This is a genomic window from Acinetobacter sp. ESL0695, assembly GCF_029392135.1.
GTDB classification, from domain to species: domain Bacteria; phylum Pseudomonadota; class Gammaproteobacteria; order Pseudomonadales; family Moraxellaceae; genus Acinetobacter; species Acinetobacter pollinis.
In genome coordinates, this window is the sequence record NZ_CP113932.1 from 1153429 (window position 1) to 1211099 (window position 57671).

A 57671-nucleotide genomic window follows, 5' to 3' on the forward strand; every position below is an offset into this window, starting at 1 on the left:
GTTCGGTTTAATGATGACGGTGAGCCCTCAGGAACAGCAGGTCGTCCTATTTTGGCAGCAATTGAGGGTAATGAGTTAACCAATATATTGGTATTGGTTAATCGGTGGTATGGCGGTGTGAAGTTGGGCACGGGTGGATTAGTACGTGCCTATGGTGGTACAGCAGGAAAAGCCTTACTTCTAGTAGATAAAATAGAACTCATAGAAAAGATAGATGTATATTTTGAGTGTAATTTTAGTGAGTGGCCAATTTTGCAGTATGAACTGGTGCAAAATCAAATAACCTTTTCTGAAGAATATACAGCCACAGGTGTGAGTGTTAACGCAAAAATACAGATACATCAGCGCATTGAACTTGCGAAAAAAGTACAGGATGTCACACGTGGTAGAGAAGAATTAAAAGGAACTCATGATGACTGATCCTTTACTTAAATATAGAGAACAACATAAGCACCGTTTAAACTATATGCCATGGTTATACTGGCGGTTAAAAGACAAACATAAAGTTTGGGCGGAGGCTTGGCAAAAAGAATATCAAGAATATTTGCAAACTATGGAAACAGTTGAAATAGGAAAGAATTGCTTTATTTCGCCGTTAGCACATATCTTTGCGGAGCTTGGGCGTAAAATTATTATTGGCGATCATACATTTATTGCTGCTGATGCTACATTACATGGTCCTTTACAGATAGGTAGTGAAGTTGCAATCAACCATCATTGTATTTTAGATGGGGGAAAAGCGGGAATCGTTATTCATGATCAGGCACGATTGGCTGCATATACACATTTATATGCATTTGATCATGGTATGAATTTAGAAAACCCAATTTATCAGCAATCTGTTCGCTCACAAGGTATTGAGATTGGGAAAGATGTTTGGTTAGGAGCACATGTTGGTGTGAAAGATGGTATTAAAATAGGAAATCATGCTGTGGTGGGTATGAATAGCATGGTCACTAAAGATGTTGAAAGTACACACGTTGTTGCAGGAAACCCTGCAAAATTTATTCGTATTCGGGAATAATAATACTTCTTGTTAAGAATAATTTAATTGTTATAGCATAACATTTTTTGATTCATCATATAATGATAAATTATCATATCATGTCACTAAATTTTAAAAGATATTTGCTAATTTATTATTAGGTTGAATGGGCAAGATCCCTGTAAAAGAAACAGAGATATACATTTTTAAATGTACGTAAATTACAGTGCATTTGTAAAATAAACTATGCCTTTTGCGGGTGGATAAGCTTAAATTGCTTCTTAGGTCTAAGATTTGAATAAACTCATCAAAAATACTATTTCACTTTTAATGGAAAAAATATGCTTAATCAATTTCTGAAGTCGGTACTCACGGGGTGTATGGCAACAGCACTTTTTGGAGCAGCAGTCGTTACGCATGCAGAAGAACAAGCACAAATACGTCCAGATACATTAACGGTGATCGGTTATCATGAAGTCACAAATCAGGCTAACGATGCAATTATTCCATTATATGCAGTGACCACAGAAAATTTTGAGAGTCAGGTGAGATGGTTACAACAAGATGGGTTTCATTTTATTTCTGTCAATGATTTAATTCAGGCAAATGCAGGTAAGTTAAAACTACCAAGTAAACCTGTATTGCTTACTGTTGATGATGGTTATGAATCATTTTACAGTAATATTTATCCGTTCGTAAAAGAAAACAAAATACCAGTTGTACTGGCTGTAGTAGGTTCATGGGTAGATACACCATCCGATAAGGATGTACATTTTGGTGATGCTGAAGTTAAGCGAAATAAAATACTAACATGGTCACAAATTAAAGAAATGAGTGATAGTGGTTATGTTGAGATCGCAAGTCATAGTTATGACTTACACCGTGGTGTATTGGGGAACCCTCAAGGAAACTCAGAGCCAGCAGCCACAACAAGAATTTATGATCCAAGAACCAATAAATACGAATCAGATAAAGCATATCATCAACGGATATATAATGATTTAAAGAAAAATAATGAAGCATTTAAGTCACATGGTATTCCAACACCAAGAGTTATGGTGTGGCCATATGGGCGTTATAATATGGAAGGTGTGAGTGTTGCTAAAGCATTAGGAATGCCTGTCACTATTACATTAGATGATGGGCCAGCAGATTATAAAAAATCATTAAACTCCTTAAATCGTATTTTAATTGAACACAACATGACAACAAGCGATCTTGAGCGAGAAATTGAGAACCGCGAGAAAAATTTGGGTGACAATTATCGACCTCAAAAGATTATGCATGTTGATCTAGACTATATTTATGATAAAGATCTTGCTCAGGAAGAAAGAAATTTAGGTGCATTATTAGATCGAATTCAAAAAATGAATGTGAATACAGTATATTTACAAGCATTTTCTGATACGGATGCAAATGGTTCGGCAGATATGGTGTATTTCCCGAATCGCTATATTCCGATGCGTCAAGATTTATTTAATCGAGTTGCTTGGCAAATTGCAAAGCGTACACAAGTTAGACGTATATATGCTTGGATGCCTCTTTATGCATGGGAGTTACCTAAGTCAAATTCTGCTTCTAAAGATCTGGTTGTAACAGAGCAACCTAAGAATAGCGATCATCTAAATATGGGATATATTCGTTTATCTCCATTTTCACCCAAAGCACAAAAAGTGATTGAGGGGATTTATGAGGATCTAGGAAAATCTGCAAGTTTCAATGGTGTACTATTTCATGATGATACGACACTGTCTGATTATGAGGATTCAAGTCCTGAGGCATTAAAAGCTTATAAAGATGCAGGTTTGTCGACCGACTTAGATGCTGTTCGTAAAGATGACCAAAGCTTACAGAAGTGGACGGCGTTTAAAACAAAAACTATTGATGATTTTGCAATGAAAGTTGCTGGAGATTTACGTCAATATCAACCTGCTTTATTAACTGCCAGAAATATGTATGCACAAGTGGTACTCAATCCTTATGCAGAAAATTGGTATTCACAATCATTAGAACAATCTTTAAATCGCTATGATTTTACCGCAATTATGGCCATGCCATATATGGAACAAGCGAAAGACAAAGATAAATTTTACCAAGATATTGTGAATCGTTTAAAACAGTATCCTAATGGTATTCATAAAGCAGTGGTGGAATTGCAAGCCGTAGATTGGAGGAAAGATAATCAGCCGATTCCTTCAGAAGAACTAGCCGACACCATCAAATCACTTTATGCACAAGGGGTTATGCATGTGGGTTATTATCCAGATGATCCAATTAAAGGACATCCAGACCCAGCGGTGCTGAGACAAGCTTTTGACTTGCAGCCAAACCGTATTCAGCCTTAGGTGAAAAGTGCATGATTTTAAAGAAACTTATACGAATAATGCGTTTAAAGTATATTGTTTCAATTAAATAAAATAAAACTACTTGCAGAGTTTATTACTTATGTTAATTTTAATGCTGACAATTAGTAAAAATAGAGTGATTCACTCAAAGAGAGGCAACAAATGAAACGAGTAATTGCTTGTGTTGATTCATCTCCTTGTATTAATGCAATTGCCGAAGCGGCTTCATGGATTGCAAAGAGAACGCAACGTGAATTAGTGCTTTTACAAGTTTTGGACTATTACCCTGCGAGCTATCATTTAGGGGAAATTAGTGGCGTTATTGGCTTTGAAAGTAATGCGATGCTCTTAAAAGAACTCGCAGAACTTGAAGAAAAGCAAAGTACTTTGGCTGTTGATTATAGTAATAACTTGCTTAAGCATTTAATGACGACAATTAAAGAAAAGCATGGTATAGATGCCACAGTCATTCAAGAAAAAGGTGACTTTTTGGAGCAGAGTCTAAGTGTGCTTCGAGAAGATGATATTGTGCTTATTGGTAAAGTTGGGGAAAGTGCCGCTGAAAAAAATAAAGTTTTAGGCAGTAATGTTGAAAACTTTGTACGTGGTGCTAACTGTACAGTAATGACGGTAAGTGATCATTTTAAACCACCAACACGTTTCATATTTGCATATGAAGACTCACCTTTGTGTGCACAAATGCTTGAAAGTGTTGCAGAAAATGAACTTTTCCAACAGTTACAATGTCACTTGCTCCATGTTGGAGATGATCCAGAAGTCTTAAACAAGCCAGAAGCCTATTTAAGAGAAAAGGGCTTTGACGTGGTTGTTGCAACACGTGAGGGCGACGTTGCGCAGGGCATTATCGATTATCAAAAAGAACACGGTATCCAATTTGTACTACTTGGTGCGTTTAGTACAAATCGTATTTCTCAGTTCTTCTTAGGAAGTATTACAACAACAGTGTATCGAAAAATTCATGTACCTATTATTGTAGCTAAATAAAGAAGTTATCCTAAGTTATCCGCATAAACTGTGGATAACTTTATGGATATGTGATTTAAATATATTTAAGTTATTGAAATAAAACAATAAAAAATAATTGGTGGTTTTTTGTTTACTTTACAATTGCGATTGCAAAACCATCATGTCCCTTACTACCAACAGTCTGTAATGCCGTACAAGACAGTAGTTTTGGATGATTCTTCAATGCTTCAAATGTCTGTCTAATTCCAACAATACTCGGTTTTTGATTGTTCGGATCAATAATATCTCCAGCACGGATAACATTGTCTAATACAATAATTGTTCCTGAGTGCGAGTATTTTAGACTAAGCTCCAAGTATTCTGGGTAGCTACCTTTATCTGCATCAATAAAAATAAAGTCAAATGCAGGTGTTTCAGCAGGTAATGTTTTTAAAACATCTGCTGCAAAACCTACTTTTAATTCAATATTTGTATCCATGTTGGCTTCTGTAATATTCTTATGAGCCATTTGTGCATGTGTTTCTCTACCTTCAATAGTTAGAAGGTAACCATCTTTTGGTAATGCACGAGCCAGCCAAATTGTACTATAAGCAGCAAATGTGCCAATCTCTAATACACGCTTACATTTGTTCATTTGTATTAACATTTGTAGTAGCATACCTTGATTCGGTGCAACTGCAAGGTGGTTTGAAAGACCATGATCTACGGTATTTTTCATCACTTGATGCAGTCGTTTATCTTCGGGAATTAAATGTTCATCAATATAGTCATCTAATTCTGTCCACATTTGTTGCATTGTTTTGTCTACCTCACTACGAATAAGTGAATTGTATACATTTATTTAATTCATGCAATTTTGTTATTATGCCGTAAAATAAAAAAGCGCCCTGAGGCGCTTTAATTTATTTGTAAAGTGGTTGAGTAATATCTAGTCTGACAATTTGCTTTTGTGCATTTTGAATAAATTGATCTAAAGGACAAAGTACCCCGACTGAAGTCGTTTTACAGTAAGGGTATTTTAATGTGTCTTCAGGCAGAGGATGACTTGTATCTAGTTTGGTAAGTTGGCGCCATTGATCAAGTGTTCGCGCTGAAAAGCTAATTTTGACAAAATCTTTACCAGTTTTTAGTTCTTTATATTTAGCAAAACTCAGTGTTCCTCCTGGAGGAATATCATTTGCTAAGTATTGAGGAAGTTGCCAGTTAAAGCCTAGTAATGTCTTAACTTCAGAGATATTTGTATCGTGTCCTACAAAAATAACAAGAGGACGATGCAATTTTTGATCTGTAACTTTGTTTGAATCTAGAGCATCTAAAATTTGTTGATATAAAATAGAGCCACCTAGCTGTGCAAATAAAGGAATTTCATTTAGGTATTTATATTTTGCATCATGTAAAGCCATGAGTTTTTTCACATCCTCTGCACTTTTTACATGGCCAAAAGCAACTTGAGAAAGTGGAAAGTTTTCACTGTACTGTAGGCGAATAGTTTCACCAATATTTGAACCTTCATCGGCAGGACCACTTAATTTAGGTTGTCCATTTTTATTTAGCTTGAGCTTCCAATCTTTATCTAAAAACTCACAGCTATCGGGTGCACATACAGCCGCTCTTAAATGTTCATTCACCTTTTCGTATTTTTGCTGTATGGTTTTTTGACTTTCTATTTTATTTTTAAATTCTTTTTTAATCAGATCAAATGATGCTGTTGCACTTCCCATTTTTAAGGCATCAAAAATCGGGTCATGTTTGTAGCCACTGACACCAACCTCTATATGGCAACTAGGCGAAATAGATGATGCAATTGCATCAGCGGTTTTTTTTGTACGTTGATCAGGTGCAGCCCAAATAAATACCTGACTTTGGTTTGTACAATTGTCTTGACTTAAAGAAAGAGGTAAGCCACTTTTTTTCCATTCACTGACTTGATATTGGCTTTGATTAAATATGCCGTCATATCCACGTTGTGTTAAATAACCATCTGGTACGGACCATGAAGGCCATTGTTTTCCAGTTGCTTCATTAAGTTCAGATAAATTTGTTTGTGGACGTATACCATGGCGAACAAGGGTAACGACCTGTTCAAGTTGATATTCAGGCTCTGGCAAGTTTGATGTTTTTGCATAGCTAGTAGAAGAGGCGAGGAGACTACCTAAAACCGCATAAACCAATTTATTTTTTATCACTGATATTTGTCCTATTAAAAGAAGGTATAGCTTAGGCCTGTTTCAAAAATAGTTTGTCTTCGATCAGATTTACTACTTAAAGATTCATTTCTTACTTCAATATAGGGACTAATTTTAGATGAAAGTTTATATTCCATATTAAATTTATGGCGATAGTCGGTATTTTTATTGTTAAATAATTTTGTGTCTTGACCATGGTAATACGTATATTCGTATGTGATTTTCGTTTTATTTATTTTTTTAGTATAACCAGATTCTGCATAAAGTATTTTTTTAGATGGCTTTTTTGCATCGTAATTCATACGTTCGCCTACCATTTTTACATAGACCTTATCTGTATTCGTGAGGTTAAAGTCATTTGTAATCTTTACTTTATATTTATCGCCGTCTGTTTTATTTGCATATTCTAACTCAGGACCTGCTGAATAGTAGTTATTAAAACTATACTTATATTTTGCTTTAAACTTTTTTTCATAAAATTTTTCATGAGAAAAAGCAGTACCAGGACGGCCATTGTCTTGATTGTCAGGTGTCGCTTTCCACTCGGTTGCAAGGGTAATTCGATTTTTAAAAGTATGTTCTAAACCAATGACATCCACATTCTTTTTTGAAAGGTCTTCATAGTAGTGTCCATAACTCAGGCTTAAGGCATGTACTGACGGCGAGCAAATGAAAAGTCCTATAGTGCAAAGTGTAATAATATTTTTCATGTTTTAAATTGTATCTTTTTAGAAAGTCGGACATACAATGCAGTCTTTTTATGACAATTACGTTTAATTCATTTTAAAGTTTTATGAAATGCAAGTATTTGTATTTTTTAAATTATTATTTTTCCAGTTGTTTTAATCTATATGGATAGCCAAACTAACAAGTAAAGAGAATATGAAATAAGTTAGATCGAAATTACAGTTTTATGCTGAAATAGAGTAAATAATCTCGTTATAATACTGAAACTTAAATCAATGATATGAATTTTTAGGAGATCGCATGACGTCAGATGTCACTGAAACCAATTCTCAAAATTGTCATCCTGCGTTTCAGTTGGTACGTCAGCACCATGTTGAGGCGTTAGATGTAAATGTAGTGGAGTACCATCACCGTGTCACAGGTGCAATACATTACCATCTAGAGAGCTCACATGAAGAGAATGTATTCTTAGTTGCATTTAGAACACAGCCCATGGATTCTAAAGGAACAGCTCATATTTTAGAGCATACTGCACTATGTGGCTCTAAAAACTTCCCTGTGCGAGATCCATTCTTTTTAATGATTCGTCGCTCTTTAAATACATTTATGAATGCCTTTACGGCAGCAGATTGGACAGCTTATCCATTTGCTACACAAAATAAAAAAGATTTTAATAATTTATTATCCGTATATTTAGATGCTGCTTTTGCCGCGAATTTAAATCCGTTAGATTTTGCTCAAGAAGGGATTCGAGTTGAAATTGAAAATGATAAGCCTGTATTTAAAGGTGTTGTTTTTAATGAAATGAAAGGTGCGATGAGCTCACCAACAGATCAATTATACCATCAGTTAGCGCATCATTTATTTCCAGAAACAACGTATCATTACAACTCAGGTGGTGATCCAAAAGACATTCCAGAGCTTACATATGAGCAGTTGGTAGATTTTTATAAAACACATTACCACCCAAGTAATGCTGTATTTATGACTTTTGGTGACATTCCTGCTGTAGAGTTACAAGAACAATTTGAATCGCAAGCACTGTCCCATTTTTCTAAAGGCGAAACGATCTACTCTAAACCAGAAAAACGTCTTCAAGCACCAATCGAAAAAGTAGAGTCTTATGCGGTAGATAGCGAAGATTTAAAAGATAAGACCTATCATGTTATGTCATGGTTATTACCACAAGCGAGTGATATTAAACTCAGACTAGGCATGCGATTGGTTGAAGGCATCCTTTTAGAAAACTCTGCTTCGCCATTACGCCATTATTTAGAGACATGTGACTATGCTGATTCAGCAGGTCCATTTATGGGCGTCGATGACAGTAATTTTGAAATGACATTTTTATGTGGTGTTCAAGGTTCAAATGAAGAAAATGCTGTTCAGTTTAAAGAGGGTGTTTTAAATGTTCTTCAAGAAGTTGCTGCCCGTCCTGTAGATGAAGAGCTAGTTTCCTCGATTTTACACCAAATAGAGTTACATCAACGCGAAGTGGGTGGTGATGGTTCTCCATACGGTTTAAGTTTAATTATGAACGGTATGGGAAGCGTGATACATCATAGTGATCCTATACATGTATGGGATGTCGATGCTGCAATTGCGATGGTAAAAGAAGAACTAAAAGACCCAATGTGGTTATCTTCTTTAATTCAAACTTATTTGTTGGATAATCCTCACCGTGTTCAACTCACGCTTATTCCTGATGCGACAAAAACTAAACTTGAGCAGGATGCAGAGCAAGAGAAACTCAATAAAATTGATGCTGAATTAAATGATGAGCAACGTGAAGTTTTAAAACAACGTGCAGTTGAGCTGAAACAACGTCAGGAAACTGAAGATGATTTAAGTCTACTGCCTAAAGTCGGACTAGAAGACATTCCTGAAGAGCTTCATATTGTTCGTGGTGTAACCAAAGATATTCAGCATAATGGTAAACCAATACCATTACATACCTATCATGCAGGTACAAATGGTTTGTATTACAACCAGATTATTATTGAAATCCCAAAAGAAATCCTATCTTCACCGTATTTAAGTCTCTTAAATGTACTTATGGGTGAAGTGGGAGCTGGTGAGTATAATTATCTAGAACTGCAACAGCAACAAACTGCTGTAAGTGGTGGCGTAGGTATGGGAGCATCGTTAAGAAGTGGTTTAAATGATAAAAATGAAATCAGCGCTTTCTTAACATTAACCACAAAAGCTCTTGTCGATAAGACTGATGCCATTGAACTTTTAAAAGTTGCTTTTGAACAAATTAGATTTGATGAAAAAGCACGTATTATTGAGTTATTACAACAGCGTAAAACGCGTTGGCATGCACGTGTTAGTGGCTCAGGCCATAGTTATGCAATGCAAATTGCGGCACGCAATATGAGTGCTTTAGCAAAACGTGATTATTTCTGTACTGGCTTAGGTGCTTTAAATTGGTTAAGTGAACTTATTCGTACAGTAGAACAAGATGAAAAAGCCTACGATTCATTAATTGAGGGTTTTAAGTCTATTCATCAGCATTTAATCCACGCACCAAAACAAATACTTTTAGTATGTGAGGATCAACAGTCTGCTTTACTTGAAAAAGAAGTTGCTGATGTGTGGCATACGTTATCTTCAACTGAAGCAATGGTTCAATTACCAAAGGTAAACATTGAAAATACAACAGGTGATGAAGCTTGGCTAGTGCAAACTAACGTACAGTTTTGTGCTGCGGCTTATGAGGCTGTAGAATCATCGCATCCTGATGCAGCGCCGTTAATGGTACTTGCGGGTTATTTAAGAAATGGATTCTTACATAGTGCACTAAGAGAAAAAGGCGGAGCTTATGGTGGTGGAGCCACTTATGATGGTAATTCTTGCGCCTTTAAATTCTTTAGTTATAGAGATCCTCGCTTAACAGAGACATTTGCAGATTTTGAAGCAAGTCTGACTTGGTTAATGACTAAAGAACATAAACCGCATCAACTTGAAGAAGCAATTTTAGGCTTAATTGCGTCTATGGATAAACCAGGTTCACCTGCTGGAGAAGCGATTACAGCCTGCTACTCAATGTTGCATCAGCGTACACCAGCGTTTAGGACTGAAATGCGATCACGTATTTTGGCAGTTACGTTTGATGATCTAAGACGTGTGGCACAACAATATTTATTGGACAAAAAACCAGTAAAAGGTATTGTTGCACCGTTTGCAAAGCGTGAAGAATTGCAAACACTCGGATTTAACATTAAACAATTGAATTAAATAGTTGTGGTGAAGCGCATGGCGTTAGAAAGAAGTGAACATAGGTGTAGTTTGTATTTGGGAGCATTAACCACAGTTGGTTCATTGTTATTGAGTACAACGCCATATGCAGAAAGTGTGGCCAATACAAGTACAAGCTTTAGCCCAAGTAGTGGGCAAGCTTGTGTAAGTGTTCAAAATGATGCAGCCAGATTGTCATGTTATGACACCTATTTTAAAGCACAAGCAAAAGTGAAAGAAAATTTGGTTGCTGAACATGTTGATGTTAAGGAAGAAACTCCTAAAACAGCGACGACTGAACCATTATCGATCACAGATAAGCTCAAACAGTCTGTGGGCACAATCTATAAACAAGATGTAAATGTTCCAATGAACCCAGTCGACTCTTTATTGGATAGCCGTTGGGAGCTCTCTGAAAAAAGTAAACTTGGAACATGGAATATGCGTGCATATAAACCTGTATACGTATTTCCAGCATTTTGGACCAGTGATAAGAATTTAACCCCTTATAGTCCTAACCCAGACAATCAAGTACCGCAACAAGATATAGATTCGACAGAGCTTAAGTTTCAACTTTCTTTTAAAACAAAAGCTTTAGAAAATATATTTGGTAATAATGGTGATTTATGGGTAGGGTATACGCAATCTTCACGTTGGCAAGCTTATAACGCGAGAAATTCGAGTCCATTTCGTGAAACAGACTATGAACCAGAAGCCAGTTTAATTTTTAGAACAAACTATAATTTACTTGGTTTGAATGGGCGTTTGCTCGGTCTAACGGTAAATCATCAGTCAAATGGTAGAGAGGATCCTTATTCTAGAAGTTGGAATAGGGTGATGCTTAACATTGGATTAGAACGTGATAATTTTGCACTCATTTTTAGACCGTGGTATAGGTTACCTGAATCTGCAAAAAATGATAATAATCCAGATATTACCGACTATATGGGAAGAGCAGATTTAACTGCATTTTATAAGTGGAATGAAAATAACTTTTCTTTAATGTTAAGACATTCTTTAAGAGGGGGAGATGCTTCTCATGGTGCAGTGCAGTTTGATTGGAGCTTCCCAATTAAAGGAAAATTAAGAGGTCAATTCCAATACTTCAATGGTTATGGTGAAAGCTTAATTGACTATAATCATCGTGCTAACTATGTTGGGTTGGGTGTGTCATTAATGGATTGGTTTTAAACATGGGGCATTTCGCCCCACATTTAAATAAGATAGTTATTTTAAGAAACGCTTATAACCTAAATTATCCGTTACTTCTTGGTATGGATAGCTAATGTTTTTAAGAGTTTCTATCAGGTCATCCTCGCCATGACTATTTAACTCAGACTGTAGACCAACCAACACACGGCCTTCTGCAGCACCGTGGTTACGGTAGTGGAAAAGCGTAATATTGTGGGTAGGGCCAAGTCTTTCTAAAAATGTCAGTAAGGCACCTGGTCTTTCAGGAAACTCGACTCTAAATAGACGTTCGTTTTGTTGCGCATGTCCACCAATTAAGTAACGAATATGTAATTTCGCAACTTCATCATTAGATAAATCGTCAACATCATAATGCGTTTCTAATGTATGGAGAATTTCTTTTCGCTCTGTATCGCCATCTTTTAAACTAACACCCGCAAATACTTGTGCGGTGTGATTGTCGTTTACACGGTAATTAAACTCAGTAATATTACGACCTTGTAGTGTGCGACAAAAATTTAAGAAAGCACCTTTTTCCTCTGGAATTGTTACCGCATAAATTGCTTCACGGCGTTCCCCAAGTTCTGTACGTTCTGCAATATAGCGTAGGCGATCAAAATTCATGTTTGCGCCACATACAATTGAAACAATATTTTTGCCTTCCAATTGGTGTGCTTTGACATATTTTTTGATACCTGCTAGCGCCATTGCACCAGAAGGCTCTACAATACTACGTGTTTCATCAAACGTATCTTTAACAGCAGCACATATTTCATCTGTATTTACGAGTACAACATCTTTTTCAACAATAGGTGTACCGTCTGATTTTGTCTTACGTAGAATCTCAAAAGGAATTTCACCAATTCGTGCGACAGCAGTTCCATCTGCAAATAATCCAACGTGAGATAAAGTAACACGCTCATTGGTTTCAAAAGCTGCTTTTAAACAAGCAGATTCTTCATATTCGACAGGAATGACTTTGACATGGGGTGCGATTTCGGCAAAATATGCTGCAATTCCTGAAATAAGTCCACCACCACCAACAGCAACAAAGATATAATCTACTTCACGCCATTGGCGCAAAATCTCGTTCGCAATTGTTCCTTGTCCTGCAATGACCAGTTCATCATCGTAAGGAGGTACAAAAACAAGTCCCTCGTTCTCTGCGCGTTGCATTGCATATCTATTTGCAATATCAAAAGAGTCGCCGTGTAAAACAACTTCGCCACCTAAGCGTTTTACCGCCTGTACTTTAATATCTGGTGTTGTAATTGGCATAACAATAATGGCACGAATACCTAGTTTTTTTCCAGATAAAGCCACGCCCTGAGCATGGTTTCCTGCTGAAGCACAAATGACACCGCGTTTTCGTTGTTCTTCTGAAAGCTGGCTAATACGGTTATATGCACCACGTAGTTTAAAAGAGAAAACTGGCTGTAGATCTTCGCGTTTTAAACGAATGTTGTTGTTAATTTTTTGACTAATTCGTGGAGCTGCTTCGAGAGGAGATTCAATGGCAACATCGTATACAGTTGCTTGTAAAATTTGTCTGACCAAGCGAAACAACATGGTTATCTTCCGTTTAACAGTTTAAAATAGGGATGAATTGAAATAAACACTGTATATGATTAGGTCGAATAATCAACCTAATTCTTTCATCAACCTAAAAATTTTGAGTAATCTTTATATGAGTTTATATGCAAACCAAGATGCAAAGAAGCAAGCAGCCGCCAAAGCTGCATTGAAACACTTACCTCAAGGAGGCATTTTAGGTGTAGGGACAGGAAGCACAGTAAACTTTTTAATTGATTTATTGCCTGAATTAGAATTGAAGGGTGCAGTGGCTAGCTCTGAAGCAACGGCAGAGCGCTTAAAAAAATTAGGCATAGACGTTGTAGATATGAATCAGGTTGGTGGTTTAGATGCGTATGTCGATGGCGCAGATGAAATTGATCGCCATTTACATATGATTAAAGGCGGTGGTGCGGCATTAACACGTGAAAAAATTGTTGCATCAATTGCAAAGAAATTTGTATGTATTGTGGATGATTCTAAATGGGTAGGACAGTTGGGGCATGACTTTCCTTTACCGATTGAGGTAATTCCAATGGCACGTTCTGCTGTGGCACGTAAAATTGTCACGCTTGGTGGTGATCCTGCTTACCGTGAAGGTGTAGTAACAGACAATGGTAATGTGATTATTGATGTACATAATCTAAATATTTTAGATGCACTTGAATTAGAGCGCACGATCAATGATATTCCTGGTGTTGTTACTAATGGCATATTTGCTTTAAATAAAGCTGATATTGCAGTGGTCGCAACAGATAGCGGTATTGAAGAGCGTTTTGCTGAATAAGTAATGACTTTATCTGATTTACCAGAAATTAAGATTATTCGACATGCTAGCGCAAAACAAATGCGCTTGCGTGTCTACCCCAATCAGATTAAATTAACTGTTCCTAAAGTTTGCTCCCAACGATATATTCAGGATTTTTTAAATCAATCTGAGGAATGGCTTTTAGAGACATGGGAGAAAACTAAAAAAAAGCTCGTAGAAATACCCGATCAAATTGTATTATTTAATCGGAGCACTCCTTTAAAGATCTGCGTTCGTGAACAAAAAATGCCTTATTTTTTAGATGAATTGGCAAACATCCTTTTCTTACACCGCATTGAGGCTTTAAAAGACTTTATTTTGTTTTATGCTAAAAAGCATCTCACAGAATATTTAAAACAAATCTCTTTAGAAACAAATATGCTATACCATGGCTCACAGGTGAGATGGGTAAAAAGTCGCTGGGGGAGTTGCAATCAGCAGCACAAAATCATGCTAAACGCTATATTGGTACTTTTACCTATAAATTTAGTACGCTATGTATGTGTGCATGAATTGGCTCATACCATTTATTTTAATCACAGTTCTTTGTTTTGGAAACAGGTCGAAAAGTATGATGACCATTATTCGCTGCACAGAAAGAGTTTAAAATTATTTCATTGGCCACATTGGCTTCTATAATGATATAGATGGCAGTGAAAAATATGATCTAGTGTATAAAAATATATTTAGAAAAAATAAGCTTCCTGTCATACTAAGATGTTTTTTAAATAAAATGAATTTGAGGTAGTACAAGTGATTTCAGTTGGCATAGTTGGTGGTACAGGTTATACGGGTGTTGAATTACTTAGACTTTTACTCAGACATCCGAATGTAACAGTGCGTGTACTTACTTCTCGAACTGAGGCTGGGAAGCGTGTATGTGATATGTTTCCAAGTTTACGCGGCCATACTGATCTGACATTTTCAGATTTAGACACGGATGTATTAAAATCTTGTGATGTCGTATTTTTTGCAACTCCGCATGGTGTAGCGATGAAATATGCACAAGCGTTGGTTGATGCAAATACAAAAGTAATTGATTTGGCTGCCGACTTTAGACTACAGAATCTAGAAGATTTTGAAAAATGGTATGGAATGGCACATGAGTGTCCAGAGCTATTAAAGTCTTCGATATATGGTTTATCTGAATTAAATCGTGAAAAAATTAAAAATGCACAAGTTATCGGGAATCCTGGATGTTACCCAACCACAGTACAGTTAGGATTAGCACCTTTACTTAAAACTAAAAACTTAATAGAAACCAAAAGTATTATTGTAGATGCGAAATCTGGTGTTTCGGGTGCTGGTCGTAAAGCAAGTATGGGTATGATTTATACTGAAAATGCTGATAGCTTTAAGGCATACAGCGTGTCTGGACATCGTCATCAGCCTGAAATTATTGAGGCTTTAGAAAATATTTCTGGACAAAAAAAGGCATTTGATCATTTGGTATTTGTACCACATTTGGTTCCTATGATTCGTGGCATGTTAAGTACAATTTATGTAGACTTAACACAAGAAGGTGATGATTTAGATATTCAGGCATTCTATGAAGCTTTTTATAAAAATGAATTGTTTGTAGATGTAATGCCTCAGGGGTCTTTACCAGAAACACGCAGTGTACGTGGGGCAAATGAATTGAGAATCGCTTTATATAAGCCACAACCTAAGAAGCTTGTTATTGTCGTTATTCAAGACAATCTTGTAAAAGGTGCTGCAGGACAAGCTGTACAAAATATGAATTTAATGTGCGGACTCGCTGAAGAAACGGGTTTAACAGGAATTGCACTATCACCTTAAGTTTGAAAAGCACTCACTACAGTGCTGTAGTGAGTGTATTATGTTGAGCATAAAAATGACACAAAAGACGCTTGAGCAGAATCCTTTAGATTCACAAAAAATAAAAAAACCTAATTTCATGCAAGCCCATAAATTTATTTTACTGGCAAGCCTTATTTTATTTATAGGTGGTGGTGCACTTGGTTATTCGGTCGGACACCGTCAAGGTTTAACAGTTGTTGGTTATGAAGCCAATGCTGAAGAGCTTATGGAAATTGTTCAAAAGCAGAAAGATACCCTTTCTACATTGAACAAAAATTTAAATATGGCTATACAAGAGCGAGATGTCGCTTTAAGTAATACCACACATTTGACACATGCGCTTAATGAAGGGAAAGCAGACTTGGGTATTGCTCAGACGCAAAGTCAGATTTACAGAAGTATCTTACGCCAAAGAGGTGGTGTAAGTTTAATGGTTCAAAATCTAGGTGTGAGACCACTGCCTGAAAATGTGTTTGAATACCAATTAGATTTACTACAAGTCAGTTCTAAAAAGGCTTCTGGTACTGTCGAACTTAGACTTATTCGTGGGGGAGAAGTTTTAGCTATTCCTATGGAAAATAAGCATTTTGAGTTTGAGAGTTTTCAACGTCTTACAGGTCGTTGGACAATGCCAAAAGGTTTTGTACCACAATTTATTGAGGTACGTGTTAATGGTGGACTGACTGAAATTAAACGTTTTAACTGGTTGAAAGGAAAAGAAATCGAAAGTCCTTCGGCATTTGTATCCGATATTCCTCAAGCTGAGGCCAAAGTTCAGTAATTATGAAGTTAAACTCTATGCGTCATCTAAAGAAAAAGGTAAATTTAAATGAAGTGAAAGCTTCATTTCAGCAGTCAGGTTATACAGATTGGCATTTAAACATGTCAGGTGAAGATCACCATGAAGAGGGTGATCTTGATGTAAAAACTGCACCACCAGAATTTAAGGTTCCGCCTTTATATATGGTGGTTTTACTGAATGATGACTATACCCCAATGGATTTTGTTATTGAAATTTTACAAGATTTCTTTGCAATGAATCTTGACCAAGCCACTCAAGTAATGCTAACTGTACATTATGAAGGGAAAGGCATTGCAGGTGTTTATCCTAGAGATATTGCTGAGACCAAAGCCAATCAAGTAAATAATTATGCTCGATCACAAGGTCATCCATTACTTTGTCAAATTGAGCCAAAACAATAAGGGGATTGTATGCTTAGTCGTCAATTAGAGGTATCTTTACGTTTGGCTGTGAGTTTAGCTAGACAAAAAAGACATGAATTTTTAACAGTTGAACATTTATTACTTGCATTATTAGACAATGATTCTGCTGTAAATGCATTAAAGTCATGCGGGGCAGACATTACAACGCTCAGAAAAGAGCTTGAAGAGTATATTGAAAAACATACGCCTAAATTGGCTGAGAATAGTGAGCAGGCACCGCATCCAACGGAAAGCTTTGACCGTATTTTACAACGTGCGATTTTTCATGTGCAATCGAGTGGTGGAAGTAGAGCCGTAGAGGGTGCAGATGTATTGGTTGCAATGTATTCTGAAAGAGATACGTTTGCTGTTTATTTATTAAAACGTCATCAAATTAATCGTGTGACACTGACACAATATTTATCTCATGGCGGAAACAAAGAAGAGCTAAAAGTAGAAGGTGAAACAGAAGAACTAGATGGTGAACATACGACATCTACTGCTGCAAACCCACTTGAAGTATATACGGTTAATTTGAATGTCGAGGCTTCTAAAGGTAAAACGGATCCATTAATTGGTCGAGAAAAAGAAGTTGAGCGCGCAGCACAGATTTTATGTCGTCGCCGTAAAAATAACCCGCTATTGGTGGGCGATCCTGGTGTAGGTAAAACTTCTATTGCAGAGGGATTGGCGTGGCTCATTGTAAATGGTAAAGCACCAAAACCACTCAGTCAGGCAGAAATTTATAGTTTAGATATTGGTGCATTGGTTGCAGGTACAAAATATCGTGGCGATTTTGAGAAGCGTTTAAAGCAATTGTTAAATGGACTCAAGAAAAATCCAAATGCGATTTTATTCATCGACGAAATTCATATGATTATTGGTGCTGGTTCAAGTATGGGCAGTACGATGGATGCATCGAATTTGATTAAGCCTGCGTTAGCCAATGGAACGTTGCGTTGTATTGGATCTACAACGTTTCAAGAGTATCGCCAAGTTTTTGAAAAAGACCATGCATTGTCACGTCGATTCCAGAAAATTGATGTAAATGAACCAAGTGTTGGTGAAACAATTGAAATATTACGTGGCTTGAAATCCAAGTTTGAAGAGTTTCATCATGTTAAATATGATGATCAGGCACTGGTTTCTGCTGTCGAATTATCTTCTAAGTTTATTAACGATCGATTCCTGCCTGATAAGGCAATTGATGTGATTGATGAAGCTGGTGCTCAGCGACGTTTAAAAACTGAAGAAGAAAATACGCAAATTACTGTAGATAATATTGAAGACATTATTTCTAAAATTGCGCGAATTCCTGCAAAAACAGTATCTAAAGACGATAAAGCAGTTTTGCAATATCTAGAGCGTGATTTAAAACGTGTTGTTTTTGGTCAGGATGAAGCAATTACGGCATTGGCTTCTGCAATCAAGTTGTCTAGAGCAGGCCTAAAATCACCCGACAAACCTGTGGGAAGTTTCGTTTTTGCGGGGCCAACAGGTGTAGGTAAGACAGAAGTAACTAAACAACTTGCTAAGTTACTTGGTGTAGAACTTATTCGTTTCGATATGTCTGAATATATGGAAAGACATGCTGTATCACGCTTAATTGGTGCGCCTCCAGGTTATGTTGGGTTTGATCAGGGTGGCTTGTTAACTGATGCTGTACATAAAAATCCTCATAGTATTCTGTTACTAGATGAGATTGAAAAAGCACATCCCGATGTTTTTAATCTACTTTTACAGATTATGGATCATGGATCACTTACAGATAATAATGGTCGTAAATCTGACTTCCGAAATATAATTTTAGTTCTGACTACAAACATTGGTGCTGAAAGTATTTCTAGATCGAGTATAGGGTTTATGGAGCAAGATCATAGCAATGATAACCAAGATGCAATGAAGAAAGCTTTCTCTCCAGAGTTTAGAAACCGTTTAGACAGTACAATCCAATTTAAAGCTCTACCACCGAGTGTTATAGAATCTGTGGTAGATAAATTCTTAACGGAGTTACAAGCACAACTTGATGAGAAGAAAGTATTTCTAGATGTAGATGAGAGCGCACGTAATTGGATGGCTGCAGAGGGATACGATCGCCTCATGGGTGCCCGTCCAATGCAACGCCTTATTCAAGAGCATTTGAAAAAACCATTGGCTGAAATGATTCTATTTGGAGAGTTGGCAGACAATGGTGGTAATGTTGCAGTGACAGTGAAAAAGGAAAATGATCGTCCGGTTGGGTTGCAGCTGACCATATTTGAGGATCAAATTACGACCCCTGCTTAGTACACATATAAGGTTGATATGTTTAATTTCGATATTCTAAAAACCTTGCAAGTTTTTGGACTGTTTTTTGTAACTGCAATTGCTGAGATATTGGGATGCTATTTCCCATATCTCATGTTTAACCAAGATAAAACGAAGTGGTTATGGATTCCGACAATTATTAGCTTATTGCTATTTGTCTGGCTGCTAACCTTACATCCTGCAGCATCTGGGAAAATATATGCAGCTTATGGTGGTATTTATGTTTTCACAGCACTATTGTGGTTAAGATTTGTCGATCAGATGCCACTAACATGGTGGGATATTGGTGGTGGTCTAATTGTAATGCTAGGAGCATGTATTATTATCCTGCAACCAAATTAAGGTTTGGTTGCTAAAATCTATTAAAATGCATTAAATTTCACAAAAAATAACAAAAATAGTTAAAAAGAACACATAATGGAGGGAGATTTTAGCAAAACTCGGAATAGAATAATAAAAATGTAATTTAAAAATTTGTGGAAAATATAAATGGCTGACCTTATTATTGAATTATTAGAGCCGATTAATTTAGAAAAAGAAGGATATAGTCCCGTAGTTTTTGATAAGGGAACTTTATTTAAAGTCGTATACGATTCTATGAATAGTCACTTGGTTCGTGCAGACAATGGACTAACATTTTCAATTGCAAAGCAAGACCGCGATCGTATTTGGCGTTACTTAGACTAATGATTGACAGTAGAATCACAGATTGCTATTTTGCTGAGCGATATTGTAATGACTGTTATTTATGGCTGTAATCACAAAAGAAAAATTTATTTATACGCCACCATTGGGTGAGCTACCTGTACTGTATGAAGATGAATATTTCATTGCTGTAGATAAGCCAGCAGGATTGTTATCTGTACCCGGACGTTTACCTGAACACCATGACAGTGCTTTTTTGAGACTACAGCATAACTTTCAAGCAATAAAAATAACCCATCGTTTAGATATGGCGACATCTGGAATATTACTTTTTGCCAAGCATCGCGATGCAGAAATTGCAATGAGCAAAATTTTTCAAAAGCGTGCAGTTGAAAAACAATACATAGCTTTGGTTCAGGGAAAGCTTTCTACTTCTGGTGAAGTAAACGCACCATTAATTACAGATTGGCCAAATCGACCTAAACAGAAAATTGATTTAGCAGAAGGAAAGCCTGCGCAAACATATTATAAACCTTTGGAATATAATACTATCAAAGGAATAACACGCGTTCAGTTAACACCGATTACTGGACGATCACATCAGTTGCGTATTCATATGATGCATATAGGCCATCCGATTTGTGGTGACCAGTTTTATCATCCTGAGCCTCATTTGTGTGAATTTAAGCGAATGGCTTTGCATGCTCATAAGTTGTCTTTTATACATCCATTTATTGAAGATCAGGAGTTGAACATTATTTCACCTGTACCATTTTAAGCAAAGCACGATACAAAGAAGTATCGTGCTTTATATGTTTAATCTATATTTTGGTGTTTAGTTTCCTTAATTGCTGAAAAAGCCAGTAAGGACAAAACAGCGGCTACACATAAATAGTAGCCTACAAAAGATGCGCCATAATTTGTTGCAAGATTATTGGCAATAAGCGGTGCAAAAGATGCACCCAAAATACCTGCTAAATTAAAAGAAAGTGCAGAGCCTGTATAGCGAATTGAAGTTGGATAAATTTCAGATAAAATTGTGCCGATAGGACCATAGGTTAAGCCCATGATAGATAATCCAATACATAAGAAAATGGTCATAACCACTGGTTGATCGGGTACTAGGAAATACTGGAAACTAAGTCCAAAAACTGCAACTAAAAAACAAATACAGATAGAAGTTTTTCTACGACCAAATTTTTCTGCAAGTATAGCAGAGATAGGAATAAATATACCAAAACAAACCGTCGCAAGAAGTTGCATTTTTAACATGTCAGCACGTGAGTAGCCTAAGGCAGTTGTCCCCCAGTTTAATGCAAATACGGTCATTAAATAGAATAATACAAAGGTACACACAGCGCCTATTGTTCCTAGAAATAACGTTTTTCCATGTTGGGAAAAAACTGTTTTAAAAGGAATTGTTGTTTCTTTCTGTTTGGTTAAAACACGTTGAAAAGCAGGTGTTTCATGTAATTTTAAGCGAATGTATAAACCTAAAAAGACAAGAACAGCACTTGCAATAAATGGAATACGCCATCCCCATTGTAAAAAGTTTTCGTTCGACATGGTCGCACCTAATATTAAAAAAGCGCCAGATGCTAAAATAAAACCAATAGGTGCGCCAAGTTGTGGAAACATACCATACCAAGCACGCTTTCCTTCTGGTGCGTTTTCTGTTGCAAGTAGAACAGCACCGCTCCATTCGCCACCTAATCCAAGTCCTTGACATAAACGACAAATAATAAGCAAAAGCGGTGCAAAAATACCTATATGAGCATAGGTTGGGAGTAGTCCAATACAAACAGTTGAAAGCCCCATAAGTAAAAGTGCTGCAACTAATGTCGATTTTCTTCCAATTCGATCACCTAAGTGCCCAAATACTGCTGCGCCAATAGGGCGAGCAATAAATGCAACAGCAAAAACTGCAAGAGATTGTAAGGTCGCTGCGCCACCGCTACTTGCAGGAAAGAAAAGGTGTGGAAACACCAGCACGGCTGCGGTTGCATAAATGTAAAAGTCAAAAAATTCAATGGTTGTCCCGACTAGGCTTGCAAGTAGAACACGTGTTTTTGAATTGTGAGTAGTAGGTATAGAATCGTTGTTAGACGCTGAATATTCCATAGGGAACCACACTGATCATAAAAAGTTTTTTAGTTGGTATAAGCTTTTGAAGCTAAATGATAGTATTTATTATGAAGTATTTTATGAGAATATATTACGCAATATTTTATTTATTTTGGGCAGCATTAGAATTTTTTTCTATTTATAGTTCATATTTGTGTGATTTTTTTCAGTTTAAATATATCTAATAAAAATCATATTAATTTGGTTTAGATGGCGAAAAAGGGTAAGGAAAAATATTTAATATTTCTTTTGCTATAAAATGATATATTTAAAAGTTCGTTATTTTCATAAAAAAAGATTAAAATAGTCCAAAGATGTATTGAATGTTGTAAGTGATATGAGCCAGACCAAAGCAAAAAAACCTGCTGTAAAACTTCCTTTTCCTATGAAGAAAGATGAAATGGACAAAGATACAGAAGCACATAATCAAGTAAGACCGAAACCTGAACAATATGCAGATCGGACTTGGATGCCTCCTAGAGGAACTCGTCGCTCCATGGGTAAGCGCTAAATATATCAATAGAGGTTATTGAAATTAATTCTCATTAACCTCTATTTTTTTAGAGTACCTTGTGTTATGTTATAACATATACTTTATGGAGTTTATTTTATGCAAGTATTATCATCACTAAAAAGTGCAAAACGCCGTTCAGCAGATTGTCAAATTGTTCGTCGTCGTGGAAAGCTTTACGTTATTTGTAAGTCAAATCCTCGATTTAAAGCTCGTCAAGGTTAAAATGCACGGTACCATTAAAAATAAAAAGTGAGCATTGTCTCACTTTTTTATTAAGTTTGTTTTATGAATGATCTATTGGATGTTTTAATATTTTTTTCCCTTTCCATAAATCTATGAAGTCCTTTTCATTAAATTCGTAAATTTCCATAAAGATAAGTATCAGACTGGAAATCCACTGCTCTTTATTTTCAGGTGAGTATAGCTCTGGAATCTTGGATTTGACCTGATAAGTAATATCATCAATTTCGTATGTTCTATTTCTTCCATAACGATCGGTTGGAAAGATATCTTCATCTAAAATTTTATTTATAAGTGGTTTATAGGTTCCATCTATCTCTAGTAAATTTTTCTCAGTTTCTTCTTTATATTGTATAAAAAACTGATGGATAAAAGATTGTGTTAAAGGTGGGTAAATAGTTTGGATATTTTCCTCTAAAAAAACTTGAAATGATTCGGGTAGAATAACGTTATTAGAAATACCTTTAAATAGAGGCGCAATTTTAGAGACGGGATTACCTGCTAGACCACAGCCTAAAGCTGTAATAAAGTACATTGTTGAAAGATGGTTTTGCGTATAAATTTTAAAATCGTCAATATAAGATGCAATTTCTTCACAACTAAGTGGAGCCAAGCTTCGATCGAGAGTAGGGATAGCAAAACTTTGTCCCATCCACCCACGACTTACACCTTTTACAGCACCAAAATGCTGTTGAGCAATTCTTGCACCACCTTCTTCATGTCTTCCTGCTAAATCGCTTCCAAAAACAAAAATATGGTTTTCAGGTAAAGATTTAATGATGTGTTCATCGTGATACTGATATCGCATGCTTAGACTCATTCAGATACTTTCTTTTCATTTTATAATGTGATTGATCCACCTATCCGTCAAGATATATCCTTGAAGATTAAAAAATCAGTACAATATATATAAAAGCTTATAAACAAATAAAGAGAGATAAGAGTGAGTGATCATCAACCTTTTGAACTTGTAACAACCTATGAGCCAGCAGGAGACCAGCCTCAGGCAATTGAAAAACTCGTATCAGGTGTAAAAAAGGGGATGAAGAATCAACTGTTACTTGGTGTGACAGGGTCTGGAAAGACATATACTATGGCAAATGTAATTGCAGAGTTACAACGACCGACCATTATTATGGCACATAATAAAACACTCGCTGCACAGCTGTATGGAGAGTTTAAATCTTTCTTTCCTCATAATGCTGTTGAATATTTTGTAAGCTACTATGACTATTATCAACCAGAAGCTTATGTACCTTCTTCAGACACTTTTATTGAAAAAGATGCTGCGATTAATGATCATATTGATCAGATGAGATTGTCTGCCACACGTGCATTATTAGAAAGAAAAGACGCAATTATTATTGCATCTGTCTCAGCGATCTATGGTTTAGGTGATCCTGAAGCATATATGCAGATGTTATTGCATATTGTCGAAAATGACCGTACAAGTCGTGATGATATTATTCGTCGATTGGTAGAAATGCAGTATACACGTAACGATTTGGAGTTTTTACGCGGGACCTATCGTATACGTGGAGAGATTATTGATATTTTTCCAGCAGAATCAGAGCAATATGCGATTCGTATTGAACTTTTTGATGATGAGGTTGATTCAATAAGATGGTTTGATCCAATTAATGGGAAAATGATTCGGAAAGTACCTCGTGTGACGATTTATCCAAAAAGTCACTATGTAACGCCTAAAGATAATTTACAACGCGCCATTGGTACAATTAAAGATGAGCTGAAAGACCGTATAGCGTTTTTAAAAGCCCATGACAAACTGCTTGAGGCACAGCGTATTGAGCAAAGAACACGTTATGATTTAGAAATGATGCAACAGCTTGGTTATACCAATGGGATTGAAAATTATTCACGACATTTGTCTGGTCGAGATGAAGGTGCTGCACCACCAACACTTTTTGACTATATTCCTGAAGACGCATTGTTAATTATTGATGAGTCTCATGTAACAATTCCTCAGATTGGCGCAATGTATAAAGGTGACCGTTCTAGAAAAGAAAATTTAGTGAATTATGGTTTCCGTTTACCAAGTGCATTGGATAACCGTCCTATGAAGTTTGAAGAGTGGGAACGTATTACTCCAACGACTTTGTATGTGAGTGCAACGCCTGCAATATATGAGTTAGAGCATGCAGAACAGGTGGTAGAGCAAGTCGTTCGACCAACAGGATTAATTGACCCTGAAATAGAAGTACGCCCTGTATTAACACAAGTCGATGATGTGTTGTCTGAAATTAATTTACGCCGTGAGCAAGATGAGCGTGTTTTGATTACAACTTTGACTAAACGGATGGCTGAGGATCTAACTTCTTATTTAAAAGAATATGGGATTAAAGTTGCTTATTTACATTCAGATATTGATACCGTAGAGCGTGTTAAAATTATTCATGAACTACGTTCTGGTATTCATGACGTTTTAGTCGGTATTAACTTACTCCGTGAGGGGTTAGATATGCCAGAGGTTTCGCTTGTTGCAATTTTAGATGCAGATAAAGAAGGGTTTTTGCGATCAGAGCGTTCACTCATTCAAACTATAGGTCGTGCTGCGCGTAATATTAAAGGTAAAGCTATTTTATATGCAGACCGCATTACTGACTCAATGCGAAAAGCAATGGATGAAACCGAACGTCGTCGTGAAAAGCAGTTGGCCTTTAATGAAGAACATGGCATTACGCCACGAAGTGCTGTTAGACAGGTAGTTAAAGAGATTGATACTGGTGAAGTATTTGATGATGAAATACCTGTAGATATTCCAGTAAATTCTAAGCTAAGTGCAGATGAACAGCATATTGTTTCTGATCCTAAATTACTGGCCAAGCATTTGGCAAAACTTGAGAAAGAGATGTTAAAAGCATCCAAAGAGCTACAGTTTGAGCAAGCTGCAAAAATACGTGATCAAATAGTGACTTTAAAATCTCATCTTTTACAGTGATCTATTTTGAGATTTACATAAAAGAAGTAGTTTACTGTCTGGTTTGTCGCTATGTTTTGAATATAAAGTGAGGAATATAATGATGAAAAAAAGTCACAAAATTTTATGTTTGATTGGTGGGGTTGTTGGTGTAATGTGCTTGTTTAATGCTGTGCAAGCCAATACACAAACGGTAAAACCACCGATCACAGCTGTACATAAGTTGGACCTTACTAAATATTTGGGAACATGGTATGAAATTGCTAGAAAACCAATGTATTTTCAACGCCAATGCCTTAAAGATGTACAAGCAACCTATACATTAAATGTGAATGGAAACGTAGATGTTGAAAATTCATGCTTAAAACAAGGCGATGTTCGCAGTGTGGCTAAAGGTGAGGCATTTATTATGAATCCGCCGTACGATAGTCAACTGAAAGTAAGTTTTCTTCCAGATTCAATACGATGGTTACCTATAGGACGAGGTGATTACTGGGTGCTGAAAATTGATGAAAACTATCAAACAGTCATGGTGGGCGATCCAGCTAGGAAGTATTTATGGATACTTGCTAGAACACCTCATATTCACCCAGACGTTTGGCACGAGTATTTAAATTATGCTAAAGAAATTGGATATGATGTGAGTGATTTACACATTACAGAACAAACTGAAAGATAGTTGAATTCTTAAGGGAATATTAGACTAAATATATTTGGGTTTTTACTTGGTTTTAAAAACTAAATCATCTAGTTTAAGTGCGTTAGGTTATACCAACCTAACGCACTTTTCGTTCTACAGCTTGGAGTAGAGGTTTTATATGCTTAAAGGGATTTTGCTATCTGTTTTAGCCTCTAGTGTGTTTGGAATTTTATATTTCTATAGTCAGCTATTACATGCTTTTGATGGTTCGCAGGTGTTTGGTTGGCGTGTCATTTCTTTTTTACCATTTCTCACCTTATTTATGTGGCTTAGTCGTGACCTACATTATATTTCAGAGATTTTTCAAAGAATTTTAAAACAACCTCAGCTTATTTTAGGTGTGATTGGAACCGCGATATTGGGTGGGTTTCAATTGTGGTTGTTCTTATGGGGGCCTATGCATGGTAGAGGCATGCAAGTTTCTTTAGGATATTTTTTACTGCCTTTAGTTCTCGTACTTATTGGTGCTTTATTTTATAAAGAAAAATTATCTAACTTTCAGAAAATTGCTGTTGCTTGTGCAATTTTAGGTGTAGGCCATGAAATTTGGAAAGTTGGAAGCATTGCTTGGGAAACTGCACTGGTTGCTTTTGGTTATTCTGCCTACTTCTTTTTACGTAAAATTATAAAAACAGATCATCTAGGTGGGTTCTGGTTAGATAATATTTTAGCACTTCCTATAGCAATTTATTTTGTATCTACTTGGCAGGGTGGTTCACTCGGTACCATACTTTCATCACATCTAATTTTTATTATTACTGGACTGGGTATATTAAGTGCTATTGGATTGGGCTCATATATTTTAGCAAGTCGATATTTACCTATGGTTTTATTTGGACTACTTAGCTATTTAGAGCCTGTATTACTAGCACTCGCTTCACTCATGATCGGAGAAAAAATTAGTGGTGCTGAATTATTTACTTATATTCCAATTTGGTGTGCAGTTGCGATTTTGGTTTTTGAGGGTGTTTACCATATTTACAAACAACAACGCCGTCATGAAGATTTATTACTAAAAGTAGAAAAGCTTCCCAAGAGATTAAAGCGTGCACGTAAGCAACAAGATAAAGCCAGTTAAAACATATTTTCATCTAAAATTATTAAATTTATGCATGTTCGTGTAAATAGTATGCGGATATAAAAATAATTCACCATATCAATATTCATGAAATCAGGTACAATATGCCACAATAGTTTGTTTTATAGAATCAGAGGATTGGCAGATGCGCTTTGTTGATGAAGCAGTCATTACCGTAGAGGCTGGCGACGGAGGCAATGGCGTGGCCAGTTTTCGCCGTGAGAAGTTTGTACCGTTTGGTGGGCCTGATGGTGGCGATGGTGGTCGAGGTGGAAGTGTATACATACAAGCCGATGAAAATACCAGCACATTAGTTGACTTCCGTTATACTCGTAGATTCCGTGCAGAACGTGGGAAAAATGGTTCGGGTGCAAACTGTGCAGGGCGTGGTGCACCTGACGTTATACTATATGTTCCTGTAGGTACGACCATTGTAGATACAGATTCAGGTGATATCATTGGTGATCTAGTAGCGCAAGGCCAACGTGTCTTAGTTGCACAAGGTGGCAATGGTGGTTTAGGAAATACACATTTCAAATCTTCTACGAACCGCGCACCACGTAAATTTACGACAGGTATTAAAGGCGAATTCAGAGAAATTCGTTTAGAACTGAAAGTTCTTGCAGACGTAGGTTTACTTGGAATGCCAAATGCGGGTAAATCTACATTTATTCGTGCAGTTTCTGCTGCAAAACCAAAAGTTGCTGACTATCCATTTACTACAATGGTACCTAACTTAGGTGTTGTCGATGCAGACCGTCATCGCTCTTTTGTTATGGCTGATATTCCAGGGCTTATTGAAGGCGCTTCAGATGGTGCAGGTTTAGGTATTCGTTTCTTAAAACACCTTGCAAGAACAAGAATCCTTTTACATATTGTCGATGTGCAACCTATTGATGGTTCTGACCCTACACATAATGCAAAAGCAATTCTGAATGAACTGAAAAAATTCTCACCAACACTTTCGAAGCTTCCAGTTGTTCTTGTTTTAAATAAACTTGATCAATTGGATGAAGCAACACGTGACGAATGGTGTGACTATATTCTAAATGAATTACAGTGGGATGGTCCGACATTTAAGACTTCAGGTCTACTAGAAAGTGGTACTAAAGAAGTTGTGTATTACTTAATGGATCAAATTGAGCAACAGCGTGAAAGAGAGCTTGAAGATCCTGAGTATGCTGCACAAATGAAGGCTTTCCGTGATCAATTAGAAGAAGAAACTCGTGAGCAAACACTTGCGGCTAAAGAAGCATATCGTGCACAGCGTCGTGCGCAACGTTTAGGTTTAGACGATGAAGACGACGACAATGACGATGATGATAACGAAATGGAAGTATATTACGTACGTTAAGTACGATTGAGGAGATATGATTAAGGTAGTAGATGGGCAACGCCAGCTCGAAAATTGTAAGCGAATCGTTGTTAAAATTGGCTCATCCTTGCTTACGGCAAATGGCCAAGGTTTAGATATTGATGCAATTACCCATTGGGTGCATCAGATTGCCAAATTGCATAACGCTGGACATGAAATTATTCTTGTTTCTTCTGGTGCTGTTGCAGAAGGCATGGTTCGTATGAAACTTACCGAGCGACCCTCAGACCTACCTAGTCTCCAAGCATGTGCAGCTATTGGTCAAATGGGACTTGTGCAGACATGGTCTTCTATTTTAGAAGAACATGATATTCAAACTGCACAAGTTTTATTAACACATGACGATTTGACGGATCGTCAACGCTATTTAAACTCTTGCGACGCATTACAACATTTAATAGATTGGCGTGTGATTCCAGTCATTAATGAAAATGATACGGTATCTACAGGTGATATTAAGTTTGGTGATAATGATACGCTTGCAGCCATGGTTGCAGGTCAGGTCAATGCAGACTTACTTATTATTTTGACTGATCAACAGGGTATGTTTAATGCAGATCCTCGCTCAAATCCTGATGCACAACTACTGTCTACAGTACCTGCATTAGATGAAGAATTGTTTAGCATGGCTGGTGGAGGTGGTGCTTTAGGAACTGGTGGTATGGTGACTAAAGTAAAAGCTGCACGGTTAGCCGCGCGTTCTGGTTGCCCAACCATTGTTGCAAGTGGAGAGCGTGACGAAGTGCTATCTAAGCTTATGGCAGGAGATGAGCTTGGAACATTATTTGTTGCAGATAGCGATCCAATTACTGCACGTCAACAGTGGCTTGCAGCACACTCTCAAACAGCCGGATGCTTAGTTTTAGATAATGGTGCGGTTGAAGCTATTACATTAAAACACCGTAGCTTACTACCTGTTGGTGTTCGTTTTATTGAAGGCGAATTCGAACGTGGGGATGTTGTAGAGTGTGTAGATTTAAAAGGTAAACGAGTTGCTGTAGGTATAGTAAATTTTAGTTCACGCTATGCCGATATTGTGAAGGGGCTTTCTTCAGAAAAAGTACAACAAGTGTTGGGTGAGGTTCGTTCATTTGAAATGATTCACCGTAACCACATGGCAATTTATTGAACAAGTAAAAAAAGACCATATACATAATCGTGTATGGTCTTTTTATTTAATTTTTGTTGTGATAATTCACACTAATATCAAAAATTGGATTACCTTCTTGGTCATTTACAGTGACTGAGCCTTCGTGGAATATAGAGATTAAAGCGCCTGTTAAAAGTAAACTATCGTAGGTCATATCTTTTTCGATAGGGTTGCCATTTTGATCTTTACTACGTAGTGATATTTTGGGTTCTGTTTCGGATAAATGTAATTTCATAAAAAATAAAAGATTTTGAATCTCTAAAAATTATACAAATAAATACGAGTTTTACAAAATTGTGCTGCGTTTATTTTAATCAATAAAAGCAATATACTTTCATAATAAAAAAAATTACAATGCGCAATTATGGCTTATTCTGGCTATGTCTTGGGTTTTATTGTTCTATATGAAAAATTCTTTTCTATTTTCTCGTATTTCTTTAATAGTTTTATTATCTACAGGTTTAATGGCTTGTGGTGGGCATTCTGTTTTATCATCAGATGATGATTCCATCATGAATACAAAGCAAATAAAATCTCTCATTCCTTCACATGTCCGCCAAAGAGATTCATGGGCACATGATATGAATGAAATTATGGATACTTTAAAAATAGAAAAGTCTAAAGAGAATGTCTGTAGCATTGTTGCCATTGTAGATCAAGAATCTAATTTTATAGCTAATCCTCAGGTGCCAGGTTTAGGTCAAAAGGCGATTAAGGAAGTACATAATAGACTAGAAGAAAAGTTTACCGATAAATTGGGGGATAAGCTAGGTCGAGCAGTTGCTGTATACTTCCAAGATGTTTTAAAAAATCAACCTACACCGAATAACAGTTATTTAAGCCAAATGAAAAAGGTGAAAACAGAAAAAGACTTAGACATATTGTATCGTCAAATTTTTGACTATATGACAAAACATTACCATGTGAGCGCAATTACAGGCGTCGCAAAATTTGTTGGCCAAGATATCGGTGAGCGTATGAATCCAATTACGACTTTGGGCTCTATGCAAGTGCAGGTGAGTTATGCTCAAGAATATAATCGAAATAATTTGAATATTTATCAGTTGAGAGATGATTTATATACGCAATATGGTGGATTGTATTATGGTATACATCGTTTAATGTTGTATTCGACGGATTACAACAAACCGATTTACCGATTTGCAGATTATAATTCAGGTATGTATTCTAGTCGTAATGCTGCATTTCAGCAAAGTCTTAAAAAACTTACAAAAATGGACTTAGCTTTAGATGGCGATTTATTGCTTTATAATAAAGATGGTAAGCCGCAAAATGCCAAAAGTCAGTCTGAAATTGCATTAACTAAACTATTTAGTGAGAATGGTATTATTATTACTCCTAAAAAACTACGTGCAGACTTAAAAGAGGAGAAAGAGCAATCATTTGAGAATACACAATCTTATCTTGCTGTACAAAAACTATATCAAGAAAAAACAGGTAAGAAGCCACCCTATGCGATTATGCCAGAAGTGATTATTTCTGGACCTAAATTAAGTAGAGAATATAATACAAACTGGTATGCCACACGTGTAAATACAAGATATGAATCTTGTATGCGACGCGCTAGAAATTTACATTAAATATGAAAAAACAATCACTCGCATTATTTGATTTTGATGGAACTCTTTACTTAAGAGATAGTTTTACTAAATTTATTTTTTATGTTTTAAAGTCTCATTATGTTATTGCAAAAGGAATTGCACTTATTCCATGGGTAAAAAAGTACTATTTAAATTTGTATCCTGCTCCAGATATGAGAAAAAAACTTTTTTATACAATGTTTGAAGGCCTAGATGCAAAACAGATTCATGCTGATGGTGAAAACTATGCAAAAACTTTATTGGCAGATTTTAATCCTATTTTATGGGCACAGTTAAAACAACATCAGGCTTTGGGTCATCGAATTGTTCTTGTATCTGCTTCTGTGGATCTATATTTGAAACCTTTATGTGATTTACTAGATATTGATCTTATTTGCTCTAAAGTAGAGACAGTAAATGGTTTGCTTACTGGACTCTATATGGGGGAAGACTGCAGTAGCGATGAAAAGAAAAAACAAATTATGAAAAAATATGCCATTAATGATTATGATATCGTGTATGGATATGGAAATACGCATGAGGATCATGCGATGTTGTCGCTTGCTCATCATAGTTTTATTGTTGGGAAAGATGATAAATTACCAAGAATTTCTAATTAATATCAGGGCAAAGGATGGCATGGCGTGATTGAATTATTTATCCCTTTTCTTGTGGCAATTTTCGTTTTAACGATTACACCTGGTTTAGATACAACCTTAATTATTAGAACAGCCAGTTTAGAAACTCAATCGAAAGCAATGCAAACTGCTATGGGTGTAAGCTTTGGTTGCATCGTTTGGGGAGCTATTGTGGCTTGTGGGTTAGGGGCATTACTTGCGACTTCTGCAGTTGCATTTAATATTTTAAAATGGATAGGAGCAATATACTTAAGTTGGCTTGGCATAAAAATGCTGTTGAATCCTAGATGTGCGATCGAAGATAATATTTTAGATAAAAAACAACAAAGAAACTGGTTTTTAAAAGGCTTTCTTACCAATATTTTAAATCCTAAAGTTGGTATATTTTATATTTCATTTTTACCTCAATTTATACCTAAAGGTGGAAACGTTGAGTTTTGGGTAATGTTGTTGGTATTAACGCATGTAATAATTGGCTTAATTTGGTCTTTTACACTTATTAAATTGATGAAGCCGATTTCAAAATATTTAAAGCAACCCCCTATTGTTAAAAACTTAGATCGGTTGACAGGATCAATCTTTATATTATTTGCAATAAAACTTGCAATGACTAAGCGCTAAATATGATGTTTTATTTGCACAATTTGCTGACAATAGTAATTTTGTTCTGAAGAGGACGTCATTTAAGTCATACTTTGTATGCAAAATATTCTGAAACCATTAAACAATTTTCTATAAAATCTATGTTTTTTAGGCATAAATGTTATACTGTGGCGTTATTAAGATTTTATTTCTTTGCACGTCATGGGTACTTAAGTTAATAAGTACATGATTGTGTACATATATTTTGAGTGATCCATGGCTGTAACTAAAAAATCCGTAAAAATCAGTAACATACGAAACTTCTCTATTATTGCACATATTGACCATGGTAAATCTACTTTGGCAGACCGTTTTATTCAAATGTGTGGTGCACTCCAAGACCGTGAAATGCAATCACAATTTTTGGATTCGATGGATTTAGAGCGTGAGCGTGGAATTACAATCAAAGCAGCTTCTGTAACGCTGTATTATACGCATCCAAAAACCGGTGAAGAATACCAACTTAATTTTATTGATACTCCCGGGCACGTAGACTTTTCATATGAAGTATCTCGTTCTTTGGCTGCTTGTGAAGGTGCATTACTTGTTGTAGATGCAGCACAAGGTGTAGAAGCACAATCCGTCGCAAACTGCTACACAGCGATAGATCAGGGGCTAGAAGTTCTTCCAATTCTAAATAAGATTGATTTACCTCAAGCAGAGCCTGAGCGTGTTATTCATGAAATTGAAGAAATTATTGGTATTGAAGCTACCGATGCGCCGACATGTTCAGCAAAAACAGGAATGGGTGTTGAAGGTGTTCTAGAAACTTTAGTTGAGGTGATTCCTGCACCTGAAGGTGATAGAGAGGCAGATTTACAAGCGCTAATTGTAGACTCATGGTTTGATAACTATTTAGGTGTAGTATCGTTAGTTCGAGTAAAACAAGGCCGTATTAAGAAAGGCGATAAAATGCTGATTAAATCTACAGGTCAGTCACATATAGTGACCTCTGTAGGTGTATTTAGTCCAAAGCATACAGAAACAGGTATATTAGAAGCGGGCGAAGTTGGCTTTGTGATTGCAGGTATTAAAAATATTTTTGGTGCACCTGTCGGCGATACGATTACGCTTACATCTACCCCAGATGTAAAATCATTACCAGGTTTCAAAAAAGTAAAACCGCAGGTTTATGCGGGTCTTTTTCCAATTGATGCAAGCGATTTCGAACCATTTCGTGAAGCATTACAAAAATTACAAATTAACGATTCTGCGCTTTTCTTTGAACCTGAAAGCTCCGATGCGCTTGGTTTTGGTTTCCGTTGTGGCTTCTTAGGTATGCTACATATGGAAATCGTACAAGAGCGTCTAGAACGTGAGTATGATCTAGACTTAATTACATCTGCACCTACTGTAATTTATGAAGCAGTAACCAAGTCTGGTGAAACCATTCATATTGACAGCCCTTCAAAAATGCCTGATGGGGGAACAGTTGAAGATCTACGTGAACCTATTGCAGAATGTCATATTCTAGTACCTAAAGAGTATCTAGGTAATGTGATTACATTATGTATAGAACGTCGTGGTATACAAAAAGACATGAAATACTTAGGTAATCAAGTTTCAGTTACTTTTGATGTACCTATGGCTGAAGTCGTTATGGATTTCTTTGATCGCCTAAAATCATGTTCACGAGGATTCGCATCGTTAGATTACAACTTTGTTCGTTTTCAAAGCTCAAGCTTGGTTAAAGTTGATGTACTCATTAATGGCGATAAAGTAGATGCATTAGCAATGATTTGTCACCGTAATGAAGCTCGTCATCGTGGCAATTCGCTTGTTGAAAAAATGAAAGAGCTTATTCCTCGTCAAATGTTCGATGTTGCCATTCAAGCGGCTATTGGGGCACAGATTATTGCTCGTTCAACAGTAAAGGCAATGCGTAAGAACGTGTTAGCAAAATGTTATGGCGGTGATGTTTCACGTAAGAAAAAATTGCTGTCTAAGCAAAAAGAAGGTAAAAAACGTATGAAGCAAGTGGGGAGTGTCGAAATTCCACAGGAAGCTTTCTTAGCAGCATTACAAGTCGATAAAAAATAAGGTTTAAAAGTTCATGGATTTTGATTTTAATTTAATCCTCGTTCCCGTTACTTTAATTCTATTTATTGTATGGTTACTTGATAAATTTGTTTTTAAACAAAGAGAAGCTAGAGGGCGTGGTAATGAAAATTTTATCATTACATGGGCTTATGACTTTTGGCCAGTCTTGGCGGTAGTATTAGTCTTGCGCTCATTTTTCTTTGAGCCATTTAATATTCCTTCAGACTCTATGGTACCAACACTAGAAACTGGCGATTATATTCTTGTAAACAAGTTTGATTATGGTGTTAGATTACCGATTGCGAACACTAAAGTTATTCAAGTCGGTGAGCCAGAACGTGGACAGGTATTTGTATTTCGTTACCCTCTAAAACCGAGTATTAGCTACATTAAGCGTGTTGTTGGTTTACCTGGTGACCATATTAAATATACAAACAATACGTTATATATTAATGGTCAGCAGATTGCGACGACTACTGCATCGCTAAATCGTGAAAAAGACAGTTTATCTTCTTTTAAAGCAAATTATACTTTAGAAACTTTAGGTACGCATCAGCATTGGGTGAGACATTTATCTGATCGTAATCCACTAATTGAACAATTTAATTATGCGATGAGCACGGGAAATCAATCACTTACTCCATTTGTCGCAAAAGACAATCAAACTTTTGTTAAAAGTGATGGAAATGATTGGGAAGTAACAGTACCGCAAGGACATTACTTTGCTATGGGTGACAACCGAGATGAAAGTTCGGACAGTCGTTTTTGGGGTTTTGTACCTGAAGAAAACTTGATTGGTCGAGCTGTATATATCTGGATGCATAAAGAGCCGGGTTTACACCTACCAAGCTTTAGCAGAAATGGTACAATTAAGTAATTACTGATAAAATCATGAGCTGATATATTTATATCGATTCAGGTTCTGTTGTAATGTGATGGTTGTTTGTATTTTAGAGGGAAGCTATCAAGGCTTCCCTGAATTTATATATAGAAATTTAAAATACCAAGAGCCATTACAAAATTAAGGAAATAAAGCATTCGCTTTTAAGTATTCATTATTTAACTTTAGAGAATAGTTTTGACCAAAGGACAGTCCAAGCTAAACAACCAGCGTTTAGCTTTACAAATTGGTTATGAGTTTAAAAATACAGAGTTATTAAAACTTGCGTTAACCCATAGATCAGTCAGTCATAAATATAACTATGAGCGTCTAGAGTTCTTAGGTGACTCATTGTTAGGTATGATAATCGCAAATTATTTATACCATGCTTATCCTCATGAAAATGAGGGACGTTTAACACGCATGCGTGCCAGTCTTGTCAGACAAGAAGCTTTGGGCAAAATTGCAAACGATTTGAAACTTAGTCCGTATATGATTATGAGTACGGGAGAGTTGAAATCAGGTGGTCATCATCGCGAGTCTATTCTGGCAGATACGGTGGAAGCGATTATTGGTGCAATTTATGTAGACTGTGAGAGTTTGGACTTTTTAAAGAAAATTGTTCTCACATGGTATCAGCCTTATCTAAGTCACATTGAACCGACGGATCAGCTCAAAGATCCAAAATCTCGACTACAAGAGTATCTACAAGCACGTAAAAAACCTTTGCCAATATATGAAGTGACAGATATCCAAGGCGATGCACCAAATCAACACTTTAAAGTGGTTTGCCGTGTAGAGGATTTTTCTGTAACAGAAGGGCAAGGGAGTAGCCGTCGATTTGCTGAGCAAGCAGCAGCGGCTGAAATTTTGAAATTATTGGAGCACAAAACTGCATGACAATGTCATCCGATCAAAACCATGATGATAACAATGCATCTGCTGAAAAACACGATTTGATTGATCAGTTTTTTAGTTCACAAAATATAGAAATTCCTGCGGATTTTAAAAGTGGATTCGTAGCGATTGTTGGTCGTCCAAATGTTGGTAAGTCAACATTAATGAACCACTTACTGGGTCAAAAACTTTCTATTACTTCACGTAAACCTCAAACGACAAGACATAAAATTGTTGGTATCGATTCTCGTGAGAAGTCACAAGCAGTTTATGTAGATACACCAGGAATGCATAAGAAAGAAGTGCGCGCAATCAATAAAATGATGAACCGTGCTGCAAACTCCGCACTTCGTGATGTAAATCTTGTTCTATTCGTTGTAGATGGTCATAAGTGGACACAAAACGATGAGCTTGTATTAGAAAAGCTTCAAAATGCAGAAATGCCTGTCATTCTTGTTATCAATAAAATTGATACATTAGACGATCGTAAGATGCTTCTACCACTTATTCAAGAACGCACAAAATTAATGAATTTTGTTGAAATTGTTCCTGTATCTGCTTTGCGTGGTGCAAATTTAGAACATCTTCGCGACATTATTGAAAAATATCTTCCATTCTCTCAGCCACTTTATTCTTTCGATCAGGTTACAGATCGTTCTGAACGTTTTCTTGCAAGCGAAATTATTCGTGAAAAGATTATGCGTCAGTTAGGTGAAGAGTTACCATACGACTTGACGGTTCAAATTGAAACGTTTAAAACTGAAGAACCAGTATTAAATAAAAAAACTGGAAAGCTAAAGCCGGCATGTACATATATCGATGCAACTATTTTTGTGGATAGATCAGGACAAAAAGCAATCGTTATTGGTGATAAAGGTGCTAAGCTTAAAAAGATTGGGATGGAAGCACGCTTAGATATGGAAAAAATGTTTGAGCAGAAAATTATGCTGACGCTCTGGGTTAAAATTAAAGGCGGTTGGTCTGATGACGAACGTGCTCTAAAAAGTCTAGGCTATAGCGATATATAAATAAAAAAGGTGAAGTCATGACAAAATGGGTATGTGTAATTGCAACAATGTTGTTATTACAAGGCTGTATTACGAGTGTTGTGACTTTACCTGTGAAAGTGGCATATAAAACGACCAAAGGTGTAGTGAAAGGAACAACAGCAGTTGTGAAAGCTGCAATACCTGATGGTGATGATCACGAAGATAAAAAAGATTAATATCAAATGCGTAATGAAGTTTTACATGGGTATTTAATTCATTATCGTAAGTATAGAGAACGAAGTCATATTGTTCATTTTTTTAGTCATGAATATGGACGTATAGATGGTATTCTAAGACAGGCAATTCCTCCTTTATTTCAACCTGTACAACTCCTAGCATCTGGAAAGTCTGAACTTAAAAACTTCAGTCAATTGGAAATTGATAGCCAACCTATTTTCTTCCATGGTGACGCATATTTTTGTGGGTTCTATTTAAATGAACTGCTACTTAAACTTTGTTTGGTTGAAGAAGCTATGCCTAAGACATATTTACAATATCATTATTCGATAGAACAACTACAGTTTTTAAGCCAGCAAAGTAATGAAAAAGATTTTATTCGTCAGTTACTTAGAAAATTTGAATATGTTTTCTTAGGGGAGTTGGGATACGACCTAGACTATACAAAAGATTCATTTAATCACCCAATTGAATTAGATAAAAAATATGTATTTAGCCTAAGCGATGGATTTATTTTAAAAAATGAAGACGATCACGGCTTTGAAGGAAGTCAGGTACTCTCAATGCAATCCTATCAATTTAGCGAAAATTTTAATGTGTCTCAGCTTAAGTTTCTGAGTAGCCTTTATCGACAATTAATTACCTCTTTACTTGGCGATCGTCCTCTAAAAAGTCGTCAATTATGGATACAGCATCATCAACTTCAAAATTAAACAGGAATATTTATGTCTATCTTACTTGGCGTTAATATTGATCATGTTGCAACTTTAAGGCAAGCCCGAGGTACAACATATCCCGATCCAGTAAAAGCGGCATTACTTTGTGAAGAAGCCGGTGCAGAAGGAATTACGTTACACTTGAGAGAAGACCGTCGTCATATACAAGATGATGATGTAAGACGTATGAGACCTTTACTCAAAACAAGAATGAATCTTGAAATGGCTGTGACAGATGAAATGGTGGCATTTGCAAAAGAAGTGAAGCCACATCATATTTGTTTTGTACCAGAACGACGCCAAGAGCTAACGACTGAAGGTGGTTTAGACGTAGTATCACAATTAGAAAAAATTAAAGCAGCAACATCATCATTAAAAGATATCGGGTGTGATGTATCTTTGTTTATTGATGCAGATGAACAACAAATTGATGCTGCTGTTGCATGCGGTGCACCAACAATTGAGTTACATACAGGTGCATATGCAGATGCTGAAAGTTTAGAAGTACAGAATACAGAATTAAAACGCATTGCTCATGCAGCAAAATATGCTGCTAGTAAAGGTTTAGTTGTTAATGCAGGTCATGGTTTAACATTACAAAATGTGGGTTTAATCGCGAAAATTCCAGAAATTCATGAGTTAAATATTGGTCATTCGATTATTGCTGAAAGCGTTTTTGTCGGATTGACAACGGCTGTTTCACAAATGAAAGCAGCTATTTTAGCTGAGAGATAACATGTCAATAGTGAAATTTGAAGAACTCATGAAGCCAGTCATTGGCTTCTTAGGTTGTGAAACACCTAAAGCATGGCTTGATATAGCAATAACTAATCTTGAATTGCTTATGCAAGATCATGCCAATTGTGAAAAAAAAGCAGCGGGAACAGCAATGAATCTAATGTTCCGCTATAGCTTTTTTAATGATCTACAAGTGAAACTTGCTCAGCTCGTACGTGAAGAAATGCTACATTATGAGCAGGTATTGGATTTAATGAAAGCACGAGGGCAGGCTTGGCAAGCCTTAAGTGCAGGGCGTTATGCAGCAGGTTTAAGAAAGCATATTCGAACGTATGAACCAGAAGCATTGATCGATATTCTTGTTGTTGGTGCATTTGTAGAGGCACGTTCATGTGAACGATTTTATGCTTTGGCACCTTTGGTAGATGATGAATTAGGGCGTTATTATCGTTATCTACTCAAATCTGAGTCGAGACATTACGAAGATTATTTAGCACTAGCAATGGATGTTGCTCAAACGAGTAAGATGAAAAATCCAAAAGAAGATATTCAACAGCGTATTGACTATTTTAGAGAAATAGAAAAAGATCTCATTTTATCGCCTGATAATGTATTTAGATTCCATAGTGGAGTACCAAAAAATAGCTGAGTAATACTCAGCTATTTTTAATTTTTATTCTTTTAAAATAAGAAAAGCCCATAATAAGTATTATGGGCTTTTCTGAATCTGGCTCTCCAACCTGGGCTCGAACCAGGGACCTGCGGATTAACAGTCCGTCGCTCTACCGACTGAGCTATTGGAGAATCTGTGGTTGATTATATAGATAATTTATCTTAGGTCAATGTAAATAGAAGTTTTTTTCCAATTTTAAGCTTAGATGTTCTTTATTTGAACATTGTAAAAACATTTATGAAAAATATTTGCATACTTATCTGAAATATTGTTAAATTAATCGAAATGAACGATACAAGTGTTTCAAACTCTTTTGAAGCAGTGTGGATTTAACCTAACTTGCCAGCACTAAAATGGCTAAAATGGAGAATGCCTGATATGCATACTTTAAATATTCAATCTATTTTTGAAAATATCGAATTTTACAAAAAGAATTACATTCAAATTCTAAAAAATCCTCAGCAATATTATCAACCTGTAGAAGACGCATCTATTAAATTCTCAATTGTAAGTTGCCAAGCTTTATATCTAGGTGACTTATTACAACTTTGGTTTGGCCATAAATGGACATCATCCTATTTAGAAAAATTAGAAAGTTTAGATCATCATTTTTGGTATCAAAACAAAGCGTTAGTGGATGAGAGTTTTTATATTTATGCTTTTGGTCGTGATAAAAAAACCAATGTATTGACTGCTAAGGTATGGATAGAAAAACTTAATCAGTCCTCTTATATACAACTTCATACAGATAGTTTACCTTTTTATCTTAGTTTTATTACATTAGATCGACCTGATCATCATCAATCGAAGGCATCGTAACTGAATAAAAAGAGGTGCTATAAAGCACCTTTATTTTTATCTGAGGGTCGATAAAGACCATGCTCGATAAGATGTAAACGAAGAATACGTCTGAGTTCAAGTACAGCTTCAGGTGTTTCTTGAATAGAATGACCACCATGTACAATTTTCTCAGATTCTGCGCCGTCGAGATGTGCACTTTTGTAGGGTACAATACCATCTGTAATAATATTAGGGTTTGTACTCGATGTAATGTTTCCAATTACTGAGTGATATTCTAGCCCTGATTGGGGCATGATATTCTTTGTCAGTTGCATAAATTTAGATTTATAACTTAAATCACTTGGTCCATTTTGGATCAGACCATTATCGACCTGCTTAATAAAATCTTTAGGATTAATTTCTCCCTGAAATGAATCGGCCACAGCACCTAAAAATGCACCAGGTAAGCGAATGATTTTTCGGGCAGCACGTGTAAACCATAAGTCTGCGTATTCTGTTCCTCTATGTGGTGAGGCTAAAAAAATCGCGCGATCAAAGTTTTGAATAGGTTGTATTTGTAATCGTTCTAATACGATAGGATCTTTATTGTGCTTTTTAAGCTCTCTCGATTTAATAAGTTTAAACGCATCTTTACTAATATCAGCCTTGCTCACAAGTAGGCGTGATATTACGCCTCCCATACTATGACCAATGAGCACGGCATCTTTTGCTGAAGGCGAGTTCTGATCTAACTCTCCAAAAGCCTGCGTAAGAATTGAATATATTTGATATCGACTTTCTATAATTGGCATATTGGTTGAGTAAAAGACTTGCCATACTTGATAGTGCTCTCTTAGAACTTTATCACCCATAATATCATTTGTTAACCTTACCCATGCTTCGGGACTACTTGCTAGTCCATGAACCAGAACAATAATTTGTTTGTTGGGGTTATATGGTTCTAACATGTATAGATGGGGCATGATTAATTGTTGATCACGATCGATCAATGACAAATATGCAGCTCGACCCAGATTGTTATGTGCCAACCATAGTCCATATGGAGCAGAAAAATTTGCTGCAAGTGGATATGATTTCCCTTCTACAGTAATATTTTCTTTTTGATACGGATCATTTAATTTAATAAGCAATGGAGCGTTATTTAATAAATCTTTTAAACTTGTATTCGGTTTAGGTTCAATAGAAATGGTTGTTGCTAAATACTGGGGAGTATGAATATTAGGGTTAACTGTATCTTTAAATTTATGGCGTAAGGGATCTAGAATATATTTATTTTCTTCAGGAAGAGTTGGTCTAGGTAGAACTGTAACAAACTCAGCACCAAAACCATCACGTCGATTAATAGAACGTAAGCCCGAAAAGTTTAAATTATAGCTAGAAATAAAATCTTCAATTTTCTTATTTTGTAACTGTGGATAGTCTTTAAAATCAGTAATATATTTATTATGACCGATATCGAAATCTTCATCTGATGTATTAGCTGGACGCTGTGTTGAAGAGAGCATTAATAATTTGGCAGTAGCCTGGTTATAAAAATCTCGAACTTGTACTTGTCTGTTATCGAAAATTCTCTGATCTGGATGTCTTTCAGTCTTAAATAAATAGGCATAACTATAACGAATACTACGATCTAGCATTTGTAGTTCTTCATTAATACATTTATTTTGAAGCTCTAATTTGTCTTTTTGTTTGTCTGTAAGGAGTTGATCTTCTTTAATCTTAAATTTACATGCAGTCGTTTTTTCAAGAGACATTGCTTTTGCTAGGTAAATTTCACTTGCCGTTGAAAAAAACTGTTCATTTGGAATTTGAGGAATCTGTTGTATATCTGTAAGACATGAGGTGGGGTCATTCATACAGATTTTAGATTCTCTTCCTGTCATTGACAGTACGTTTAGACTTGCCTCACTCAGTTTGTCATGTGTAAGGATGCTATCACGTTCATTAGTAATAGTTATATTAAATGCTTGTTGTTTTACGCTAACCGCCTGACAGCCTCCTAAGGCGATTATAGTAAGTAGTAGAGATGACACTACTAGTTTATATTTGGCTGTGTAATTAGACATAAAATTAAGCAAAAGATAAGTAATAGATAAAATATACGTTAAAGTGTATAAAAGTAAAATATAAAAGGTCGTATTCACGACCTTTTATGAAGAGAGTTTGCTCAAATACTGAGTGTAAATGATTAACGTCCTTTTTTATTTTCTGTCAAAGTTTCCCAAACGTTTGTACGACCTTTAGTTTGAATCTCTTTAATGAGACGATCTGCAACTTGACCTTCTTCTGGGTATTTAACTTTATAATTACGTAAGGTAGTGATTGCGTTCTTATTGTGCTCTAAGTACAAATAGTTATTTGCAGCAGATAAATAAGCCTCTTGAACACCGCCTTTAATTGCTTTATCTAAGTAAGGAATAGCTTCTTTTTGACCGCCACCTTCAGATAGGTTAAAACCAAACCAGAAGTTCACTAGAGGGTCATTTGGTGTCATTTTTAATAGGCGTTGGCCATAGTTTAACGATTTTGTTGTAAATTGTGGACCTAGATCTAGATTACGCGCAAGTACGCTTGTTTTAAATGCGCGGAGTAAAACGTCATAAGATGCATTTTCTTTGTCTGCGTAGGTATCAAGCTGTTGACTAGTTTGACGTAACTTATTTTCAAAACCACGGCGTACATTTTTACTTGCAAATTGTGGTGGATAGTGACGTGCTTGGCCTTCTACCATTTGAATGAAATCATCAATCGCCGTAACATCTAGCTGATTTTGTCCTGCTAAAGGAGCGTAGATAATCTCTTGTTTCTTACTGTCTATGGTAGGGATAATAAGATGATTTACATCGAGTGTAACAGTTTTAGTTGGATCTGTTTGACTGGTTACAACCATTTTAGTTACAGGTTGTGCCGCAGCATTTTTTAAATCTACTTCGAATTTAGAAGGTGCATCATAATCTGCAGCGTTTAATGCATAAAATGGTTTCGGTAGAGCAGGTTCTTTAAAAATAACAGGTTGTAGAGGCTCATTTTTAACAGTATCCGTTTGAGTATTATTGTTCTTTAATGGCATTGAGCTACATGCAGCCAATACAGAAGCAGTAAGTAGCGTTGTTGTTAGTACCTTGAGTCTCATAAGTATATCCAATGTCAGTATTGTTGTTGAAAATTATTTAACATGAGTCTAATGTAAAAGAAAATATTCATGCAATGTAAAGCATGTAACAGAGTTAAGCTTTTGATTGCTGATTCTGTGATTCACATTCACGCCGTACATCTTCTAGAATTTTTAACTCTTCTTGACTTAAAGGTGGGTGATCTTGTGGCTGCTTTTTATATGTTGGATCAAGCAAAGATAAACGTTGACACAAGGTTGTCATACGCTTTTCATTTTGCTCAAGCCGATCTAGTAAAATACGCATTCCTTCAAGTACAGGATCTGAGTGATCTGCCACAGTTGCATATTGAACAAATCCAATACGCTTTGCATAGTCACGGCGATGTTGCTCTTCATCTTGTGGTTGCGTTTGTGTGTCTTTATAGATATAACGTGCAGGGCTACCTACAGCAGTTACACCTGAGGGAACAGCCTTTGTTACCACAGTGTTTGAGCCGATCTTTGCATTTTTACCTACAGTAAAAGGGCCTAAGATTTTGGCTCCTGCGCCCACAATGACGCCATCTTCAAGGGTAGGGTGACGTTTCCCTTTATTCCATGTTATGCCACCAAGAGTAACACCATGATATAACGTGACATCATTGCCAATTTCTGCTGTTTCACCAATTACTACGCCCATACCATGATCGATAAAAAAGCGACGACCAATTTTAGCACCTGGGTGTATTTCAATACCTGTTGCAAAGCGACTGACTGCTGAAATTGTTCTTGCACTTACTTTAAAGTCTTTATTCCAGAGTTCATGAGCCATTCTATGCATAATAAGTGCATGAATACCGGGGTAGGTCATTAAAACCTCAAGTGTATTTCTTGCTGCAGGATCTCGAGAAAATACCGCTTGAACGTCTTCTTTTAATTGTTTAAACATATGAATGCCCTTTAATTTTAATTGTTTTTTTTCCATTTCCCTTGACTCATTGCTTGCACACGACTGAAAACACCACGTAATAAATTATATTCCATTCGATCTAACTGTATACGTCCAAATAGCCTACGTAGGCGTAATGGTAAAAGACGTGGATTCTTTGGATCAAGAAACTCGATATCCTCTAACATTTTTTCCATATGAGGATAAAATTCTTGCATTTGTTTTTGTGTAACAAGAGGTTCATCCCAATCCATTTCTTGTTGAAGCGCCACTGGCATTTTATCGGATACTTTTGATTTGTCTAGGGAGCTTGTATGAAGAGCAGCCATTCTAAGTTCATAGCAAACGATTTGTATGGCTTGAGCAACGTTTAAAACACCGTATTCAGGATTTACCGGAATAGTCATGTGGTAGTTAGCAAGCGCCAATTCTTCATTGGTTAAACCACGATCTTCTCGACCAAAAATAATAGCAACTTCCTGTTTTTGTTGTTTAATATGGTTTAAGGCGAGTTCTGTTGCGGGTCTAACGTCTAGGAGTGGCCAAGGGATAGTTCGGCTACGTGCACTGGTGCCAAACACAAGATGACAATCTGCAATTGCATCTTCTAATCTCTCTACAATTTGAATTTTTTCTATAAGATCTGTTGCACCAGCTGCAAGCGCATGAATATCTGGATGAGGATAGGTTTTTGGAGCAACAAGAACCAATTGGGAAATTCCCATTGTTTTCATCGCACGCAATGCACTTCCTATATTTGCAGGAAGTGTTGTATTTACCATGACAATACGGACATGACTTAAATGTGAAATAGTTTTGGCTTGATCAAAATCTTGCATGTTTTGTCCTGATAAATTAAGAATATTGGCTAACTTCAGCATGATATAAGTCAATGGCTTCATCCATGCTCATTGTGGCAGTAGATGGTTTTTCCTCAACGATTACTTTGGCTGCTTTTGATTTCACTTGATATTCAATATGTATCGCTGTTTTCCCAAAATAGTCTCGAAGTTTTGCAAGCATCTCGTCTAAAGGTGCAATTGACCACTCTGGAGATAGTCGAATGTCTGCTGTTGCATAGTCAAAAGAGAGATTAAATAATATAGGAATATGCTGACACATATCGACATTGCAAAACGGTTGAATAATTGTTTTTAACTCTTGCGCCAACTGAGGTGTGATTTGGTCTGCATTGAGAGTGATTTGAATATGCTGTGCACGCTTTTGACGAATCTCGTTGAGACTAAATGCTTTTGAAAGGCGAGCCATCGGTCGGTCAAAACCTTCTCTTTCATAGACTTCGCCTTCAATAACAACGACTTGATCAATCTGAATAATGTCTTTAAAACGCTGAAATCTTTCATGATTACAGCTAATTTCTAATCTAGAAGTACTGTCGTCTAATGTAATGAGAACACGGTTAGGGAAATTTGCAACATCGAGGACGAGGCCTGCGAAGACAGTTGTTTGTCCACGCCGTGTAGGTGTAATTTCATTAAGTTTTGACGATACAAAGCATCTTAATTCTTGACGATATACATCAATTGGATGACCAGTTAGATAAAGGCCTAGCGTATCTTTTTCGCCTTTGAGTCGAACCTCATCTGACCATGGTTTAACTGGTTTTATTGGTTTTCTTTGAACTTCTTCAACTTCACCGAATAAATCCATAATCCCTGTTTCACGGTTTTGTCTGGCTTGTTCTGCTGCTTGTACCGCTTCAGGCAGTTGAGCCATTAAATGAGATCGTTCTATGCCTAGGCAGTCTAATGCACCTGCACGAACAAGTGCCTCTAATGTTCTTTTATTAATTTTCTTTAAATCAATACGGTGGCAGAAGTCGAAAAGATCTTGATAAGGTCCTTCTTTTTCACGTGAGTCTATAACGGACTGCATGGCCTGTTCGCCCACACCTTTAATTGCACCAAGTCCGTAAACAACTGTTTTTTCATCAATAGCATGAAAGCGGTAAATAGATTGATTAATAGATGGAGGAAGTACAGTTAGTTGATTATTACGGCAGTCATCAATTAGAAAAACGACACTATCTGTATCTTGCATTTCGGATGACATAACAGCTGCCATGAATTCGGCAGGATAGTGGGCCTTTAACCATGCGGTATGATAGGCGACAAGCGCATATGCTGCAGCATGTGACTTGTTAAAACCATAGCCCGCAAATTTTTCCATAAAGTCAAAAATATGATTTGCTGTTGCTTCATCAATATCTTTTTCTGCTGCGCCCTTTAGAAAGATTTGGCGCTGTTTTACCATTTCTTCTGGTTTTTTCTTACCCATTGCACGGCGTAATAAATCGGCACCACCCAATGTATAGCCAGCACAAAGTTGAGCTGCTTGCATAACTTGTTCTTGGTACACCATGATCCCATAAGTAGGTTCAAGTACACCTTCTAATAAGGGGTGAAGGTATTCAAATTCTCCACCATGCATACGATGTATGAAGTCGGGAATAAGATCCATTGGACCCGGTCGGTATAAAGAAACGAACGCAATAATTTCTTCAAACTTACTTGGGCGCGCCTCTTTAAGCATGCGCTTCATGCCCACAGATTCAAACTGGAAAACAGCTGTAGTGTTTGCTTCGGCAAATATTTTATATGCTTTATTGTCATCTAAAGGCACATTTGAGATATCTAAAGGCTCTTGTGCTTGAATTCGTTTATTAATATTCTGAACCGCATCTTCAATAACGGTAAGATTACGTAATCCTAAAAAGTCAAATTTAACAAGACCTGCGGATTCAACATCGTCTTTGTCATATTGTGCGACACGGTTTGAGCCATCTGCATCAGAAAGTACAGCAGAGAAGTCGGTAATTTTGCCCGGTGCAATGACAACGCCACCTGCATGTTTTCCTGTATTCCTTGTAATTCCCTCAAGTTTTAGGGCCATTTCCCAAATTTCACTTGCATCATCATTGTCTGGGTTTGATGGATTGGTCACGATATCTTTAAGTTGTGGCTCCATATCAATCGCGGTTGCCAAATCGACACCTAAAGGTTTTGTAGGAACCATTTTAGAAATCCGGTCAGCAAGCCCGTAAGATTTTCCTAAGACACGTGCAACATCTCGGATTGCACCCTTTGCAGCCATTGTACCGAATGTTGCAATTTGCGAAACAGCATCACGGCCATAATGACGAGCCACATAATCAATAACTCGGTCACGACCACTAATGCAAAAATCGACATCAAAGTCGGGCATAGAAACACGTTCAGGATTTAAGAAACGTTCAAAAAGTAAATCGTATCGCAAAGGGTCTAAATCTGTAATTTTTAAACTAAATGCGACCAATGAGCCTGCACCTGAACCACGACCAGGACCAACAGGTACACCATTGTTTTTAGCCCACTGTATGAAATCCATGACAATTAGGAAGTAACCTGGGAATCCCATATTTAGAATAATGCCTACTTCATAGGCAATTCGTTCATCGTAAGGTTTTCGTATTTCATTCCAATCGTCGCTTCGTTCTTCGATAGGATAGAGTTGATTTAACCGTTCCTCTAAACCTTCTTTAGATAAGTGCTCAAAATAGGTGTCAATGGTAAAGCCAGCAGGAATTGGATATTCAGGTAAAAAATACTTACCCAGTTGTAGGCTCACATTGCAACGTTTGGCAATTTCTACTGTATTTTGAATAGCACTTGGAATATCTGAAAAGAGGGTTGTCATCTGTTCAGCAGTTTTGAAATATTGTTCTGGGCTATATATGCGAGGTCTTCTTTGGTCTGCAAGTACGTACCCATCTGCAATACATACGCGAGCTTCGTGTGCTTCAAAGTCTATTTCATGAATAAAATGTACATCGTTGTGTGCCACAACACCAACTTGGTATTTTTCTGCAAGTTGGCATGCTTCTGAAATAAATAGTTCTTCATTTGGTCTTTGTGTTCTTGTTAGGGCGAAGTAGACACGATTCCCAAATTTTTCATACCATTCTTGAAATAAAGGTTCAGCTTTTTGAGGATTAGATGAGCAAAGTAAGTGTCCTACATCACTGTGTAAGCCTAAGAGTAAAATAAGATCTTGATGTTGCTCGAGTATCCATTCTTTTTTAATACAAGGAATATCAAGTTGTTGTCCCTCAATATATCCTCTCGATAGAATTTCTGTGAGATTTAACCAACCTTGATTGGTGGTTGCCAGTAAAATTGCTCTATGTTCTGAGTCTTCAAGTCGAACAGTTGTGCCTAGTATGGGTTTAATGCCTTTACCTTGGCAAGATTTAAAAAATTTGACTGCAGCATGGATATTTGAAAGATCCGTTAAAGCGAGTGCGGGCATTTGCTCTTTTACCGCAGTTTTAATGAGTTCTGGTATGCGAACAATCGATTCAGTGATTGAAAACTCTGTGTGTATACCAAGATGAACAAACTGCATTAAAGATTCCTTTTACTCGAGCAGTGGGCATTTTAGCATGCTATTTTTATTTTTATGGCTCATAATTTGTTCTGTGTGTATATTCTTATCTACTTATAAATGAAAGCCAATAGATTGAACCTATTGGCTTTCCAAATTCAACAAAGAATAGCTTAGTAGTTGTAGAACATTTCTTGTAATGTTTTTGCATCTTTTGTTTTGGTTAAGGCAAGTGCAGTTAATAATCTTGCTTTTTGAGGGTTAAGGTCGTGTGCAACAACCCAACCATATTTATCATCGGGTTGTTCGGCATTTCTAAGTACGAAGCCATTTGCAACACGTGAAGATCTTACAATCTGAATTCCTTCTTGCTGTAGTTTTACCAGTGTAGGAACGATATAGTTTGGTACTGAGCCGTTACCAGTTCCTGCATTTACAATAGCCTGAACGCCAGCTTTTTGAAGCGCAAGATAAGACTCAGGTAACATATTGTCAGAGCCATATACAATTTGAACCAATGGAAGAGCATCTCCTTTAATATCTTCAATATTAAAAGCAGAAGAATCGTTGTGTAATTTAGTTGAAGTTCTGAACCAGTAGGTTTTTCCTTCAACAACTGTACCTAGTGCCCCCCATTGGCTATTAAATGCATTGGTATGAATATTAATGGTTTTAGCAACATCTCGGGCAGCATATACATTATCATTCATCATGACCAATGTGCCTTTACCTTTTGCTGAGTCTGAGGAAGCAAGCGCAACGGCATTATATAGGTTTAAAGGGCCGTCTGCTGAAAGTGCTGTACCAGGTCTCATGGAGCCTACAAGTACAATAGGTTTGTCGGTATGTATAACTAAATTTAAGAAAAATGCTGTTTCTTCCATGGTATCTGTACCATGTGTAATCACTAAGCCATTTACTTTAGGATCTTTTACTAATTCATTCACTTTCCGAGCAAGTTGAATGAGCTCTTTATCTGTAATACTTTCAGAAGCAATCTGGAGTGCTTGTACACCACTTACATTTGCAAGTTCTTGAATTTGGGGAACAGCATTAAGTAGTGCATCTACAGGAACTTTTGCTGCGGTATAGGTTGCACTGTTGGTTGCGCTTGCACCAGCACCTGCGATTGTACCGCCAGTTGCAACAACGACGACATTGTTTTTTGCATAGAGTGTAGAAGGTAAGCAGACAGCTAGAGCCAATGCTAATGCAGAAAAAGTTTTTTTCATGAAAGTAAATCCTAGATTTGAAGAATTTAAAAACATAAAATAAGCAAAAACCATACCAGCTTAACTGATATGGTCTTATATTTGAATAAATTAGCGAATAGAAGCTAAAAAGCGTCCAATGCGTTGAATAGCTTCACGTAATTCATTTTCAGCTGGTAGAAATACTACGCGAAAGTGATCTGGTGTGGGCCAGTTAAAACCTGTACCTTGTACTAATAGCACTTTTTCAGCACGTAATAGATCCAGCATAAGTTTCTCATCATCATGAATTGGGTAAATATCTGGATCTAAACGAGGGAAGCAATACATTGCACCTTCTGGTTTAACACAGCTTACACCGGGAATTTCATTCAGCATTTCCCATGCAATATTACGTTGTTCATATAGTCTTCCGCCTGGACGAATGAGGTCATTAATTGTTTGGTAGCCACCAAGTGCGGTTTGTATCGCAAATTGTGCTTGATGATTTGCACACAGTCGCATAGAGGCCAACATATTTAAGCCTTCAATATAATCTTCTGCACGAGATTTATCGCCAGTAATGGTCATCCAACCTGAGCGGTAACCTGCAATACGATACGCTTTAGATAGTCCATTAAAAGTAATACAAAGCTGGTCACCTGCAAGTGCAGCCACAGATACATGTTCAATGCCATCGTAAACAATTTTATCGTAAATCTCGTCTGCAAATAAAATCAGATCATATTTTTTTGCCAAGACAATAATTTTTTCTAATACATGGCGTGGATAAACTGAGCCCGTAGGGTTATTTGGATTGATAATTACAATTCCGCGTGTACTTTGCGTGATTTTGCTTTCCATATCAGCCAAATCTGGGTACCAATGATCTTCTTCATCACATTTATAATGAATTGCGGTACCACCTGAAAGATTAACGGCTGCTGTCCATAATGGATAGTCAGGCATAGGTACTAAGACTTCATCACCATTATCTAATAGTCCCTGCATCGCCATAACAATGAGTTCAGAAACGCCGTTACCAATGTATACGTCATTAACATGCATGTCACGTATACCTTTTTGCTGATAGTACTGGCAAATTGCTTTACGTGCGGGAAAAATACCTTTTGAATCTGTATATCCAATTGCATTGGGTAAGTTAAGTGCAACATCATTGATAATTTCTTGTGGGGCTTCGAAACCAAAAGGTGCAGGATTACCAATATTTAATTTAATAATGCGGTGTCCTTGCTCCTCCATTTCGTTGGCGGCGCGTAACACTGGTCCACGAATGTCATAGCAAACATGCTCTAACTTAGATGACTTTTTAATTTCGCGTGGTGTGGTGTTACCTATAACCGGCATAGTCTTGTCCAATTGTATGTATGTTAAGGAAAAAATTGATTACCTAATTCTCACAATCTATGTGAAATAGTGCTAGCATTTTAGTCGTTGGTAGCGTAAATATAAAGAAAAGAAATCAGGCTATTGAATTTTATAGATTGAAAGGAGTTCATCATGGGAAAAGTCAATAAAACAGACCGTGAATGGAAAAGAGAATTATCGCCAGAAGAGTATCGAATTACCCGCGAAAAAGGAACGGAAGCCCCTTTCACAGGAAAATATTGGAATACCAAGCAAGCAGGAGAGTATGTTTGCCGTTGTTGTGGGGAGGTCTTATTTTTATCAGAAACAAAATACGACAGTGGTTGTGGTTGGCCAAGTTTTTTTCAACCACTAAACCATGCTGTGATTGAAGAACATGAAGACTTAAGCCATGGAATGAGTCGTACTGAAGTGGTTTGTCATCATTGTGGTGCACATTTGGGTCATGTATTTGAAGATGGCCCACAACCTACTGGGCTGCGTTACTGTATAAACTCAGCCTCATTACATTTACAAACAAAAGAAAAAAATGATGGGGAAACATATCCATGACAACAATTTACCAGTTGGAAGCAGAATTGCTAAATGGATTAGAAAAGAAATTTTCTGACTATGAGGGGAAAGTTTTACTGATTGTGAATACTGCTAGTAAATGTGGGTTTACACCGCAGTTTGCAGGTCTGGAAAAGTTATATCAAGAATTTAAAGATAAAGACTTTGAGGTTTTAGGTTTCCCATGTAATCAATTTGGTGGACAAGACCCTGCATCAAATAATGAAATTGGCCTGTTTTGTCAAAAAAATTACGGTGTAAGTTTTCCAATGTTTGCCAAAGTGGATGTAAAAGGGCCAGAGGCGCATCCAATTTTTCGTTTTCTCACACGTGAAGTTAAAGGTGTACTGGGGACGCATAATATTAAATGGAACTTTACCAAGTTCTTAGTAGGTAGAGATGGAAAGGTACTTCAGCGTTATGCACCGACTACGAAGCCTGAAGCACTTGAAAAAGATATACAAACAGCGCTTGTAAGTTAGTCTCGAATAAAATGAAGAAGGGGTATCTCCCTTCTTTATATATTTGTTGATATTGTTTATGTTTATTATATACATATGCAATATATAAGAGAAAAACAGTTGTCCAATTGATAATTAAAAACTATGCTAAAGATGAAGAGTATTTTAGTTAAGTGGTTATTATCAAAATATTTTTATTCGAATTTTTAACCTTATCGATTTTGTCAGGTAGTTACGTATGATTCAAAAAATGAATAAATTTGCAGCAGCATTAAGTTTATGTTTACCATTGCTTTACAGCAATATGTCTTTTGCAGAGAATAGAACAATGATTCCAGAACAAAAATTTTTAGTAGGTACTTGGTCGGGTATGCCTGAAACGGCAAAATTATCAAAAGACTTTGCCAGTCAAGGTGTATATACAGTTAAGTTAAATAGTGATGGAACAATGCTTCCATTAAGCGAATTAAAAATGAAAGATCCATCATGGATCACATTTTCAAAAGATTATAAATTCGCTTACATTACTAATGAAATGGAAGAAGGTACAGTGACGGCTGTAGCTGTGGGTAAAGACGGCCAACTTAAAGAAATTAATCATGTAAAAAGTTTAGGTGATCATCCAACTCATTCAGCATTGTCTGTAGATGGTAAATTCCTAGCTGTTGCCAACTATTCAGTTGGACCAAATAAATCAGGTGTATCTGTTTTACCTATTCTAGCCAATGGTGGATTAGGTGAAGTTGCTCAAAATATTAAATTCTTAGATGGAAGTGGGGTTATTGAAGGGCGTCAAGACTCTGGTCATGCGCATTCTGTGACATTTACACCTGATGGAAAAACGCTTTATGTAGCAGACTTAGGTGCTGACGTTGTTAAAGCTTATGATTATCAACCCAATGAAAAACAACCATTACGTGCAAATACTGCTTTAGATTTACATTTTGCTAAAGGCAGTGGCCCCCGTCACATGGTATTTTCTGCAAATGGAAAATTTGCATATGTAACCACTGAAATGTCTGCTGAAGTCATTGTGTTTGAAAGAATTGGTAAGAAGTTCATTCAGGTGCAAAAGCAATCTTTGGCTGTAAAAGACCATGAAAGTCATAAAAGTGCCTCTGGTTTAATTTTCTCTCCTGACAACAAATTTTTATATGTTGGTAACAGAAAAGAAGTGAATGAGATCATATCTTATAAGGTCGATGGCGTAAGTGGCAAACTTTCTTTGGTTGGTCGTTATACTAGTGGTGGTGTAGAGCCAAGAGCATTCTCTATGGATAAAACTGGTGAATATTTACTTATTTCAAATGTTCACTCGCATACAGTAAGTGAGTTTAAGCGTAATAAAGAAACGGGTGCACTTACACCGACACGTATTGCATTGCAAATTGGCCAGCCGACAGACATTAAATTCTTTGAATAATCTGAATGTAGAATAAGAGATATGCATTTCAAATTTTCTTATTTTAAATCTTAGTTCAGATTTATTAGAATGCACAAACAGAACGCATAGAGTTATATTCATCAATCGCAATATGACTCTATGCGTTATATATTTTAAAGTGCTGTAGGTGCCTGATAAATCTTTAAATTAAATTCAGGCAAGATAGAAATAAGATGATCGAAAATATCGGATTGAATTGCTTCATATTCGACCCAAATGGTTGTATTGGTAAATGCATATATTTCAAGAGGTAAACCTACACTGGTAGGTTGCATTTGTCTAACAAGAATTAATTCCTCTTTTGCAATGCCATCTTTTTGCTTGAGATAAAAATCAACATACGCACGAAAGGTTCCTAAATTTGTTAGGCGCCGTTGGTTGTACTTTGCTTGACTCATTAAGGTATGGTTGAACTCTGTAATTTCGGTTTCTTTTTTATTTAAATAATTATTCAAAAGTAAAAAATCTTTGAGCTTGTTTAGTTCATCATCAGACATAAACCCAATACTATTTTGATCAATGTAAATTGAACGCTTAATACGGCGTACGCCTGCACTGGCAACACCACGCCAATTTCTAAATGTATCTGTGACCAATTTATTAGTCGGGATTGTTGTAATTGTTTTATCAAAATTTTGTACTGTCACCGTATGCAAAGACATATCTATGACATCGCCGTCTGCATTTAGGGATGGCATCTCAATCCAGTCACCAATACGGATCATGTCATAAGATGCAATTTGAACACTAGCTACCAATGATAAGATTGTATTTTGAAATACCAACATTAAGATGGTGGCCATTGCACCAAAACCTGCCAATAAATTAAATACATCTTTCTTTAGAAAAGTACCTAAGATCATGAGTGCACAAACCACGAAAATCATTAGCTTAACGAGCTGTAGATACCCTTTAATCGGTTTGTTTTTTGCGTTTGGGCTTTTTTGATACATAGTATTGAATACATTTAGAACTTCACTAAAAGTAAGTGCAATACTCAAAAAAATTGATGTTTGTGCAATCATTTGGAATAAATGAATGATCTTTTCAGAAAGATGTGGAACCGAGTCAATGCCATTCATAATAATAAGTGCAGGCACTATATTTGCAAGACGTCGAATAACATTGTGATGTGCAAGTGCAGAGTTCCTTGCGGAGGGTAGACGCATTAGAATTTTTTGGATTCCTTGTACCACCACTTTTTTTGCAATAAAGTTTGCAATGTATGCTGCTAAAAAAAGTGCACTCATTCCAAGGAGCATTTCTAGCCAAGGAAATTTGTCTGTCCAGTCAAAGAGTTCTACCAAAGATTTTGATATATCTTTCAATTTTAACGTCTGCCTTAAAGATTTTCATATTCTTGTTTTATTTTAAAGGCTACATAAAAAAATGACATCACTTACAGTATATAATCTGTAAGTGATGTCAGAAAACGATATCAATGGATTACCACATCAAGTCATCAGGGATAACATACGCTGCGTATGGATCTTCATCATCTGTAGTTTGAGTATTTTCCTCTGACTTATTCCAAATCATAAAGCCTTCGAGTTTTTGGTCAATACGTTCCGCAAGTGCATGAGGTAAAAGTGCATAACCTGAAGCTTCTTTTGCAATGACTAAGCTTCCTGCGACCAATGCATTATAAATTTGTTGATTGATATATAGCTTTTTAATTTTATTATCATCTACAAATTGATAGCTAATTTCTCCATCAATTTCTTTCACTTTGTGTTGCTGTATCATTTGTTGAACATTGGCTTTTAATGTCTTTTCTTCTATCTTTTTTTGTTTTTCTGCATTTAATGCTAAGTCTTTTTCTTGTTTAGATTGTTGATCTTGGACAATTTTGCTTTTAAGCGATTCGTGGTTACTTGTACCTATTCGCTGTTCGTGCTGTGCTTGTTTGCTCAGTTTCTTCGCTTTTTTATTGTCAACGAGCCCAGCTTTTAAAAGTTGTGCCTGTAGTGCATTTTTTACCATAGTAAATATATCCAATGAATGCCATTATAAAATCTTCAAGCATGCATCATAACATTGAATATATAGTGGATTAAAAACGGCGTAATAAAATTACGCCGTAATTGCTGATTATTTATCTTTATAGCCTTGGTCGGCTGCGATAACAAACAAAACATCTGTTGAAGAGTTTAGTGCTGTTTCGGTAGAGTCTTGTATAACACTAATAACCATACCAATGGCAACGACTTGCATAGCCACTTCTGATGAAATACCAAATAAACCACATGCAACAGGAACAAGTAGAAGAGAACCACCTGCTACTCCAGATGCACCACATGCCGAAATACTTGCAACAATACATAAGATAAGCATTGTCGAGAAATCAACATGAATACCTAAGGTATTCACTGTAGCAAGTGTTAATGTGGTAATGGTGACTGCTGCACCGCACATATTAATGGTAGAACCAAGTGGTACAATAACATTTGTTGTTGATTCATCTACACCACAACGACGGGCAAGATCTAAATTAACCGGAATATTTGCAGCAGAACTGCGTGTAAAGAAGGCTGTAATTCCACTCTCTTTTAAACACTTAAGAACCAGTGGGTAAGGGTTCCCTTTAATTACAATTGCAACGATAATCGGGTTAATGACAAATGCGACAAAGAACATTGTCCCTAGAAGAACTGCGAGTAAGTGTGAGTAACTTTTGAAAGTATCTACACCTGCAGAGGCAAATGTTACAGTCACTAAACCAAAAATACCAATAGGTGCAAAAGAGATTACAAGTTTAATAACTTTATTAATTGCAGCGGAAGTATCATGAATAAATGTTTTTGTAGTGTGTGAACTGTGACGAAATGCAATCCCTAAAATGATAGCCCATGCAAGAATACCAATAAAGTTTGCTTCACTGAGTGCAACAACAGGATTAGATACAAAGCTAAGTACTAAGTTTTTAAGAATAACAGTGATACTACCTGGAGGTTGTACACTTTGGTCTGCAGGAAGGTGTAATAGTAATGATGTTGGAAAAAGCTTGTCTGCAACGACAGCACTAAATGCAGAAAGAAGCATACCAATGGTGTACATAACCATAATGGGTTTAAAGTTCTTTGCACTTTGAGTTGCTTGGAAGTTTGCAATAGAAGAAATAACAAGAATAAAAACAAGAATTGGAGCAACGGATTTTAGCGCTTTAATGAAGACATCTCCAAGAAGACTAAAATAGGGTGCAATGTTCGGGAAAAGAAACGCAACAATGACACCAAGAATAATTGCAATAATAATTCGAGT

General features: G+C 36.5%; 54 protein-coding genes and 1 tRNA gene (2 of these 55 only partly in view). 37 read left to right on the forward strand and 18 right to left on the reverse strand.

From position 1 onward, the window contains the following. The 4 genes from OZX61_RS05430 to OZX61_RS05445 all read left to right on the forward strand — a co-directional run. Nucleotides 1-420, forward strand: the 3' portion of a protein-coding gene (locus OZX61_RS05430; RefSeq protein WP_277095557.1) for a YigZ family protein. 171 nt of this gene lie to the left of the window's left edge; only the last 420 of its 591 coding nucleotides appear in the window; the start codon falls outside the window, past its left edge; its stop codon occupies nt 418-420. Beyond that, entirely contained in the window at nt 413-1024 is a 612-nt protein-coding gene (locus OZX61_RS05435; protein WP_277095558.1) for an acyltransferase, read from the forward strand. The genes OZX61_RS05430 and OZX61_RS05435 overlap by 8 nt, the downstream gene beginning before the upstream one ends. A 302-nt stretch (nt 1025-1326) precedes the next feature. Then, nucleotides 1327-3330, forward strand: a complete 2004-nt coding sequence (gene pgaB / locus OZX61_RS05440; RefSeq protein ID WP_277095559.1) for a poly-beta-1,6-N-acetyl-D-glucosamine N-deacetylase PgaB — start codon at nt 1327-1329, stop codon at nt 3328-3330. Between the two features lie 162 nt (nt 3331-3492). Then, a complete protein-coding gene (locus OZX61_RS05445) occupies nt 3493-4335 on the forward strand; it encodes a universal stress protein (protein ID WP_195771654.1) in 843 nt (280 codons plus the stop codon). 112 nt (nt 4336-4447) lie between these two features. On the opposite strand, the gene OZX61_RS05450 is transcribed toward OZX61_RS05445, so the two are convergent. The 3 genes from OZX61_RS05450 to OZX61_RS05460 all read right to left on the reverse strand — a co-directional run bounded on the left by OZX61_RS05450 (nt 4448) and on the right by OZX61_RS05460 (nt 7213). Next, entirely contained in the window at nt 4448-5113 is a 666-nt protein-coding gene (locus OZX61_RS05450) for an O-methyltransferase (protein WP_195771655.1), read from the reverse strand. 106 nt (nt 5114-5219) lie between these two features. Beyond that, nucleotides 5220-6503 (reverse strand): histidine-type phosphatase, encoded by a 1284-nt coding sequence (locus tag OZX61_RS05455; protein ID WP_277095560.1) that lies wholly within the window; start codon nt 6501-6503, stop codon nt 5220-5222. Nucleotides 6504-6517: 14 nt separating this feature from the next. After that, a complete protein-coding gene (locus tag OZX61_RS05460; protein ID WP_277095561.1) occupies nt 6518-7213 on the reverse strand; it encodes an oligogalacturonate-specific porin KdgM family protein in 696 nt (231 codons plus the stop codon). Nucleotides 7214-7490: 277 nt separating this feature from the next. Between OZX61_RS05460 and OZX61_RS05465 the strand changes: the two genes are divergently transcribed. Further along, entirely contained in the window at nt 7491-10430 is a 2940-nt protein-coding gene (locus tag OZX61_RS05465) for an insulinase family protein (RefSeq protein ID WP_277095562.1), read from the forward strand. Nucleotides 10431-10448: 18 nt separating this feature from the next. Beyond that, nucleotides 10449-11621, forward strand: a complete 1173-nt coding sequence (locus OZX61_RS05470) for a phospholipase A (protein ID WP_277095563.1) — start codon at nt 10449-10451, stop codon at nt 11619-11621. 36 nt (nt 11622-11657) lie between these two features. Here the strand turns inward: OZX61_RS05470 and ilvA are convergent, their stop codons facing one another. Then, on the reverse strand, nt 11658-13190 hold the full coding sequence (gene ilvA, locus OZX61_RS05475) for a threonine ammonia-lyase, biosynthetic (RefSeq protein WP_195771660.1): 1533 nt from the start codon (nt 13188-13190) through the stop codon (nt 11658-11660). 118 nt (nt 13191-13308) lie between these two features. Between ilvA and rpiA the strand changes: the two genes are divergently transcribed. The 9 genes from rpiA to OZX61_RS05520 all read left to right on the forward strand — a co-directional run bounded on the left by rpiA (nt 13309) and on the right by OZX61_RS05520 (nt 20755). After that, the gene (gene rpiA / locus OZX61_RS05480) at nt 13309-13980 is read left to right on the forward strand and encodes a ribose-5-phosphate isomerase RpiA (protein ID WP_195771661.1); all 672 of its coding nucleotides are present in this window, start codon (nt 13309-13311) and stop codon (nt 13978-13980) included. A 3-nt stretch (nt 13981-13983) separates the two neighbouring features. Continuing rightward, nucleotides 13984-14640: a YgjP-like metallopeptidase domain-containing protein gene (locus OZX61_RS05485; RefSeq protein ID WP_277095564.1), complete on the forward strand. Its 657-nt coding sequence runs from the start codon at nt 13984-13986 to the stop codon at nt 14638-14640. A gap of 114 nt (nt 14641-14754) precedes the next feature. Beyond that, nucleotides 14755-15801 (forward strand): N-acetyl-gamma-glutamyl-phosphate reductase, encoded by a 1047-nt coding sequence (argC, locus tag OZX61_RS05490; RefSeq protein ID WP_277095565.1) that lies wholly within the window; start codon nt 14755-14757, stop codon nt 15799-15801. 55 nt (nt 15802-15856) lie between these two features. Further along, on the forward strand, nt 15857-16603 hold the full coding sequence (locus tag OZX61_RS05495) for a DUF6776 family protein (protein ID WP_195771664.1): 747 nt from the start codon (nt 15857-15859) through the stop codon (nt 16601-16603). Nucleotides 16604-16620: 17 nt separating this feature from the next. Next, complete coding sequence (gene clpS, locus OZX61_RS05500) at nt 16621-17025, forward strand: ATP-dependent Clp protease adapter ClpS (RefSeq protein WP_195771671.1); 405 nt, start codon at nt 16621-16623, stop codon at nt 17023-17025. Between the two features lie 9 nt (nt 17026-17034). Beyond that, complete coding sequence (gene clpA, locus OZX61_RS05505; RefSeq protein ID WP_277095566.1) at nt 17035-19311, forward strand: ATP-dependent Clp protease ATP-binding subunit ClpA; 2277 nt, start codon at nt 17035-17037, stop codon at nt 19309-19311. 18 nt (nt 19312-19329) lie between these two features. After that, entirely contained in the window at nt 19330-19674 is a 345-nt protein-coding gene (locus OZX61_RS05510; protein ID WP_195771666.1) for a YnfA family protein, read from the forward strand. A 147-nt stretch (nt 19675-19821) separates the two neighbouring features. Further along, nucleotides 19822-20019: a hypothetical protein gene (locus tag OZX61_RS05515; RefSeq protein ID WP_277095567.1), complete on the forward strand. Its 198-nt coding sequence runs from the start codon at nt 19822-19824 to the stop codon at nt 20017-20019. Between the two features lie 61 nt (nt 20020-20080). Then, nucleotides 20081-20755 carry an RluA family pseudouridine synthase gene (locus OZX61_RS05520; RefSeq protein WP_277095568.1) on the forward strand — a complete coding sequence of 225 codons (675 nt, stop codon included), beginning with the start codon at nt 20081-20083 and terminating at the stop codon, nt 20753-20755. 38 nt (nt 20756-20793) lie between these two features. Here OZX61_RS05520 and OZX61_RS05525 read toward each other — a convergent pair whose 3' ends face one another. Continuing rightward, complete coding sequence (locus OZX61_RS05525) at nt 20794-22098, reverse strand: MFS transporter (protein ID WP_277095569.1); 1305 nt, start codon at nt 22096-22098, stop codon at nt 20794-20796. Between the two features lie 340 nt (nt 22099-22438). Between OZX61_RS05525 and OZX61_RS05530 the strand changes: the two genes are divergently transcribed. After that, nucleotides 22439-22612, forward strand: a complete 174-nt coding sequence (locus OZX61_RS05530) for a hypothetical protein (protein ID WP_195772329.1) — start codon at nt 22439-22441, stop codon at nt 22610-22612. A gap of 99 nt (nt 22613-22711) precedes the next feature. Then, nucleotides 22712-22837 (forward strand): type B 50S ribosomal protein L36, encoded by a 126-nt coding sequence (gene ykgO / locus OZX61_RS05535; protein WP_023272165.1) that lies wholly within the window; start codon nt 22712-22714, stop codon nt 22835-22837. 61 nt (nt 22838-22898) lie between these two features. On the opposite strand, the gene OZX61_RS05540 is transcribed toward ykgO, so the two are convergent. Next, nucleotides 22899-23663: a hypothetical protein gene (locus OZX61_RS05540; protein WP_277095570.1), complete on the reverse strand. Its 765-nt coding sequence runs from the start codon at nt 23661-23663 to the stop codon at nt 22899-22901. Nucleotides 23664-23798: 135 nt separating this feature from the next. Here OZX61_RS05540 and uvrB point away from each other — a divergent pair, with 135 nt between their 5' ends. From uvrB to proB, 5 genes are all read left to right on the forward strand, one after another. Then, complete coding sequence (uvrB, locus tag OZX61_RS05545; RefSeq protein ID WP_277095571.1) at nt 23799-25814, forward strand: excinuclease ABC subunit UvrB; 2016 nt, start codon at nt 23799-23801, stop codon at nt 25812-25814. A 133-nt stretch (nt 25815-25947) separates the two neighbouring features. Then, nucleotides 25948-26472: a lipocalin family protein gene (locus tag OZX61_RS05550; RefSeq protein ID WP_228284771.1), complete on the forward strand. Its 525-nt coding sequence runs from the start codon at nt 25948-25950 to the stop codon at nt 26470-26472. A 139-nt stretch (nt 26473-26611) separates the two neighbouring features. After that, nucleotides 26612-27571: an EamA family transporter RarD gene (gene rarD, locus OZX61_RS05555; RefSeq protein ID WP_195772333.1), complete on the forward strand. Its 960-nt coding sequence runs from the start codon at nt 26612-26614 to the stop codon at nt 27569-27571. A gap of 145 nt (nt 27572-27716) precedes the next feature. Next, nucleotides 27717-28925, forward strand: a complete 1209-nt coding sequence (gene cgtA, locus OZX61_RS05560) for an Obg family GTPase CgtA (RefSeq protein WP_277095572.1) — start codon at nt 27717-27719, stop codon at nt 28923-28925. Between the two features lie 16 nt (nt 28926-28941). Further along, nucleotides 28942-30075, forward strand: a complete 1134-nt coding sequence (gene proB / locus OZX61_RS05565) for a glutamate 5-kinase (protein ID WP_195772335.1) — start codon at nt 28942-28944, stop codon at nt 30073-30075. A 46-nt stretch (nt 30076-30121) separates the two neighbouring features. Here proB and OZX61_RS05570 read toward each other — a convergent pair whose 3' ends face one another. Further along, a complete protein-coding gene (locus OZX61_RS05570; protein ID WP_195772336.1) occupies nt 30122-30331 on the reverse strand; it encodes a hypothetical protein in 210 nt (69 codons plus the stop codon). 169 nt (nt 30332-30500) lie between these two features. On the opposite strand from OZX61_RS05570, the gene OZX61_RS05575 reads away from it, so the two are divergent. From OZX61_RS05575 to OZX61_RS05625, 11 genes are all read left to right on the forward strand, one after another. Then, a complete protein-coding gene (locus tag OZX61_RS05575; protein WP_277095573.1) occupies nt 30501-31697 on the forward strand; it encodes a DUF1615 family protein in 1197 nt (398 codons plus the stop codon). Nucleotides 31698-31699: 2 nt separating this feature from the next. Then, nucleotides 31700-32317, forward strand: coding sequence for an HAD-IB family phosphatase (locus OZX61_RS05580; protein ID WP_277095574.1), 618 nt, complete (start codon nt 31700-31702; stop codon nt 32315-32317). A 24-nt stretch (nt 32318-32341) separates the two neighbouring features. Further along, nucleotides 32342-32956 carry a LysE family translocator gene (locus OZX61_RS05585; RefSeq protein WP_277095575.1) on the forward strand — a complete coding sequence of 205 codons (615 nt, stop codon included), beginning with the start codon at nt 32342-32344 and terminating at the stop codon, nt 32954-32956. Between the two features lie 237 nt (nt 32957-33193). Beyond that, the gene (gene lepA, locus OZX61_RS05590) at nt 33194-35017 is read left to right on the forward strand and encodes a translation elongation factor 4 (RefSeq protein WP_277095576.1); all 1824 of its coding nucleotides are present in this window, start codon (nt 33194-33196) and stop codon (nt 35015-35017) included. Between the two features lie 13 nt (nt 35018-35030). Beyond that, on the forward strand, nt 35031-35894 hold the full coding sequence (lepB, locus tag OZX61_RS05595; protein WP_277095577.1) for a signal peptidase I: 864 nt from the start codon (nt 35031-35033) through the stop codon (nt 35892-35894). 201 nt (nt 35895-36095) lie between these two features. Then, nucleotides 36096-36797 (forward strand): ribonuclease III, encoded by a 702-nt coding sequence (gene rnc, locus OZX61_RS05600; RefSeq protein WP_277095578.1) that lies wholly within the window; start codon nt 36096-36098, stop codon nt 36795-36797. Nucleotides 36798-36799: 2 nt separating this feature from the next. Continuing rightward, nucleotides 36800-37822 carry a GTPase Era gene (gene era / locus OZX61_RS05605; protein ID WP_277095636.1) on the forward strand — a complete coding sequence of 341 codons (1023 nt, stop codon included), beginning with the start codon at nt 36800-36802 and terminating at the stop codon, nt 37820-37822. Nucleotides 37823-37839: 17 nt separating this feature from the next. Continuing rightward, complete coding sequence (locus OZX61_RS05610; RefSeq protein ID WP_195772343.1) at nt 37840-38019, forward strand: NF038104 family lipoprotein; 180 nt, start codon at nt 37840-37842, stop codon at nt 38017-38019. A gap of 6 nt (nt 38020-38025) precedes the next feature. Further along, complete coding sequence (locus OZX61_RS05615) at nt 38026-38733, forward strand: DNA repair protein RecO C-terminal domain-containing protein (RefSeq protein ID WP_277095579.1); 708 nt, start codon at nt 38026-38028, stop codon at nt 38731-38733. A 12-nt stretch (nt 38734-38745) separates the two neighbouring features. Then, nucleotides 38746-39471, forward strand: coding sequence for a pyridoxine 5'-phosphate synthase (gene pdxJ / locus OZX61_RS05620; protein WP_195772345.1), 726 nt, complete (start codon nt 38746-38748; stop codon nt 39469-39471). Nucleotide 39472: 1 nt separating this feature from the next. Further along, nucleotides 39473-40123, forward strand: a complete 651-nt coding sequence (locus tag OZX61_RS05625) for a tRNA-(ms[2]io[6]A)-hydroxylase (protein ID WP_195772346.1) — start codon at nt 39473-39475, stop codon at nt 40121-40123. A gap of 79 nt (nt 40124-40202) precedes the next feature. On the opposite strand, the gene OZX61_RS05630 is transcribed toward OZX61_RS05625, so the two are convergent. Next, nucleotides 40203-40278: transfer RNA gene (locus OZX61_RS05630), tRNA-Asn, on the reverse strand. Between the two features lie 247 nt (nt 40279-40525). On the opposite strand from OZX61_RS05630, the gene OZX61_RS05635 reads away from it, so the two are divergent. Next, nucleotides 40526-40966, forward strand: coding sequence for a hypothetical protein (locus tag OZX61_RS05635; RefSeq protein WP_277095580.1), 441 nt, complete (start codon nt 40526-40528; stop codon nt 40964-40966). A 17-nt stretch (nt 40967-40983) separates the two neighbouring features. Here the strand turns inward: OZX61_RS05635 and OZX61_RS05640 are convergent, their stop codons facing one another. The 7 genes from OZX61_RS05640 to OZX61_RS05670 all read right to left on the reverse strand — a co-directional run bounded on the left by OZX61_RS05640 (nt 40984) and on the right by OZX61_RS05670 (nt 51932). After that, a complete protein-coding gene (locus tag OZX61_RS05640) occupies nt 40984-43014 on the reverse strand; it encodes an alpha/beta hydrolase (protein WP_277095581.1) in 2031 nt (676 codons plus the stop codon). Nucleotides 43015-43136: 122 nt separating this feature from the next. Then, nucleotides 43137-44018, reverse strand: a complete 882-nt coding sequence (locus OZX61_RS05645) for a hypothetical protein (protein WP_277095637.1) — start codon at nt 44016-44018, stop codon at nt 43137-43139. A 157-nt stretch (nt 44019-44175) separates the two neighbouring features. Further along, nucleotides 44176-44991, reverse strand: coding sequence for a serine O-acetyltransferase (gene cysE, locus OZX61_RS05650; RefSeq protein ID WP_195772350.1), 816 nt, complete (start codon nt 44989-44991; stop codon nt 44176-44178). A gap of 17 nt (nt 44992-45008) precedes the next feature. Further along, on the reverse strand, nt 45009-45830 hold the full coding sequence (locus tag OZX61_RS05655) for an RNA methyltransferase (protein ID WP_277095582.1): 822 nt from the start codon (nt 45828-45830) through the stop codon (nt 45009-45011). Nucleotides 45831-45846: 16 nt separating this feature from the next. Further along, the gene (dnaE, locus tag OZX61_RS05660) at nt 45847-49395 is read right to left on the reverse strand and encodes a DNA polymerase III subunit alpha (RefSeq protein WP_277095583.1); all 3549 of its coding nucleotides are present in this window, start codon (nt 49393-49395) and stop codon (nt 45847-45849) included. Between the two features lie 152 nt (nt 49396-49547). Continuing rightward, entirely contained in the window at nt 49548-50606 is a 1059-nt protein-coding gene (locus tag OZX61_RS05665; protein WP_277095584.1) for an asparaginase, read from the reverse strand. A 90-nt stretch (nt 50607-50696) separates the two neighbouring features. Next, nucleotides 50697-51932, reverse strand: coding sequence for a pyridoxal phosphate-dependent aminotransferase (locus OZX61_RS05670; protein ID WP_195772354.1), 1236 nt, complete (start codon nt 51930-51932; stop codon nt 50697-50699). Between the two features lie 153 nt (nt 51933-52085). Here OZX61_RS05670 and msrB point away from each other — a divergent pair, with 153 nt between their 5' ends. The 3 genes from msrB (at nt 52086) to OZX61_RS05685 (ending at nt 54389) form a co-directional block, all read left to right on the forward strand. Continuing rightward, nucleotides 52086-52505 carry a peptide-methionine (R)-S-oxide reductase MsrB gene (gene msrB, locus OZX61_RS05675; protein ID WP_195772355.1) on the forward strand — a complete coding sequence of 140 codons (420 nt, stop codon included), beginning with the start codon at nt 52086-52088 and terminating at the stop codon, nt 52503-52505. Then, nucleotides 52502-52987 (forward strand): glutathione peroxidase, encoded by a 486-nt coding sequence (locus tag OZX61_RS05680; protein ID WP_277095585.1) that lies wholly within the window; start codon nt 52502-52504, stop codon nt 52985-52987. Before msrB ends, OZX61_RS05680 begins: the two co-directional genes overlap by 4 nt. Nucleotides 52988-53216: 229 nt before the next feature. Then, nucleotides 53217-54389, forward strand: coding sequence for a lactonase family protein (locus OZX61_RS05685; RefSeq protein ID WP_211140200.1), 1173 nt, complete (start codon nt 53217-53219; stop codon nt 54387-54389). 134 nt (nt 54390-54523) lie between these two features. Here OZX61_RS05685 and OZX61_RS05690 read toward each other — a convergent pair whose 3' ends face one another. The 3 genes from OZX61_RS05690 to sstT all read right to left on the reverse strand — a co-directional run. Beyond that, nucleotides 54524-55738, reverse strand: a complete 1215-nt coding sequence (locus tag OZX61_RS05690; protein WP_277095586.1) for a mechanosensitive ion channel domain-containing protein — start codon at nt 55736-55738, stop codon at nt 54524-54526. A gap of 118 nt (nt 55739-55856) precedes the next feature. Then, nucleotides 55857-56393 carry a DUF2058 domain-containing protein gene (locus OZX61_RS05695; protein WP_195772358.1) on the reverse strand — a complete coding sequence of 179 codons (537 nt, stop codon included), beginning with the start codon at nt 56391-56393 and terminating at the stop codon, nt 55857-55859. A 108-nt stretch (nt 56394-56501) separates the two neighbouring features. After that, nucleotides 56502-57671: the 3' portion of a serine/threonine transporter SstT gene (sstT, locus tag OZX61_RS05700; protein ID WP_277095587.1), read on the reverse strand. Its footprint extends 33 nt past the window's final position; only the last 1170 of its 1203 coding nucleotides appear in the window; its start codon lies off the right edge, out of view — the gene reads right to left on this strand; it ends in the stop codon at nt 56502-56504.

Bases quoted from the DNA above. Each gene is read 5' to 3' on its own strand.
- OZX61_RS05435 (WP_277095558.1), top strand. From the start codon at position 413: ATGACTGATCCTTTACTTAAATATAGAGAACAACATAAGCACCGTTTA.
- pgaB (WP_277095559.1), top strand. From the start codon at position 1,327: ATGCTTAATCAATTTCTGAAGTCGGTACTCACGGGGTGTATGGCAACA.
- OZX61_RS05445 (WP_195771654.1), top strand. From the start codon at position 3,493: ATGAAACGAGTAATTGCTTGTGTTGATTCATCTCCTTGTATTAATGCA.
- OZX61_RS05450 (WP_195771655.1), bottom strand. From the start codon at position 5,113: ATGCAACAAATGTGGACAGAATTAGATGACTATATTGATGAACATTTA.
- OZX61_RS05460 (WP_277095561.1), bottom strand. From the start codon at position 7,213: ATGAAAAATATTATTACACTTTGCACTATAGGACTTTTCATTTGCTCG.
- OZX61_RS05465 (WP_277095562.1), top strand. From the start codon at position 7,491: ATGACGTCAGATGTCACTGAAACCAATTCTCAAAATTGTCATCCTGCG.
- OZX61_RS05470 (WP_277095563.1), top strand. From the start codon at position 10,449: ATGGCGTTAGAAAGAAGTGAACATAGGTGTAGTTTGTATTTGGGAGCA.
- ilvA (WP_195771660.1), bottom strand. From the start codon at position 13,190: ATGTTGTTTCGCTTGGTCAGACAAATTTTACAAGCAACTGTATACGAT.
- rpiA (WP_195771661.1), top strand. From the start codon at position 13,309: ATGAGTTTATATGCAAACCAAGATGCAAAGAAGCAAGCAGCCGCCAAA.
- OZX61_RS05485 (WP_277095564.1), top strand. From the start codon at position 13,984: ATGACTTTATCTGATTTACCAGAAATTAAGATTATTCGACATGCTAGC.
- OZX61_RS05495 (WP_195771664.1), top strand. From the start codon at position 15,857: ATGACACAAAAGACGCTTGAGCAGAATCCTTTAGATTCACAAAAAATA.
- clpS (WP_195771671.1), top strand. From the start codon at position 16,621: ATGCGTCATCTAAAGAAAAAGGTAAATTTAAATGAAGTGAAAGCTTCA.
- clpA (WP_277095566.1), top strand. From the start codon at position 17,035: ATGCTTAGTCGTCAATTAGAGGTATCTTTACGTTTGGCTGTGAGTTTA.
- OZX61_RS05510 (WP_195771666.1), top strand. From the start codon at position 19,330: ATGTTTAATTTCGATATTCTAAAAACCTTGCAAGTTTTTGGACTGTTT.
- OZX61_RS05515 (WP_277095567.1), top strand. From the start codon at position 19,822: ATGGCTGACCTTATTATTGAATTATTAGAGCCGATTAATTTAGAAAAA.
- OZX61_RS05520 (WP_277095568.1), top strand. From the start codon at position 20,081: ATGGCTGTAATCACAAAAGAAAAATTTATTTATACGCCACCATTGGGT.
- OZX61_RS05525 (WP_277095569.1), bottom strand. From the start codon at position 22,098: ATGGAATATTCAGCGTCTAACAACGATTCTATACCTACTACTCACAAT.
- OZX61_RS05530 (WP_195772329.1), top strand. From the start codon at position 22,439: ATGAGCCAGACCAAAGCAAAAAAACCTGCTGTAAAACTTCCTTTTCCT.
- ykgO (WP_023272165.1), top strand. From the start codon at position 22,712: ATGCAAGTATTATCATCACTAAAAAGTGCAAAACGCCGTTCAGCAGAT.
- OZX61_RS05540 (WP_277095570.1), bottom strand. From the start codon at position 23,663: ATGCGATATCAGTATCACGATGAACACATCATTAAATCTTTACCTGAA.
- OZX61_RS05550 (WP_228284771.1), top strand. From the start codon at position 25,948: ATGTGCTTGTTTAATGCTGTGCAAGCCAATACACAAACGGTAAAACCA.
- rarD (WP_195772333.1), top strand. From the start codon at position 26,612: ATGCTTAAAGGGATTTTGCTATCTGTTTTAGCCTCTAGTGTGTTTGGA.
- cgtA (WP_277095572.1), top strand. From the start codon at position 27,717: ATGCGCTTTGTTGATGAAGCAGTCATTACCGTAGAGGCTGGCGACGGA.
- proB (WP_195772335.1), top strand. From the start codon at position 28,942: ATGATTAAGGTAGTAGATGGGCAACGCCAGCTCGAAAATTGTAAGCGA.
- OZX61_RS05570 (WP_195772336.1), bottom strand. From the start codon at position 30,331: ATGAAATTACATTTATCCGAAACAGAACCCAAAATATCACTACGTAGT.
- OZX61_RS05575 (WP_277095573.1), top strand. From the start codon at position 30,501: ATGAAAAATTCTTTTCTATTTTCTCGTATTTCTTTAATAGTTTTATTA.
- OZX61_RS05580 (WP_277095574.1), top strand. From the start codon at position 31,700: ATGAAAAAACAATCACTCGCATTATTTGATTTTGATGGAACTCTTTAC.
- lepA (WP_277095576.1), top strand. From the start codon at position 33,194: ATGGCTGTAACTAAAAAATCCGTAAAAATCAGTAACATACGAAACTTC.
- lepB (WP_277095577.1), top strand. From the start codon at position 35,031: ATGGATTTTGATTTTAATTTAATCCTCGTTCCCGTTACTTTAATTCTA.
- era (WP_277095636.1), top strand. From the start codon at position 36,800: ATGTCATCCGATCAAAACCATGATGATAACAATGCATCTGCTGAAAAA.
- OZX61_RS05610 (WP_195772343.1), top strand. From the start codon at position 37,840: ATGACAAAATGGGTATGTGTAATTGCAACAATGTTGTTATTACAAGGC.
- OZX61_RS05615 (WP_277095579.1), top strand. From the start codon at position 38,026: ATGCGTAATGAAGTTTTACATGGGTATTTAATTCATTATCGTAAGTAT.
- pdxJ (WP_195772345.1), top strand. From the start codon at position 38,746: ATGTCTATCTTACTTGGCGTTAATATTGATCATGTTGCAACTTTAAGG.
- OZX61_RS05625 (WP_195772346.1), top strand. From the start codon at position 39,473: ATGTCAATAGTGAAATTTGAAGAACTCATGAAGCCAGTCATTGGCTTC.
- OZX61_RS05635 (WP_277095580.1), top strand. From the start codon at position 40,526: ATGCATACTTTAAATATTCAATCTATTTTTGAAAATATCGAATTTTAC.
- OZX61_RS05640 (WP_277095581.1), bottom strand. From the start codon at position 43,014: ATGTCTAATTACACAGCCAAATATAAACTAGTAGTGTCATCTCTACTA.
- OZX61_RS05645 (WP_277095637.1), bottom strand. From the start codon at position 44,018: ATGCCATTAAAGAACAATAATACTCAAACGGATACTGTTAAAAATGAG.
- cysE (WP_195772350.1), bottom strand. From the start codon at position 44,991: ATGTTTAAACAATTAAAAGAAGACGTTCAAGCGGTATTTTCTCGAGAT.
- OZX61_RS05655 (WP_277095582.1), bottom strand. From the start codon at position 45,830: ATGCAAGATTTTGATCAAGCCAAAACTATTTCACATTTAAGTCATGTC.
- dnaE (WP_277095583.1), bottom strand. From the start codon at position 49,395: ATGCAGTTTGTTCATCTTGGTATACACACAGAGTTTTCAATCACTGAA.
- OZX61_RS05665 (WP_277095584.1), bottom strand. From the start codon at position 50,606: ATGAAAAAAACTTTTTCTGCATTAGCATTGGCTCTAGCTGTCTGCTTA.
- OZX61_RS05670 (WP_195772354.1), bottom strand. From the start codon at position 51,932: ATGCCGGTTATAGGTAACACCACACCACGCGAAATTAAAAAGTCATCT.
- msrB (WP_195772355.1), top strand. From the start codon at position 52,086: ATGGGAAAAGTCAATAAAACAGACCGTGAATGGAAAAGAGAATTATCG.
- OZX61_RS05680 (WP_277095585.1), top strand. From the start codon at position 52,502: ATGACAACAATTTACCAGTTGGAAGCAGAATTGCTAAATGGATTAGAA.
- OZX61_RS05685 (WP_211140200.1), top strand. From the start codon at position 53,217: ATGAATAAATTTGCAGCAGCATTAAGTTTATGTTTACCATTGCTTTAC.
- OZX61_RS05695 (WP_195772358.1), bottom strand. From the start codon at position 56,393: ATGGTAAAAAATGCACTACAGGCACAACTTTTAAAAGCTGGGCTCGTT.